Here is a 55828-nt window from a genome sequence, read left to right as displayed (position 1 = left end):
TTGACCGGTGCGCGCCACGCCCCCTATCTCCTCAAACAGAATATGATGCGGCTGAGGCATGCTTGGCGTGTTACGGGGAACACCATGGACATAAAAGTCAGCGGTTCGGGACTACAGCGCCAGGTGATCTTCTGGCTGTTGGTGCTTGTCGCCTTCATCGCCTTCCTGATGGTTTTCAGCTCGATCCTGCTGCCGTTCCTGGCCGGCATGGCGCTCGCCTATTTCCTCGACCCGGTCGCCGACCGCCTTGAGCGCTTCGGCCTTAGCCGGCTGATGGCGACGGTGGTGATCCTCATCGGCTTCGTGGTGATCTTCGCCCTCTCGCTGATGATCATCATCCCGGTGATCTTCACCCAGGCCGCCGACTTCATCCAGAAGATGCCGGGCTATATCGCCAAACTGCAGGCGCTTTTGACCGACAGCCAGTCGACGCTGCTGCCGCAATGGCTGGCGGACCAGATGACGGCGATCAAGCAGAATTCGGCCAAGCTCCTGGAACAAGGCGCCAGCTTCCTCGGTACGCTCTTCCAGCAACTCTGGAATTCCGGCATGGCGCTGCTCGACATTCTGTCGCTCTTCGTCATCACGCCCGTTGTCGCCTTTTACCTGCTGCTCGACTGGGACCGGATGGTCGATAGGGTCGATAGCTGGGTGCCGCGTGATTATGTCGGTGTCGTCCGCCAGATCGCCCGCGACATGAACACGACGATCGCCGGCTTCGTTCGCGGTCAGGGTTCGCTCTGCATCATCCTCGGTCTTTACTATGGCATCGGCCTGTCGCTCGTCGGTCTCAATTTCGGCCTGCTCATCGGCCTCTTTGCCGGCATGATCAGCTTCGTCCCCTATGTCGGATCGATGGTGGGACTGGTGCTGGCGGTCGGCGTGGCGCTGGTGCAGTTCTGGCCGGATTATCTCTGGATCGGGCTTGTCGCCGCGATCTTCTTCAGCGGTCAGTTTCTGGAAGGCAACATCCTGCAGCCCAAGCTGGTCGGCAAGAGCGTCGGCCTGCATCCGGTCTGGCTGATGTTCGCGCTCCTTGCCTTCGGCGCCCTCTTCGGTTTCGTCGGGCTGCTGGTTGCCGTTCCCGCGGCGGCTGCCATCGGCGTGCTTGTTCGCTTCGGCATCCAGCGATACCTTGATAGTGACCTCTACCATGGGCATGGGAAGGTCACGGTGAAGAAGACAAAGGGCAGTCAGCCCGGCTGATGGCAATCAGCCCGGCTGATCGTCCCCTCCTTGTCCCGAGTACAGCATGACAAAACGTCCCTTCGAACAACTGCCTTTGGCATTCGACCACGACCCGGCGACGGGTCGCGAGGATCTGCTCGTTTCCGATCGGCTGAGCGCGGCGATCGCCATCGTCGATCACTGGCCCGAGTGGCCGTCGCCGGTTGTCATCATCGCCGGACCGGTCGGCTCCGGGAAGTCGCATCTCGCCAGCATCTGGAAGGAGAGGGCAGGCGCGCGGTCGATCCACCCGGTCGCAGACTCAGACGCGGCATTGATCGCCGCGGAAGGTCCTGTTCTGTTCGAGGATGCGGACCGCCAGGGCTTCGACGACACCACGTTGTTTCACGTCATCAACAGCGTTCGCCAGCACGGCACGGGTCTGTTGATGACCTCGCGGCTCTGGCCGATGTCCTGGCCCGTCGTTCTTCCCGATCTGCGCTCACGCCTGAAGGCAGCAACCGTCGTCGAGATCGGCGAGCCCGACGACGAACTGTTGACGCAGGTGCTGATCAAGCTCTTTGCCGATCGCCAGCTTTTCATCGATGAAAGGCTCGTCGGTTATATCGTCCAGCGCATGGAGCGCTCGCTCGAGGCGGCCCAGACGATCGTCGAGCGCATCGACCGGCTGGCGCTTGCCCGAGGCGTCAGGCTGACCCGGTCGCTTGCGGCCGAAGTCCTGGAAGAGCTTGGAAATCAACGCCATTCCGATTGACTGTCACAGTTCTGTCGTCAAACTGTTATAGTTCCTGCCTGCGGAGAAATGGGGTCTGATCGGCAATGGATAATGCGACGTCTGCGGTGAACGAGAACAAACAGACGGCGGAGGAAGTCGATCTGCTCTCCAGCCCGGAGCGCTTCATCAATCGAGAATTTTCCTGGCTGCAGTTCAATCGACGCGTGCTTGAAGAGACGCTCAACACGGCGCATCCACTGTTGGAGCGGGTTCGCTTCCTGTCGATCTCGGCCGCCAACCTCGACGAATTCTTCATGGTGCGCGTCGCTGGCCTCGAGGGCCAGGTGCGCCAGGGGCTGGCGATGCGATCGCCTGACGGCAAGACGCCGGCCGAACAGCTCGAAGACATCCTCAAGGAAATCGACAACCTGCAGATGGAGCAGCAGGCCTCGCTTGCGGTGCTGCAGCAATATCTTGCCAAGGAAGACATCCTGATCGTCCGGCCGGCGTCCTTGTCCGCACAGGACAAGAGCTGGCTTGCCAACGAGTTCGATCAGTTGATCTTTCCGGTGCTGACGCCGCTGTCGATCGATCCGGCGCATCCGTTCCCGTTCATCCCGAACCTCGGCTTCTCGATGGGCCTGCAGCTCGTCAGCAAGACCGGCCGCGAGCCGATGACGGCGCTGTTGCGCCTGCCGGTGGCGCTCGATCGCTTCATCCGCCTGCCCGATTTCAAGAACGTCATCCGCTACATCACGCTCGAGGACATGGTCAGCCAGTTCATCGACAGGCTGTTCCCGGGTTATGAGGTCAACGGTTCGGGCACGTTCCGCATCATCCGAGACAGCGATATCGAAGTCGAGGAAGAGGCCGAAGATCTGGTGCGCTTCTTCGAGACGGCGCTGAAGCGCCGCCGTCGTGGATCAGTGATCCGCATCGAACTCGATTCGGAAATGCCCGCTTCGCTTCGCCAGTTCGTGGTGCAGGAGCTCAGCGTTCCGGAAAACCGCGTTGCCGTTCTACCGGGGCTTTTGGCGCTGAATACGCTGTCGGAAATCACTAAGGCGCCGCGCGACGATTTGCGCTTCGAGCCCTACAATCCGCGCTTTCCCGAGCGCGTGCGCGAGCATGCCGGCGATTGTTTTGCCGCGATCCGCGAAAAGGACATGGTCGTTCACCATCCCTATGAATCCTTCGACGTCGTGGTGCAGTTCCTGCTGCAGGCGGCCCGCGATCCGGAAGTGGTCGCCATCAAGCAGACGCTCTATCGCACCTCGAACGACAGCCCGATCGTGCGTGCGCTGGTCGATGCGGCCGAGGCCGGAAAGTCGGTGACGGCGCTGGTCGAATTGAAGGCTCGCTTCGACGAAGAAGCCAACATCCGCTGGGCGCGCGACCTGGAACGCGCCGGCGTGCAGGTGGTCTTCGGCTTCATCGAACTCAAGACCCACGCCAAGATGTCGATGGTCGTGCGTCGCGAGGAGGGCCGGTTGCGCAGCTATTGCCACCTCGGCACCGGCAACTACCACCCGGTCACGGCGAAGATCTACACCGACCTGTCGTTTTTCACCTGTAATCCCGTCATGGCCCACGACATGGCGAACATCTTCAATTTCATCACCGGCTACGGCGAACCGGAAGCCGGGATGAAGCTGGCGGTTTCACCGCACACGCTACGCCCTCGCATCCTCAAGCATGTCGAGGAGGAGATCGAGCACGCCAAGGCGGGGCGGCCGGCGGCGATCTGGATGAAGATGAACTCGCTCGTCGACCCCGACATCATCGATGCCCTCTACAAGGCCAGTCGTGCAGGCGTCGAAATCGACCTGGTGGTGCGCGGCATCTGCTGCTTGCGACCGCAGGTTCCGGGCCTTTCCGACAATATTCGTGTCAAGTCCATCGTCGGCAGATTTCTCGAACATTCCCGCATATTCTGCTTCGGTAACGGTCATGGCCTTCCATCGGAGAATGCGCTTGTCTATATCGGCTCGGCGGATATGATGCCGCGCAATCTGGACCGGCGGGTTGAGACGCTTGTGCCTCTCATCAACCGGACTGTGCACGAACAGGTTCTTTCGCAGATCATGCTGGGCAATCTCATCGACAACCAGCAGAGCTACGAAATTCTTCCCGACGGCACGTCTCGCCGGATGGAAGTCGGTAAGGACGCCGAGCCGTTCAACGCGCAGCATTATTTCATGACCAACCCCAGCCTCTCCGGCCGGGGTGAAGCCCTGAAGTCCAGCGCACCGAAGCTGATTGCCGGCTGGAAGAGCAGCTGGCGCAAGTAAACTGGTTTTGCATGGTCGAATCTGAAGCGCAGGGGCGTCTGCCCGGTATCCGCCCGGTTTCCGTTGTGGATATCGGCTCGAACTCCATTCGCCTTGTCGTCTACGAAGGCCTGAGCCGCGCTCCGGCCATGCTGTTCAACGAGAAGGTCATGTGCGGTCTGGGCAAGGGCATCGATGCCACCGGGCGCATGGACGAAGAGAGCGTCGAGCGCGCTCTCCGGGCGCTGCATCGCTTTAACGCGCTGTCACAGCAGGCGCGCGCCACCTCCATGTATGTGCTGGCGACCGCGGCTGCCCGCGAAGCGAGCAACGGTCCGGCCTTCATCGCCAAGGCCGAGGCCATCCTCGGCCACAAGGTGCGTATCCTTACCGGCGAAGAGGAAGCCTATTTCTCTGCCATGGGCATCGTCAGCGGCTATCACGATCCCGACGGCGTGGTCGGCGACCTTGGCGGGGGCTCGCTGGAACTCGATGAGGTCAGCGGCAAGACGATCGGCAAGGGCATCACGCTCCCGCTCGGCGGTATCCGCCTCTTCGAGCACAGCGGCGGCTCGCTGCCAAGGGCCCGCACCTGGGTGCGCAAATTCATGAAAAGCACACCGGTGCTGAAAGCCGGCGCCGGCCGCACTTTTTATGCCGTCGGCGGCACCTGGCGCTCGATCGCCAAGCTACACATGGAAATCCGGAACTATCCACTGCATATGATGCAGGGCTACGAGATTTCCTACGACGAGGCGATGGCGCTGCTACCGGAAGTGATCGAGCCGAAGAACATCAAGCCGTCGGCCTATGCGACGATCTCCAAGAGCCGTCGCAGCCTGCTTCCTTTCGGCGCCATCGTGATGCAGGAGGCGCTGTCGATTATGAAGCCGGAGCGGATTTCGTTCTCGGCGCTCGGCGTTCGTGAAGGCTATCTATTCTCGCTCCTGAACGAGAACGAACGGGCGCAGGATCCGCTGCTAGCCGCTGCCGGCGAAATCGCCATCCTGCGGGCGCGTTCGCCCGAGCATGCCCGTGAGCTTGCCGACTGGACCGGCCGCATGGTGCCGTTCTTCGGCGTCGAGGAAACCGAAGAGGAAAGCCGCTATCGCCAGGCGGCCTGCCTTCTTGCCGATATCAGCTGGCGTGCGCACCCGGATTATCGCGGCCTGCAGGCGCTGAACATCATCGCCCACTCGACTTTCTCCGGTATTACCCATGCGGGACGGGCCTATATCGCGCTTGCCAATTACTATCGCTTTGAAGGCCTGAACGATGATGGCGCGACCGGCGCCTTGACCGGGATTACCACGCCGCGGCTGCTGGAACTGGCAAAGCTGCTCGGCGGCCTGCTGCGGGTCGCCTACCTGTTCTCGGCTTCGATGCCGGGCGTGGCGAAAAATCTGAGTTTCCGAAAATCGTCTCTGCCGGATATCGACCTGGAGATCGTCGTGCCCTCAGCCTATTCGGAATTTGCCGGCGAGCGCCTCGACGGCCGGCTGCAGCAACTCGGCAAGCTGACCGGCAGAAGATTGGCATTCCACTTCCAGAGCTGAACGCAGCCCCGATTCTAGGGAAGGGCGCGCGGACGAAAATCCGCGCGCCCTTTTTGATTATTCCGCTTTCAGCAAGTCGCCGACTTCGAGCAGGACAAACTCGTTGTCGTCTGCCTTGTCGAGTGCACGGCCGGCCGAGAACGGCAGGTTGTTGTCGTTGCCGACGATGATGTGCGTGTCGTCGACGCGATCGACGTTTTCGATCGTCACGAATGGCATGTCGTAATAGCCGTCGCCGCCGCCCTGTCGCTTCTTGTTGTCAGGATCGGCGATCTTCAGGAGGTCGATGTAACCGATCTTGCGTACGACCTTGCCGACATTGCTGTCGTCGAAGGCGATCTTGTAGACGCGCTTCACCTTCGATCCGACGGCAAAGCAATCCGGCTTCGGATCTTTCGGGTCTGCGCAGGCCTTGTCGAGCGTGCCCGCGCCGTTGTCGCGTTCAATTACCAGGGCTGTTCTGTCGTCAAGCATGTTGAAGTCGCCGATCGCCTCGCCGCCTTCTGCGAGCGGATAGAGCCAACTGCGGCCGGTCCAGGCCTTGGTGGCGACGTCGAGTTCGACGACGCGCAGCGCCGGGCGGCCATCGGCCTGCTCGACGGTTTCGCTGTCGGTCCAGATCGGCCCCTCGAGTAGGCCGTAGAGCTTGGTACCGTCCTTCGACAGTGCCATGCCTTCATAGCCGCCGGAACGCTTGAGGTTGAAGGCCGGCGTCTTCTTCGACGGGTCGCCCTGCAGCGTCAGGGTCGGGTTGTCGGGCGACATCACCGGCTTGCCGTCAACGGCAGTCGCGATGACGTCGGTCAGCTGGCCGTCGACGTCGAACTTCAGGATGTAGGGACCGAACTCCTCGCCGACCCAGAAGCCGTCGGCGACAGGCTGGATCGATTCGACGTCGAAGTCGGCGCCTGTCAGGTAGCGCTTGTCGGAGCCTTCCATGACGATCGGGAAGGGGGCCTTGCGGTCGGGATCAGTGAGGAAGAGGGTTTTCAGCGCCTCGACCTTGCCGGCGTCCCAGTCCATCTTGACGTGGTGCAGCATCAGCATGGCATCGGTCGAGTTCAGCTTGGCTCCGAAGCCGTTGTCGGACGGGCTCCAGAAGGTGCCGTCTTCCATCGCCTTGATGCCGGAAAAACCCTGCATCGGCTGGCCGTTGAACGGCAGCGCAAGGCCGGTCGGGCGCACGCCGTCCTTGCCGGGCACGGTGCCGAGCGCGTCCGCGCGCTTGCGGTCGGCGGTGGTGAATTTGCCTGACGTCTTGAGGTATTCCGGCGCGTCGGACGGCGCGGTCAGAATCGTGTTCGCCGGCAGGATCGCGTGTGCCTTCAGGGTCGCGGGGAAGGCCTTTTCCTCGGCCAGGGCGGCCGTCGTCATCAAAAGAGTGAGCGCCGCGGTGGCGAGAAGCGTTTTGGTCATGAAAGTCACCATGGGTTGGATGCCAGAGTACGCGAACCCGATAGGCGGCTTTGATGACGGTTGGGTGATATCTGGCTTACAGCGCGGTGAAGCTTTGATGACAGGGCATCGGCGTCAGCCGGCAAGGGCAAGTGTCGCCCAGCGGCCGGGCGTCACGCCATAGGCGCGCTTGAAGTGGCGGGTGAAATGAGCCTGGTCGGCAAAGCCGGTATCGAGCGCCGCGCCCGCCAGGCTGTGGCCGGTGGCAATCATCCGGCGCGCCTGCTCAAGCCGTCGCATCAGCAGGTAGCGGTGCGGGCTGGTGCCGAGAACCCTGCGGAACTGGCGGGCGAGCGTGAAGCGATCAAGGCCGCTGATGGTTTCGAGTTCCTGCGACCCGACAGGGCGATCGAGGTTTGCTCTGAGATAGTCGGTCGCCTCGAAGACGGCGCGTTTCGCCGACCTGGCGGCAGGCTTGCCCCCGACGCCGGCATGGCGGCAGAGACCTTCTGCGATGCGCGTCAGAATGTCGTCGAGTGCCAGTTCGTCGATGCCGCAGTCCAGGTCCACGACGGCCTCGCCGATGGCCTGGCGCAGGGCGACGTCGCCGACCACCGGCGCGGCGATGAAAGGCAAGGCTGCGCCGTTGTCGCCAAGCGCTGCGATCAACCGTTCCGGCTGCAGATACATCATCCGGTAGCGAAGGGTCGCCTCCGTACCAGCGCCACCGTCATGCACCTCGTCGGGGTGGATGATGATGATGCTTCCGGGCGTGCTGTAGCGACTTTCGCCGCGATACTGGAAAGTCTGGATGCCGCCGAGCGTGACGCCGAGTGCATAGGTGTCGTGGCGATGCGGCTCGAACACCTTGCCGTGCAGCCGCGCCTCTATCCGCTCTATGCCGTCCACCGGTGCTGCGACGCGGATGCCATCACCGGGCGATCCGCACAATCGTTCAAGATCGATGACGGCGTCATCGGCCAGGGCCTCTCCGGGCACGCCCTGATGTCCTGAAATGGAGATACCCGTCATGTTCGACACCAAGTTCGCGATCGTGTTGCGCGAGGATCTGGCCACCTGGCAGAAGCTGAACGTCACCGCGTTTTTGGCCACCGGCATCGCCGGGCAGAAACCAGCGATCATCGGCGAAGCCTACCGCGACGGCGCCGGCAACGTCTACAACGCTCTGAGCGTTCAGCCGATCATCGTGCTGTCGGCAGATGGTGCGACGCTCGGCATTATTCAACGGCGCGCGATCGAAAGGGCAGTGCAAACTTCCCTATATGTCGATGCCATGTTTTCGACCGGCCATGACAGCGCCAACCGCGCCGTCTTCGCTGTAACCCGACCCGAGAACGCGAAGGTCGCCGGCATCGCCATTCATGCCGACAAGAAGCTGGTCGACAAAATCACCAAGGGCGCCAAGTTGCATGGTTGAAACCTGGAACGCAGTGCGTTCAGTGGAACGCGCTAGCACTCTGATGACAGAGCACCTTATCCGCCTTCAGTGATCCCACTTGAAGGCAGGATGCTCTCGCTGGAGGCCAGGTGCGGTGCGCGTGTGCCCCCAGCGCGAAGGGCAAGCACGCCGATCTTCTGTCCGCGTCCCTTGACGGCGTGCTCACCAAGATCTTCCACGCGGACGTAGTGCGGCAGCCGCATCTTGCGGGCGAGGTCGGTGGAAATCAGCACCTGGTGGTTCAGCGTCTTGCAGAAGCCTTCAAGCCGGGCGGTGGTGTTCACCGTATCGCCGAAATAGGTGATCTTGTGCTTGTCGATGCCGATTTCTGCTGCGACGATCGTGCCGCCGTGGAGCGCGGCGCGCAGGCGAGGAACCTCGCCGAACTCCTTGCGCCATCGGTGGCTCTCTGCCTCGATGACATCAAGGATATCGAAGACGCAGTGAACGCACGCTGCGTTGTTGACAGCACGGTCGAACGGCCAGGTGATGATTGCGGCGTCGCCGACATAGTCGTCGATCGAACCGCGGTATCGCAGCACCGGGTCGGCAAGCGTGGAGAAGAGCTTTCCGAGATACTCCTGCATCCTCAGGTCGCCGTATCGCTCGGCATAGGACGTCGAGCCGGCCAGATCGAGAAACAGGAAGACACGCTCCTCCTGGATCGGCTTGCGATATCGGCCGGTCAACAGGCTCAGGAAGACGTCTCGGCCCAACAGCTCCCGCACGCGAAGAATGAAGACCAATGGTCCGGCAATCGCGAATGTGAAAAGCAGCACGGTGGTCGACGGCACCAGGGCGTCGAGCCAGTCCTCGCGCAGATGTCCCGTCATCTGCATCATCAGGCCGGCCAAGGCGTAGCCGACATCGATCAAGACGAAGTAGACGGCAAGCGACGCAAGAAAGAAGATCGGCGTCGAGAAGGAATGAATCTTGCGGTAGAGGCGCCGGAAAATGATGTGGCGCTCGAAGGCGAGGATCGGCATGCAGATGAAGACCGCATAGGTGGCGCCGATCAGGCCGCCACCACCGAAGGTAACCCAGGCATAAAGCGCGCCAGCGCTGCCGACGATCAGCAGCAGCAAAATTCCCTCGAACGTGGAGAAACGCCAGCGCATACGGAAAGGCCTCGAAACCCGAAAGCGGAAGAAGGGCACGTCGGCCAACGTCGTCAGCCGTGTCGCGTCAGCGCCCCGATTCGCGGTCGTCGTAACGGCGAATCGGTCTCGCTAAGGGGCCTTGGCTAGAGCCGGATTCGGGCGGAAAGTTGTTGCCGCCCGATCGTTTTCAGTCGCCGATTTCCATCGCTTCGATCTTCTTGTCGACGAAGCGCAGAGCCACTTCGCCGTTGATCAATTTCAGTGCCGTATCGCCGAACAGCTCACGCCGCCAGCCCTTGAGCGCGCCGACGTCGGCCTTCTCGCCCTCGGCGGCGATCTTGTCGAGATCGTCGCTGTTGGCGATGATCTTGGCAGCCACGCCCTGTTTTTCGGCGATCAGCTTCAACAGCACCTTGAGCATTTCGGTCGCGGCGGCAGCACCTTCGGGTGTGTGGTTCTGTCGCGGCAACCGTGGCAGGTCGGTCTTCGGAATGGCAAGCGCTTCGTTGACCGCCTCGGTCAGCGCGGCGCCCGCGCTTGAGCGCTCCCAGCCCTTCGGAATGGTTCGCAACCGTGCCAGTGCTTCGGAATCCTTCGGCTGCTGTTGCGCCACTTCATAGATGGCATCGTCCTTGAGGATGCGCCCGCGGGGAACGTTGCGGTTGCGCGCCTCACGCTCACGCCAAGCGGCAACCTTCTGCAGGACGGCAAGTTCGATGGGCTTCTTGACGCGCATCTTCAGGCGCTGCCAGGCGTCATCAGGGTGCAGGTCGTAGGTGTCTTGGGCCTCGAGGATTGCCATCTCTTCCGACAGCCACAGCGAACGGCCTTCACGCTCGAGCTGCGCGTTCAGATGCTGATAGATGTCGCGCAGATGCGTGACATCGGCGAGCGCGTAATCCAGCTGTTTCTCGGTCAGCGGCCGGCGGCTCCAATCGGTGAAGCGCGAGGATTTGTCGATCTGCTCGCCCTTGATGCGGTTGACGAGCTGGTCGTAGGAGACGCTGTCGCCGAAGCCGCAGACCATAGCGGCGACCTGGGTGTCGAAAATCGGGTGCGGGATCAGATTGCCGAGATGGAAAATGATCTCGATATCCTGGCGCGCGGCATGGAACACCTTGATCACATCGGGATTGGCCATCAGCGCAAAGAACGGCGCGAGGTCGATACCCTTGGCCATCGGATCGACGATGACGGCCATATCCGGGTTCGCCATCTGGATCAGGCAAAGCTCCGGCCAGAAGGTGGTTTCACGCAGGAATTCCGTGTCGATCGTAATATAACTTGAGCGGGCCAGCTGCTGGCAGGCGGCCTCGAGATCTGCGGTTGTTTCAATCATCGGATTTAAATCACTGTGGCAAAAATGCGGCTAGGTTTTTCGTGTAGCCCTTCATGCAATCCGTCACAATCGAAATTCTCAGACCACCTTGAAATAACCGGTCATGCCGGTCTTCTGGTGCTCGATGATGTGGCAATGGAACACCCAGTCGCCAAGATTGTCTGCAACAAGCGCGATTTCCGCCTGTTCGTCAGGCAAAAGCAGGATCGTGTCGGTCGGCGGCGGCAGGAATGTCCGCTTGTTCGAACTCAGAATGCGGAAGCTCATGCCGTGCAGATGGATCGGATGGGCGTGCGGAGTCCGGTTGGCGATCTGCATCACATAGCTCTTGCCGAGTTTCATTTCCTCGATCGGCGCGATCGGATCGGGCGTGTCGCCCGGCCACGGCACCTTGTTGATCGCCCAGAAGGTATAGCCGAGCGAGCCGCAGATGGAAGGTGTTGCCTTGTGTTCTGCCGTGGCCGTCAGGTCGATCGGAATGCGCGTGGCGACCGAAAGGTCCGCCTCGGCAATCGGGTTGGCGGGAAGGGCGGCGACGTCGCGGATATCGCGTTTCAAGGACTGGCCCGTTGCGCGGAAGCTGGCGATCGTCCAGGGATGGGAGCCGCGCAGATTGCCGAGTTTTATGGTGGTGCCTTCGCTGTCGGGCATCCTGACAACGAGGTCTATGCGTTGACCGGGGCCGACGTCGTAGCGGTCGAGCGGGAAGGGCTTGTCGACCGGGTTTGCATCGAGCGCGACGACCATCGCGTCGGCGCCCTCCAGCCCGAGCGTATAGATCCGCGTGACGTCCGTTGCCGCGATTCGGACCCTGACGAGCCCGCCGGCCGGCGCGTCATAGCTCGGCTCCTGCTGCCAGTTGGCGGTGCGCACCGTTCCGTAGGTGCCGCCGCGTGCGGCGTCCCTCGGTTTGAACGGGTCGATGAAGGCGCCGCCCTTGCCAAGCCGCCAGTCGCGCAGGTTCAAGACGATCTCGGCATCGAACACAGGATCATTGGGGTTCTCGACGACGATGACGCCGGTGAGCCCGCTTCCCATCTGGGTCAGCGTGTTGCAATGCGGGTGATACCAGAAGGTGCCGGCATCCGGCGGCGTGAAGACGTAGTCGAAGAGATCGCCCGGATAGACATAGGGCTGGGTCATCTCCGGCACGCCATCCATGGCATTGGGGATGCGAAGACCGTGCCAGTGCACGGTTGTCGGTTCGTCGAGTCTGTTGATCAGTCTTGCGGCGTACGGCTCGCCCATGCGCATGCGCAACACAGGCGGCATGCCGCCTTTGGCGGCGTCGCCCAATCCATAGGTCATGACCTTGGGCGTCACACCCTCTGCGGCGATCCGCGCCTCGGTCAGTTGCGCCGTCAGGATCTGCGGATCGGGTGCAGCTCCGGCGCGCGCCGCCATGCCCGCCCCGAATGCGAAGGCGCCACCCAAAGCGGCGGAGCCCTGGAGAAATGTACGGCGGCTGATCAGGGACATTTTGGCAATCTCGGCAATTGGATAGGACGATCGCTCGGTTCTAAACCTGATCGTCGCAATCAGCAATTCGCTCGCGCAGGCACATCTTGCCGCAGGTTGCTCAGTCGTCCTTGCGGGGCTGGTTGCCGCCCGCGAGCTTGTTGAAGAAGGACGAGGTCCGAAGCAAGTTGCGGAAGGGCATGGCGCGGGCTTCCGTCGGAACGCCGCTGCGGGCCGTCATGCGCCTGATCGTATAGAGCATGAAGAGGAAGAGGATGGCGGCCGTATAGATGAAAAGCGCCTGCGGGCCGAAGATTTCAAGCAGGAAGGAGGCAAACAGCGGGCCGATGATCGCGCCGAGCGACCAGAAGAACAACATGCCGGCGGAAACCAGCGCGTGCTGGCCTTCCGCCGCGTGATCGTTGGCATGGGCCGAGCAGAGCGAATAGAGCGGCATGGCAAAAGCCCCGAACAGGAAGATGCCGGCAAAGTTGAGCCACTCGTCGTTACCCGCGCCGAAAGCAAGAAAGAGGCCGGCGAGCAGCGATCCGAAGGTGGCGATCAGGATGATCAGGCGCCGGTCGATCTGGTCGGAGTAGTGACCGAGCGGATACTGCAGTACCACGCCGCCGATGATGCCGGCGCTCATGAAGGTGGCGATTGCCGTCACCGACATTCCGATCCCTTGTCCGTAGATCGGGCCGAGCGAGCGGAAGGCGGCGTTGGTCAGGCCGACGACGATGCAGCCGACCGTCGCAAGCGGCGAGATGTTCCACAGTGCCTTGACGTCGAAGCGGATCGCTTCCGGCGCCACCGGGCTCGACCGATCGGCAAAGGAAATCGGCACGAGCGACAAGGTCAGCGCCATCGAGATGATCGCAAACAATTCGAAGCCGCCGATCCCGATGCCGGGAATGATATATTGGGCGGCGGTCACCGAACCGAGATCGACCAGACGATAGACAGACAGCGTGCGCGCACGGTTGGTGTTGGTGACGCTGGCATTCAGCCAGCTTTCGACGGTCGCAAAAAGACAGGCGAAGGCGATACCGGCGACGAGCCGCATCAGGAACCACATCAGCGGGTTGATGACGAGCACCATGGCGATCGCTGCCGCCGATGCGATCGCCGCCATCGCCGAGAACGTGCGGATATGGCCGATCGAACGCAGGATGCGGGTGACATAGACGCAGCCGAGCGCGAAGCCGATGTTGTAGCCCGCGCCGATGACCCCGATCAGCGATGTCGAGAAGCCTTCTTCGAGCGCCCTGAGAGAGATGAAGGTGCCTTGCAGTCCGTTGCCGCCGATGAGGATGCCTGCGGTAACAAGAAGCGGGATGAGCGGACGAATTTGCGACATGGGGCAGGCGACTTCCGAAGGGCTCGCGAGTCGGGGTAAAGGCTGACCCGATATGTGTAGCGGCGCATTTCCATGGCGCACAGTCGCGAATTGTGACGATATCCATTCTTTTCGCGTCGTTTGGCCAAAAGCCTTGCCGTCAGCCCGTGAACAGGGTCGAATTTGTCCGCCGTCGCCAGTGCTTCCCGAAGGGAACGCAGAGGTCTCGGCTTGACAAAGCCGGCGCATCATGCGCTTTTCCGCCCGATTTTGATCATGTTGCCGCGCGCCGTTTCGGCCTGCGCGGCGCTTTGCAATTCCGGGATAACACGATGCACCGCTACCGCAGCCACACCTGTGCCGCCCTCCGCAAGTCGGATGTCGGCTCCACCGTTCGCCTCTCCGGCTGGGTCCACCGCGTCCGCGACCATGGCGGCCTGCTCTTCATCGACCTGCGCGATCATTACGGCATCACCCAGGTCGTCGCCGATCCCGACAGCCCCGCCTTCAAGGCCGCCGAGACCGTGCGCGGCGAATGGGTCGTCCGTATCGACGGCCTCGTCAAGGCCCGTATGGACGACACCGTCAACAAGGGCATGCCGACAGGCGAAATCGAGCTCTACGCTCAGGAGATCGAGGTTCTCTCGGCCGCCAAGGAACTGCCGTTGCCGGTCTTCGGCGAGCCGGATTATCCGGAAGACGTGCGCCTGAAGTACCGCTTCCTCGACCTGCGCCGCGACACGCTGCACAAGAACATCGTCAAGCGCACGCAGATCATCTCGTCGATGCGCCGCCACATGGGCGATGTCGGCTTCACCGAATACACGACCCCGATCCTGACAGCGTCGTCGCCGGAAGGCGCACGCGACTTCCTCGTGCCGTCTCGCATCCACCCCGGCAGCTTCTACGCCCTGCCGCAGGCGCCGCAGCAGTACAAGCAGCTCTTGATGGTTGCCGGTTTCGACCGCTATTTCCAGATCGCGCCGTGCTTCCGCGACGAAGACCCGCGCGCCGACCGCCTTCCGGGCGAGTTCTACCAGCTCGACCTCGAAATGAGCTTCGTCGAGCAGGAAGACGTCTGGACGACGATGGAGCCTGTCATCCGCGACATCTTCGTCGAGTTTGCCGACGGCAAGCCGGTGACGGAAAAGTTCCCGCGCATTCCTTACGACACGGCGATCCGCAAATACGGCTCCGACAAGCCGGACCTGCGCAATCCGATCGAGATGCAGGCTGTGACCGAGCACTTTGCCGGTTCCGGCTTCAAGGTCTTCGCCAACATGATCGCCTCGAACCCGAAGGTCGAAGTCTGGGCGATCCCGGCCAAGACCGGTGGTTCGCGCGCGTTTTGCGACCGCATGAACGCCTGGGCCCAGAGCCAGGGCCAGCCGGGCCTCGGCTACATCTTCTGGCGCAAGGAAGGCGAGAAGCTCGAAGGCGCAGGCCCGCTTGCCAAGAACATTGGCGAGGAGCGCACCGACGCGATCCGTACCCAGCTTGGCCTCGATGATGGTGACGCCTGCTTCTTCGTCGCCGGCGACCCCACCAAGTTCTATAAGTTTGCAGGCGAAGCCCGCACGCGGGCCGGCGAGGAACTGAACCTCGTCGACCGTGACCGCTTTGAATTCTGCTGGATCGTCGACTTCCCGTTCTACGAATGGCTGGAAGACGAAAAGAAGATCGATTTCGCCCACAACCCCTTCTCGATGCCGCAGGGCGGCCTCGAGGCGCTGAACAGCGAAGATCCGCTGTCGCTCAAGGCCTACCAGTACGACATGGTCTGCAACGGCTTCGAGATCGCGTCCGGCTCGATCCGTAACCAGCTGCCGGAAGTCATGGTCAAGGCGTTCGAGCTGACCGGCAAGTCGCAGCAGGAAGTCGAAGAGCAGTTCGGTGGTCTCTACCGTGCGTTCCAGTACGGCGCGCCTCCGCATGGCGGCATGGCCTTCGGCATCGACCGCGTCGTCATGCTGCTCGTCGGCGCCAAGAACCTGCGCGAGATCTCGATCTTCCCGATGAACCAGCAGGCCGTCGACCTCTTGATGGGTGCGCCGTCCGAGGCGACACCGGCCCAGCTGCGCGAACTGGCGCTCCGCCCGATCCCGCAGAAAAAGGACTAAGGTCCGGACGGATTGAAAAACGAAAAGACCCGGCGGTGCCAATCACCGCCGGGTCTTTTCATTTGGGGATCGTTCAGACGCTCACGGTTTGGCGTAGACCGCGTCGCGCACGTCGCGGGTGAACTGACCCACATGCCTTCGAACGCCGTGTTGGTGAGCGCCACGACAGTAAGATTCTCGACCGGATCGACGAACCAGCTGTGGCCGTAGGCGCCGCCCCACTGGATCGTGCCCTTCGACTGCGGCGTTCCGGCCGCAACGGGATCGACGAGGACGGCCCAGCCATAGCCGAAACCCCAGCCCGGCCCTTGCGTTTCCGCTTGCGGCCCCGTTTGATCCTGCATCATCGTCTTGACCGTCTCCGGCGAGAGCAACTCGCCGCCACCCTTGCGGATCGTTTCCAGGAACGTCAGCAGATCGTTCGCTGTCCCCGCCATGCCGGCGCCGCCTGAGGGGAAGGCATTTGCGTCGAGGATGCGGTTGGGCGAGAACGTCAGCTTTCCCTCGCCGATTGGCACGGCGGCATCACCTTCCATGCGGACAGGGGCGGGCGAGCCATCGAAGTAGGCGGCGCTCAGCCTGTCCGTCTGCTTTACGGAAAAGCCGGTGTCGGAAAGTGCCAGCGGCGTCACGACCAGTTCGTCGACGGCCTTGTCCAGCGTCTTGCCTGTAGCCTTATCGATGACTGCGCCGAGCACGTCGATCGCTACGGAATAGCGCCAGGTCTCGCCCGGTGGCGATGCGAGCGGAACGGTGGCGATGCGCTTCAGATTCTCGTCGAGGGTGATGTCGGAGAGATCGAGCCCGTCGGAAACGCCGGCCTTCGCGTAGGAACCGCCTGGCGGCTGGAAGAAGCCGTATTCGAGCCCGGCGGTATGGTTGAGGAGGTGGCGCACCAGGATCGGCGCCTCATTGCCTTCGAAGTTGGGCCGGAAATCCGGAAGCCATTTGCTAACGGGATCGTCCAGTTTGATGCGTCCCTGTTCGACGAGCCGCATCGCAGCCACGGTCACCAACGGCTTGGTCACCGAGGCAAAGCGGAAGATATCGTCCTGGCGCGCGGTGCGGTCTGCCTCGCGGTCGGCAAGGCCGGCGGCTCTCGCATAAACAAGTTCGCCGTCGCGAGCCACGAGAACGACGGTGCCGACGATGCGCTTTTCGGCAATCGCGCGATCGATCACCGGGTCGAGTTGCGCTTTGAGTGCCGATTGGCCGTGATCATCGGCAAATGCCGGAAAGGCGAGCAGCGCGGAGACCAGGGCAGCACACTTGAGGTGGAGACTCATCGTGGAAAACCTCCTATAATCACAATGACCGTTCCTGAATATGTCAGATGCGATTCTAATTCTAGAGTGATCGTTGTGAAAAATAGCAGTTTCTTGGAATCATCTACCCGCCGGCGTGGGCGACCGCGTGCTTTCGACCGCGATGTTGCGCTTGCGGCCGCCGGAGAAACCTTTTGGCGACTCGGATACGAGGGGGCATCGATTGCCGATCTGACCGCAGCCATGGGGATTACGCCGCAGAGCCTCTATGCGGCCTTCGTCTCCAAGGCGGACCTCTATCGCGAAGCGCTTGAGCGCTATCGGCAGGAGGAGGGGGCGGCGGCCGGCCGGAACCTGAACAGTGAAGGGCACGTGGTCGATGCTATTGCGAGGCTTCTTCGGATTTCAGCGCATGAGTTTTCGCTTCCTGGTCGCCCGAAAGGCTGCATGATCTCGACCGCCGTCTTGACCTGTGCCGTCGAAAATGACGCGATCGCCCGCCACGTGACCGCTCTTCGCGACCAGACGCTCGCGGCGCTCGAGGCGCGGCTTCGCCGCGGCATCGAAGAAGGCGAATTGCGCGAACACACGGATGCGGGCGGGCTTGCTCGCTTCATCGGCGCCATCCTGCAGGGAATGACGGTACAGGCGCAGGACGGAGCCGGAGAGGCGGACCTATTACCGATTGCCGAATTCGCCATTGCCGAGGTCGCGCGCCATCGGCAAGCAGCGGCCTGAGCTGGAGCCATCTACCCAGGGCTTGCTTTCGGGCGCGATACGTGGTGCCCGCTAAAAGTCCATGCCCGAGCCGTTGGGCGGTTGCGCGGCACCGTCCTTCTTCGGCTTCTCTGCGATCATCGCTTCGGTGGTGACCAGCAGCCCGGCAACGGAGGCCGCGTCCTGAAGTGCTGCGCGCACCACCTTGGCCGGGTCGATAACGCCCATCTTGAAGAGATCACCGTATTCGCCCGTCTGCGCATTCCAGCCATAGGCGAAGTCGGTTTTCTCGCGCAGCTTGCCGACGATGATCGAGCCTTCGGCGCCGGCATTTTCGGCAATCTGGCGCACCGGCATCTCCACCGCGCGCCGGACGATTTCGATGCCGACCCGCTGGTCCTGGTTTGCAACCTTGATGCCGTCCAAAGCATTGACCACCCGAAGCAGGGCGACGCCGCCGCCCGGCAGGATGCCCTCTTCGACCGCCGCGCGGGTGGCATGCAACGCATCGTCCACCCGATCCTTCTTTTCCTTCACCTCCAGTTCGCTCGATCCGCCGACGCGAATGACGGCCACGCCGCCCGAGAGCTTGGCAAGACGTTCCTGCAGTTTTTCCCGATCGTAGTCGGAGGTCGTTTCCTCGATCTGCGCCTTGATCTGGCTGACGCGGCCGCCGATGTCGCCCTTGCTGCCGGCGCCATCGACGATGGTGGTGTTTTCCTTCTCGATCATCACTCGCTTGGCACGGCCGAGCGTTTCGAGCGTGACATTCTCAAGCTTGATGCCGACATCTTCGGAAACGACCGTGCCGCCGGTCAATACTGCAACATCCTCGAGGATCGCCTTGCGCCGGTCGCCGAAACCCGGCGCCTTGACGGCGGCGATCTTGAGACCGCCACGCAGCTTGTTGACGACAAGTGTTGCCAACGCCTCGCCTTCGACATCTTCGGCAATGATAAGCAGTGGGCGGCTGGCCTGGATCACCGATTCGAGGATCGGGATCATCGCCTGCAGGTTGGAAAGCTTCTTTTCGTAGATCAGGATGTAGGGATCTTCGAATTCCACCCGCATCTTCTGCTGGTCGGTGATGAAATAGGGCGAGAGATAGCCTCGGTCGAACTGCATGCCTTCGACGATCTCAAGCTCGATCTCGGCAGTCTTGGCCTCTTCGACTGTGATCACGCCTTCGTTGCCGACCTTTTCCATCGCCTCGGCGAGATATCGGCCGATCTCCGTGTCGCCATTGGCGGATATGGTGCCGACCTGGGCGATCTCCTCGTTGTTGGCGATCTTGCGGGCGCGCACCTTGAGCTCGGCGACGATAGCGTCCACGGCAAGGTCTATGCCGCGCTTGAGGTCCATGGGATTCATGCCGGAGGCGATCGCCTTGACGCCCTCCTTGACGATCGCCTGCGCGAGCACTGTTGCCGTGGTCGTTCCGTCGCCGGCAACATCACTGGTGCGCGATGCGACCTCGCGCAGCATCTGCGCGCCCATGTTTTCGAACTTGTCTTCGAGTTCGATCTCCTTGGCGACGGAAACGCCGTCCTTGGTGATCCGCGGGGGGCCATAGGACTTTTCGATGACGACGTTTCGTCCCTTCGGTCCGAGCGTCACTTTCACGGCATTGGCAAGGATATCGACGCCACGCAGCATGCGGTCGCGCGCGTCGCTACTGAACTTGACTTCCTTGGCTGTCATTGTCGGCCTCCCTCAGCACAAAACTCGCAGTCACGCGGCCGCGATCGAAATGGGCCCTGACGCTACCGATCGTCAATGTGGCACCCTCATCGAAAGCGCTGCCGCTCAACACGTTACTCTTCGCCATCATCAGGCGTCAGGATGTCGATCAAGGCCGCGACGCGGCCGGCCGGCAGATGCCGTCCTTCGCCGATCAGCGCCTCGTCGTTGTTGACCCAGGCGATCGCTTCGGCGAGTTCTGCTGCACTGGCTCCCGTCGCCAGCAGCTCTGCCATCAGCGTTTCGTCGACCGGGCCAAGAATCGCGGTGATATCCGCATGTTTCAGTCCCATGACGTTCTCCTTCCGTGTGATCGGTCAGGAATGCGGGATGAAGTCTTGTCTTCAGAGAGATGTAGATAGGCGACGGCGGGCGGGCATCAAGCAGCAGCGATCATAACATGGAAAGCGCGCACACAGAAAAGCGCGGCGGGAGACGCCGCGGTTGTCACCGTCCCGATCAGGTCACTCGGGTCGGAGAGAATTGTCGAGGAAGTACCATTGATCGAGGTTGGCCCGAATAACCGGCTCGATGGTGTTGTTCAACATCAGGATATCGTCGAGCTGGCGCGCCCCGGGGGGAAGCTTTATCGGGGTCAGTGCGCGACATTCGAAGCGGAAACCCTCGGTGCGCAGGTTGTACCACGGGCAGATGGTGGCGCCCGTCATGCGCGCCAGACGGACGGCAATGGCCAGGTTGCCTTCGAGATGCGGCTTGCGGTCGAAAAATGGCCCCCGAATGAATCCACCAAAACCCTCGTCGCAGAAGGTGCTGACAACGCCGCCGTTCTTCAGGATCTTGATGGCCGGCCGAATGCCCTCGGCGCCGGGCGGAAGGAACCGCAAGCCCGCCTTGCTGCGCACGCGCTCGGCGATCCACGCCTTGGCCCGGCCCCTGGGCGGAAGGTAGAAGGCATGGGGGTGAACGTTGATCCTCTGCAGAACAGTCGGGCCGACCTCCCAGTTGCCGAGATGCATACCGACGATGATGACAGGCCCGGCCTTGACGGCATCATCGATGATGTCGAGACCGTGGAATGTCAGCCGGTCGCGATTGTTCTGCAACCGGTTCACGACCGAGAACTCGGTCATCAGCCGCCCCTGCGCCCGGCAGTTTTCGCGAAACAGCGCCTGCTGCTCGGCCTCGTTGAGATCCGGCCGAAGGGCGCAGATCGTTTCTTGCGCGCGCCGCGACGCCACCTTGTGGAAGCGCGGCATGGCAAAAAGACCGAGCGCCGCACCCAGGTTGGAACAGGCATCCATCGGCAGGAGCTTCATGCCGAAATGCCCGCTGAGGTGCGCGAGGTTCCAGAGATTGTCGGTCACCCAGTAGCGCCAGAAGGCACGCAAGCCCTCCCGGCCGGAAAAGGCATCTGCAAGAGAGGGGCGCTCTTCGCTGGCGAATGTCCATGCCTTGCGCTTGGTAATTCTTTCGGCTTGGCGCGGTTCTTCAATGGTCATGGGATGGTCTCTGCCGTCGATGGAGGGTTACCGGAAGTCCGCCCTTCGGCCGCAGCGTCAGGCGGCAGATGGGCTCCACCTTGTGGCCGTCGACGACCGCTACCCGGAACTGCTGCGCAATGATCGCCAGGCACAGGATCGCTTCCGTCAGCCCGAAATGCAAGCCCGGGCAGACGCGCGGTCCGCTGGCAAACGGAATGAAACTATAGGGCGTCGGGCGACGCCCTCCCATGAACCGGTCCGGGCGGAAATGATGCGGGTCCTCGAACAGGCTTTCCGTTCGGTGCAGAAGCCACGGCACGATCAGAACGAGCGAACCGCGTTCGGCAGTGATGTCGCCGATCATTTCCGCCTGGCGCGTTTGGCGCGCCAGAATGGGAACGGGCGGGTAGAGGCGAAGCGTCTCCTCGATGATGGCCTTACACAATTCGAGCTGCGGCACGTCGTCGATCGTCGGCACCCGGCCGCCGCAGACGCGGCCAATCTCTTCATGGAGCGCCTTTTCCACCCATTTGGCGCGAGACAGAAGGTACCAGGCCCAGGTGAGCGTGGCGGCCGTCGTCTCATGGCCCGCCATGAAAATCGTCGCCGCTTCGTTGCGCAAGGCAACCAGGTCGAGCTTGAGTTCAGGATTTCGCTGCTGCCGACGGATCAACAGCTCAACCATGGAGTTGTGGTCGCCGCGGCCTTCGAGGTGATCTTCGACCACCTTGTCGATGATACGGTGGATGCGCTTGACCGAGCGACGAAGCGTCGGTGTTCGCAAGATCGGTAGCCCGTCGTCGAAGCCGAGGAAGTAGCCGAGATTGATCGAATCGACCAGCGATTGGTAGCTGGTGAAGCTGTCGGTGACCGCTGCTGCGCTGTCGTCGCCAAGCTGGTTTCCAAAGACGCTTCGCGCAATGATCTCGGCGGTCAGCCCAGCCATTTCGTGCAGGGCGTTGACCTGGGCACCATCCGGCATCCCGTGCCAGCGCTCAACCAGTTCGCTGGTCGTGCGCTCCATGACGGGGCCGAAGGCAGGCACCCTTTTGGCATGGACGATGTCGGCGACCAGGGGACGCCGCTGTTTCCAGGTGTCGCCGTCCGAGATGAAAAGGCCGTCGCCCAGCAGGAATTCGAGCGCCCGGCGCATCTGCGGGCTCTTGCGCTCGAAATTCTCGTGACGTTTGACGACAACCTGGCGGATGAGGTCGGGCGAATTGACCAGAACGACCTGCCGCCCGATCAGCCGGATCTGGGAAACCTTCTCCGTAAAGTCGTTGTTTCGCCAGATCGACAGAAAATCCGTTCGTGCCTGAAGCAGAAGCCGCAGAGGCTTTCCCGGCGGCCCCGAATAATAGTCGGCGCGCGCAGGTTCAAATCTTTCTTCCGACAGCTCTTCTCTGAATTTTACCGGTTGATGGAACCATCCAGCCATTGACGTCCGATCTGTCGAAAAGAAAGGAATAAATGCACTTGCGTTTCGGCGTTCAGAAGCAGGTTCGCGAGAGTATGGCTCTCGATATTTGTCTGCTGTTCTCTATCCTGCGCCTGTTCTACAAAGCGACAGTTTTCAATGTTGCCGGATCAGAGTTGTTCTTCGGCCGGTATCGCAGTGTGGTTAAAAAATGCGCGCAGTACGGAATGATCAGGCAAAACGCCGTTGACGTTTCATGCGTATGGGTCATGCGAGAAAAAGCTGCGGTCGTTCGAAGCAGATCAGGGGGCAATACTGGCGGTGCAGTCTTCGAGGCGCAAGGCGGCACAAGTAAATCAGGCCGCTGAAACAAGGGTTTTCAACCGAAAACGACCACTCGACAAGAATATGGCATGGCTCCGACGAGACAATCCGAAATGCGACTGGCTGCTTGGCCGAATGAGACCTGCTGCGTGGGGAGTGAGGCTGCGACGCCGTGTCGGCGGCTGCGTGTCGTGAAGCCGGGCTGCGTGCTGGATACAGAAACGCCGGCGACTTCGTCGACCAACGGGTCATGCGAAGTCGCCGGCGCTGATTGTCAGGCCGGAGCCCCAGGGATCAATCGTTTGCGGTCACCTTGACGCCAAGCACCGAAGGAATCGTGTTCGGTGCGCCCATGGCCGCGCCCATGATCATCGGGAACGGAACCGGCTTTTCCGGTGCGGCGCTGATCGTCAGGCTCTTCGGGCCGTCGAGGTAGGTGTTGACCGCGGACGATACCTGGTTCTGCAGTTCCGGCACGTTGAGCTGTGCCATCATCAACGGAACGAGGCCCTTCAGCGACTGCGCCAGCTGATCACCCGTGACACCCTGCTGCGAACCCGCATAGTCGAGCGCCTTCTTGGTGATCGAGGCGTCGTCGAAGCGGATCTCTGCACTGTTGAAGGTCAGCTGCTGCATCAGCCCCATCATGGCGAGACCCATCGCCTGATTGGCTTCTTCCTTGTTGGGGTTCGTTTCAGCGGACTTCATGGCTTCCTGAAGCGACTTCATGAAGGCAAGCGTGTAGCCCGAGATATCGACGGCGAGGTTCAGTCGGCCGACATTCTTGAAGTCGAAGGCATATTCCTCGAGCGAGACATTGCCGCTTTCGACTTCCCAGCTGCCCTTCATCGTCACCGCGCCGTCCAGCTTGGTCAGGCCAAGCTTTTCGATGGCCTCCTTGGTCTTGGGGTCTTCGACTTGCGAAAGGTCTGCCTTGAGGCCGGCAGCGGTTGCATCGAAGTCAAAGCCTGCATCGTTTTCCTGGCGGGCGAGGTTTGCTTCGCTGCTTTCCAGCGAGAAAACTTCCTTGCCCTTGGCGCTGACCGTGATCGGGCCGGTGCTGGCGCTTTCATAGAGCAGGATATCGTCGAGCGTGCCGCCGGCCGGATTGGCTGGAATCGACAGGCCGGAAATCAGAATGTCCTTGACCGCGAAGCTACCCTCATCCTGCGTGACGTTGACATCAGGGAAGGAGACGGTCTCGGCGTAGTAGCCGCCGCCCTCAGTTTCCTCGACACCTTCGAAGGTGATGTCGCCGATCTTCAGCGCGTCGCCGGGCTGGCCCGCGAGCTTGATCTGGACGCCCGAGGCAGTCACCGTGTCGCCGCTGACTTCAGCCTTGTCGAAGGTGAGGGTGGTGCCGTTCGAACTCGTCGCCGCATCGAGCTTCTTCATCAGGTCCGCACCGTCAAGCGCGAAGGCCGGGCCGGTGAGGGTCAGGAGTGCGGCGCTGGCCATCATCAGGCGGATCTTGCGCGTATGCATCATTGTGGAGTTCCTTCGTGAAAATATCTGATTGTTTAGCTGTGTCGAGGATGCGGCATCGCTAGTCTGGTTCGTATCGGCAAGCTGCGTCAACTGAGGCAGATAGCCTTATCGGCTGGCGAAATATGCCATGCCTGAGGCTCTTTCTCCCGTCAGTTCGCGTCCCGCAATGTCCTCCTCGCAAATCATCCAAATCAACAGCAGCCGAACCTAATACGAAACAGGGCGAAATTATATTCGCTCGATGAAATCGCATGGGCTTCCCCGCCCGGATGCTTTCCAGGACGTTACCGACGGCGATCGCTCACCCATGGCATAACCGTCCACGCGTTGCACGAACATTGCAGGGCCGGGTTTGCGCCGTTCAACAGCGCACCGGTGGCGCCATGCGGTTCTCCACAGCGCGATCCCCTGAAATCCTTGATGTTCCGGGTTTGTTGCGCTAGCAAGAACATATGGGACAAAGCCTTACTCCCCCGTCTGGCGGGGATGATCATATTCAACCGGTTGACCTGAAGGCGGCGCTGGAAGAGCGTTACCTCGCCTATGCCTTGTCGACCATCATGCATCGTGCGCTTCCTGACGTCCGCGACGGCCTGAAGCCGGTGCATCGGCGCATCGTTCATGCCATGAGCGAGATGGGGCTGAGGCCGAACACCTCGTTCAAGAAATGCGCCCGCATCGTCGGCGACGTCATGGGTAAGTTCCACCCCCATGGCGACGCTTCGATCTACGACGCACTGGTGCGCCTGTCCCAGGAATTTGCCATCCGTTATCCGCTGGTCGACGGCCAGGGCAACTTCGGCAATATCGACGGCGATAACGCCGCCGCCATGCGTTACACCGAAGCGAAGATGACCGATGTCGCCTCGCTTCTGCTTGAGGGTATCGATCAGGACGCGGTGGATTTTCGTCCCACCTACAACGAGGAAGACCAGGAGCCGACCGTGCTCCCCGGCGCCTTCCCCAACCTGCTTGCCAACGGCGCGACCGGCATTGCCGTCGGCATGGCAACGTCGATCCCGCCGCACAACGCCCATGAGCTTTGCGATGCGGCGCTGCACCTGATCCGCCATCCGGAGGCAACGGTCGAAGACCTTCTCTACGATCCCACCAATCCGCAGAGGGGTGGCATCGAGGGGCCGGACTTCCCCACCGGCGGCATCATCGTCGAAAGCCGCGCGAGCATGGCGGAAGCCTACCGCACCGGCCGCGGCGGTTTTCGTGTGCGGGCGCGCTGGGCGTCCGAGGAGCTCGGCCGCGGCGGCTATCAGATCGTCATCACCGAGATCCCCTACCAGGTCCAGAAGTCGCGGCTGATCGAGAAGATCGCCGAGCTTCTCGTCGCGCGCAAACTGCCGCTGCTGGAAGACATCCGCGACGAATCGGCCGAAGACATCCGTATCGTGCTGGTGCCGAAGAGCCGTTCCGTCGATGCCGGCATCCTGATGGAATCGCTCTTTAAGCTGACAGAGCTCGAAAGCCGTATTCCGCTCAACATGAACGTGCTGTCGATGGGGCGCGTGCCGCGCGTCATGGCGGTCAACGAAGTGCTTTCGGAATGGCTCGCCCACCGCCGCGATGTGCTGCAGCGCCGTTCGCGTCACCGTCTGGCTGCAATCGATCGCCGCCTGGAAATCCTCGGCGGTTACCTCGTCGCCTATCTCAATATCGACGAGGTCATTCGCATCATCCGCGAGGACGATGAGCCGAAGGCCGTGATGATGGAGCGGTTTTCGCTCACGGACCTTCAGGCCGAGTCGATCCTCAATATGCGGCTGCGCTCTTTGCGCAAGCTGGAAGAATTCGAGATCCGCACGGAATTCGACGCGCTGTCGAAGGAGAAGGCCGAGATCGAGGCTCTGCTCGCTTCCGAGGAGAAGCAGTGGCAGACCGTCGCCTGGGAAATCGGCGAGGTGAAGAAGAAGTTCGCCAAGGCGACCGAGATCGGCAAGCGTCGCAGCACCTTTGCCGATGCGCCGGACGCCGACATCGAAGCCATCCAGCAGGCGATGATCGAGAAGGAGCCGATCACCGTCGTCATCTCCGAAAAGGGCTGGATCCGCGCGCTGAAGGGCCACATCTCCGAGACCTCGACGCTGCAGTTCAAGGAAGGTGATGCGCTGAAGGTCGCATTCCCGGCCCAGACCACCGACAAGATCCTCGTCTTCACCACCGGCGGCAAGGTCTACACGCTCGGCGGCGACAAGCTGCCAGGCGGTCGCGGTCATGGCGAACCGTTGCGCATCATCGTCGATATGGAAAACGATCAGGACGTTCTGACGGCATTCGTGCACGATCCTGTCCGAAAGCTGATCGTTTCGTCGGCGGCCGGCAATGGCTTCGTGGTCGCAGAAGGCGATATCGTTGCCAACACCCGCAAGGGCAAGCAGGTGATGAACGTCGCCATGCCCGATGAAACGAAGCTGGTCATTCCGGTCAAGGGCGACCACGTTGCGGTCGTCGGTGAAAACCGCAAGATGCTCGTCTTCCCGCTGGTGCAGATCCCTGAGATGGCACGCGGCAAGGGTGTCCGACTGCAACGCTACAAGGATGGCGGCATTTCCGATATCCGTTGCTTTGCAATCGCAGACGGCCTCGTCTGGGAAGACAGTGCCGGCCGCGTCTTTACCAAGAGCAAGGACGAACTGGTCGAGTGGCTGGCTGATCGCGCCTCCGCTGGCCGCGTGGTGCCGAAGGGCTTTCCGCGTAGCGGCAAGTTCAGCGGCTGATCCATCGCTGCCTGCGCGGCTTCGCTGCGCAGGCCGACATCCATCAACTTCTTAAGCAATCTGAAATTTAGCGGAATACCCCGTTTTCGGCGCTTGAAAGCAACGTGCGGTCGTGGATCAATAACCATCCCAACAGGATGAAGACCATGCCGAATTCCGCTGCCCTCGACGATGTTCTCCTCGCCCTGGCAAATCCGGTTCGCCGTCGTATCTTCGAAATATTGCTCGGAGGTGAAACTGGGGTTGTCGAGGTCGCAGCCGCCGTTGCCGTTTCGCCCGATGCGCTTGAGCAGCATCTGCGCATCCTGGAGGAGGCTTGCCTGGTTTCGCGGCTGCCTGCTGGCGGCGGGGAGGCCGTGTGCGGCAATCCCGCGCCACTCGATATCGCCGCTGCGTGGATCGAAATGAACCGCGAGCTCTGGTCGATGCACATCCATGCTCCGAAATCTTTGGAGGCCGGCGGGGCGCCAGCCTGACGACGTCAATCATCCGATGCCAGCGCCGCTTCGAGGTGGTTGCCGTCTATTCCGGGCAGGGCAATGCCGCGCGGGCGGCCCGGCTGCGCATCTGCCAAAGTGAATGACCGATGAGCGCAAAGACCAGGACTGCGCCACCCGCAAGCGTTTGTGCCGTCGGGCTTTCGGCAAAAACCAGCCAGACCCAGATTGGCGCCAGGATGGTTTCGAGCAGATAGAACATGCCCACTTCCGGTGCCGACAGGAACCGCGGACCCGTGGCCAGGCAGAAGAATGCCAGCGGGATCATCACCAGGCCGTTGAACAGGATGTATTGCGGAGCCGCGATCGCAATCCCGCCGGCCGGCAGCATAAGAAGCGCCACTGCCGCCGGAAAAATGGCTGTCACCAGCGGCACCAGAGCCATATCACGGCCGCTTGCGCGGCTGATGGTGATGGCGGCGGCCAGCAGGAAGGCGGAACTTGCCGCCATCGCATCGCCGAAGAGATGGCCACTCTCGAGGCCGTCCTGCACGATCAGCCCGACGCCGAGCACCATTGCCCCCATCGTCACAAGCGTTGCGTTGGAGGGGCGTTCCTTCAGAAATATCCAGGAGAGCAGGGCCGCAAACATCGATGTAAACGCAAGGATGAAGACCACGTTTGCCGTCGACGTATTGAACACGGCGAGCAGGAACGTGCAGGAGTTGATGCCGTAAAACAGCCCGACAACCAGCCCGGCTTTGCCCGGAATGAGCGAGATCTTGCGACCGAGTAGCCGGTTGATCACGAACCACGCCAGAAGCCCGATAAGGAAAGTCGAAAGACTGCGCACGGCGAGCAGCGACCAGACTTCGCCACCGGCGGATCGGATGAGCGGAATGTCGAAGGAGAGAGCAAGGCCGCCAAGGCCGGTGATGGCAAGGCCGCGCCGGTGCAGCGCGGCATCAGTGGAAGGGCTCAATTTTCAATCCGTTTCCGTGGAGGGCGTTTCTGAAGGTGCGTCAGGACCATCGTAACGCTCCCAGCCACGGGGCATAAGGTGCTCCTGCGGCAAAAATTTCGTCTTGTATCCCATCTTTCGCGATCCCTTGACCCAATAACCGAGATAAACGTGCGGGAGGCCACGTTCCCTGGCGCGGCGGATGTGATCGAGAATCATGAAGGTGCCGAGCGAGCGGTCTTCATAGGCAGGGTCGAAGAAGGAGTAGACCATCGACAGCCCGTCACCCATCCGGTCGGTCAGCGCGGTTGCGATCAACGGCCCACGAGCCTTCTCGCTGATGCCGTCGCCTTCGACCCTCAAGCGGTATTCGATGATCTTGGTGTGCACATGGGTGTCCTCGACCATCATCGCATAGTCGAGAACCGACATGTCGGACATGCCGCCTTTCTGATGCCGTTGGTCGAGGTAGCGGCGAAAGAGGTTGTACTGTTCGCTCGATGGCTCTGCCGGATATTCCGACGAAATCACATCGCTGTTGGTCGCAAGGACGCGCCGCATCGACCGGCTCGGCGAGAATTCACTGGCGAGAATCCGTACGGAAACGCAGGCGCGACAGGTTTCGCAGGCGGGCCGGTAGGCGATGTTTTGAGAACGGCGGAAGCCGCCCTGGGTCAGGAGGTCGTTGAGTTCCGGCGCGCGCTCGCCCACCATGTGGGTAAACACCTTCCGCTCCATCTCGTTCGGCAGATAAGGGCAGGCTGCCGGCGCAGTGAGATAAAATTGCGGAGACGGTGTGGTCTGTGTGTTCATCGAGTGCGGCGGTCACTCTTGGCGCGGTTGTTCATGACAGTAGCATGGCGGAAGAATGCAAAACGTCAACTCACACGTTTGGGGCGGTTGCCCCTGGCGCGTGGATTGTTGTTCGTCGATTGCTTCGGTGGGGATCAGTAGCTGTCGCGGCGGACCGTCACGGTGCCGATCAAGAGATCGTGCAGCAGGCGGCTGCGATCCGTGAACAATCCGATCAGCAGAACGAGCGGCGTCAACAGCGCGTTGGCGATCCAGAAGATGACGAGATGCACGATCGCCGTCAGGAAATCCATCGGGCGCCCGTCCGTGCGCGCAATTGCCAATCCCATCATCCGCATACCAGGGGATGCCTGCTCGCGGCCGCCAACGGTTACGCCGAAATAGAGCATCGCCACCAGTGCAAAGAGCACCGGATAGAGCAGGAAGCCGAGGCCGAGCGTCAGGATGCCGAGGAAGAAAACGACCACGGCGGCCGGTATCCACAGCAGCGCGATGATGACGTAGTCGAGAATGAAGGCGAACACCCGCCGTGACAGCACACCCTGATAGGCGCGCCAGTCATTGCTCGGCAGCCGCAGTTCTTCGTTGTGCATCGTCATCTCTATAGGCCTCGTATGGTTGCAAGCTCGATATGGGTGGGGATTGCGTGCAAAACAAGGATTGCCCGCCATCCGCCACGACCTGCAGTTCATAAAGCTGGGGCGTTACCGACCCTTGGCCAGGATTTTTGCGACTTCGATGGCGAAGTAGCTGAGAATACCATCGCAGCCGGCGCGCTTGAAGGCGAGCAGCGTTTCGAGCATCACCTTGTCGCCGTCGATCCAGCCGTTGGCGGCCGCGGCCTTGACCTGGGAGTACTCGCCCGAAACCTGATAGGCGAACACCGGAAGGCCGAAGGCCTCCTTCATGCGCCAACAGATGTCGAGGTAGGGAAGGCCGGGCTTGACCATCAGCATATCCGCGCCCTCCTCGACGTCGAGGGCGGCGTCTCGGATCGCCTCGGTGCCGTTGGCCGGGTCGATGTAATACGTCTTCTTGTCGCCTTTCAGCAGGCCGCCGGTGCCGATCGCCTCGCGGTAGGGCCCATAGAATCCGGAAGCGAATTTCGTCGCATAGGCCATGATGCCGACATTCTGGTGGCCTGCAGCGTCGAGCGCCTGGCGGATCGCGCCAATGCGCCCATCCATCATGTCCGAGGGGGCGATGATGTCGGCGCCGGCATCGGCCTGGCCGACGGCGGCCCTGGCGATAGTCTCCACCGTTTCGTCGTTGACGATTTCCCCGTCGCGCAGGATGCCGTCGTGGCCATGGCTGGTGAACGGGTCGAGCGCCACGTCGGTGATGATGCCAATCTCAGGCACGGCCTTCTTGAAGGCGCGCGTCGCCTGATTGATGAGATTGTCGGCGGCAAGGCTGTTGGAGCCGGTCTCGTCGCGCAGCGACAGATCGATATTGGGAAAGGTGGCGATTGCCGGGATGCCGAGATCGGCTGCTTCCTTTACCGCTTCCACCGCTTTGTCGATGCTCATGCGGTTGACGCCCGGCATGGCGTCGATCGGCTGGACGATGTTCTCGCCCGGCACGATGAAGATCGGCCAGATAAGGTCGTCGACGGTCAGGCGGTTCTCCTGTACCAGCCGGCGCGTCCAATCGGCCTTGCGGTTGCGGCGCATGCGACGGTGCCCGGTAATCCTGTCCACAAGATTCGTCCTGTCGTTCATCACGCCGCGCCTTTCCCTGAAAACTTTGAGCTGGCATGCGCTTTATCATGCAGGGACCGCGCTTGGGAACGGTGCCGCCGACAACGGGCCTGCGGCATTTCTTCCTTTTACCGTGCGGCCGCGGGGGAGGGGGCTTCCTTCGTGCTGGCGGATGGCGCCGACCCGCCCTATCTTGCCGCCCATGCTTCATGATTCTGCCCATGTGCCGAAACCATCGCTGACCGAGATCCTTTTCGGCCTGTTCCTGCGGCTGGTATCGGCCTCGTGCTTCTGGTTCGCACTGAACTATTGGGCAATGCTGATCGGCTTTTCCCATGGCGGTGCCGGCCGCTTCGATCTCCTGACGCCGGAGTGGCGGGCAGCGGCAACCGCGCTCGCCGTCGTCTATCCGGTTGCGGCACTCGGCCTATGGCTGCTGGTCTCCTGGGGCCCTGTGGTCTGGGTGGTGGCGGCAGCGATCGAGATTGCCATGTACGAATTCTATCCGGTCAGTTTCGGCAACCGTCCGCTGCTGGTTGCCCTGCACGTTGCCGTCGCTGCTACCTTCATCCTTTTCAGGGCCGCGATGTTCTATCAGCGCTACCGGCAGGCGAGACAGGTAAGGGTTGATTCACCCTGAGACAGGCTCGCCGAATGGTAAGCTCATGTTAAGGCTGCGGTTTAAGTAGAATTTTAGACGTATTCGTTAGGTTCTCACTCAAGGCGGGAAGACAAACAGACACCGCCAAACAAAACAGTGAGGCAGTCAAATGAACACGAAGATGAAGCCGCAGGTCGCTGCGCCCCGAGACCCCCAGGAAGAAACCATCCGCGGTCTCTACATGGAATCCCTCCACCTCGTCGAGCGCCTGCACCGCCGTCTGCTCGACGTCATCAAGGACGAGTTCGACCGTCAGGGTCGTGACGACGTCAACGCCGTCCAGGCTCTGTTGTTGTTCAACATCGGCAACTCCGAGCTGACCGCCGGCGAACTTCGCTCCCGCGGCTACTACCTCGGCTCCAACGTTTCCTACAACGTCAAGAAGCTCGTCGATCTCGGCCTGATCAACCACCAGCGCTCGCGTGTCGACCGTCGTTCGGTCCGCATCAGCCTGACGGAAGACGGCCAGGAAATCGCCGAAACCGTCGCAAAGCTCTACGAGCGTCATATCGGCTCGATCCAGAAGGTCGGCGGCATCGGTTCGGACGAATTCACCCAGATGAACAAGCTGCTGCAGCGCCTTGATCGCTTCTGGAACGACTCGATCATGTACCGCCTGTAACAGGCGTCGCACACCTCCAGTTCAAAGAGCCGGACGCAATCCCTGCGTGTCCGGCCTTTGCCGTTTTTCCACGCCGGCGATGTTGCAGAAAGGCCGCAGTGGCTTGAAGCAAGAGGCGTGCCACATGCCTTTGGCGGCAGTCCGAGACACGAATTGGCCATATTGCTGTGACAGCGACAAGGGTATGCGGTAGGTGCGGCCACGTGTTTTCATCGACGTGGATTCGTTTTGCGTTCGCCTGCCGGTGAGGGTCCTCGCTCGCGGTATCGTGAATTCATGTGAGGGCAGGGTGGCTCGTTGGTTGACCTTTGTTAACCACGATCGTGTTAGGGCTACGGCAACATGCGTGCCTGCGCATAGGGCGCGTGCCAACGCATTGGGATGGTAGGAATATGTCAAAAAAGAATGGAATTGATGCATTCTCGCGCCGCGCATTTCTGCGTTCGGCCGCAACCTTCGGTGCCGTCGCCTGGGCGGGAGCCGCAGGTGCTCAGGACGCCCTGAACGAGATCATCAATTCGCCTCGCCGCGGCTCCTGGGACGACCAGTACGACGCAAAGGCGTCGCGCACGGCGACTACGGTCGTGTCCAATACGCCGGTCTTCGGCCCGGAGACGATCAACCATGTCCAACAGGCGATCTTCGATTATCAGAACATCGTTTCGTCGGGCGGTTGGCCAATGGTGGAAACCAGCCTCAAGCTCGAGATCGGCGTCACCGACCCGTCGGTGCAACAGCTGCGCCAGCGCCTGATGGTTTCCGGAGACCTGCCCCGTTCGGCCGGCATCTCCCAGCAGTTCGATTCCTATGTCGACGGTGCGGTCAAGCACTTCCAGGCACGCCATGGTCTGCCGGCAGACGGCGTCATCGGCGAATACACGCTGAAGGCAATCAACGTTCCGGCGACCACCCGTCTCGGCCAGCTGCAGACCAACCTCGTGCGCCTGCAGTCGATGTCCGGCGATCTCGGTCGCCGCTACGTGATGGTCAACATTCCGGCCGCCTACATCGAAGCGGTGGAGAACGGCCGCGTCGCGCTGCGCCACACCGCGATTGTCGGCAAGATCGACCGGCAGTCGCCGATCCTCAACTCCAAGATCTATGAGGTCATCCTCAATCCCTATTGGACTGCGCCGCGCTCGATCATCCAGAAGGATATCATGCCGCTGATGCGCAAGGACCCGACCTACCTGAAGCGCAACGCCATTCGCCTGTTCGACGGCAGCGGTGGCGAAGTGTCGCCGGAAACGGTCGACTGGAATGCCGAGAAGGCACCAAACCTGATGTTCCGTCAGGATCCGGGCAAGATCAACGCGATGTCTTCGACGAAGATCAACTTCCACAACGAGCATCAGGTCTACATGCACGACACGCCCCAGCAGGGCCTGTTCAACAAGCTGATGCGTTTCGAATCGTCCGGCTGCGTTCGCGTCCAGAACGTTCGCGACCTTTCGAGCTGGCTTTTGAAGGAAACCCCCGGCTGGTCGCGCCAGCAGATGGAGGCCACGATCAAGACCGGCGTCAACACGCCGATCACGCTGGCCGAAGAGGTCCCGGTTTTCTTCACCTACATCACCGCCTGGTCGGCGAAGGATGGTGTCGTGCAGTTCCGCGACGACATCTATCAGCGTGATGGCGCGACCGAACTGGCGCTGCAAACGCCTTACGGCGTCGAGCAATCGGCCGGCTCGGTCGAGTCGGATGCTCTGCCGCAATAAGCAAAGTCGGGCAATTAATTGCAAAAGCCGCGCTTCCCCTGGCAGCGCGGCTTTTTCGTTGGTCCGCGGCTGCGATGTTTAGGCGCGGCAGATGGGGGAAATGACGCAAACCGCACAGCGGATATTGCTCTCGCCGTGCGAGGAAGCTAAAGAACTGCCACCTTTGAGAGGAGCCTCGCGCCGATGCTTGCACAGAACAATGATGCCTTCTTCACCCGCTCTCTCGCCGACAGCGATCCGGAAATCTTCGGCTCGATCGAAAAGGAGCTGGGTCGCCAGCGCCACGAGATCGAACTGATCGCCTCCGAGAACATCGTGTCGCGCGCCGTGCTCGAGGCTCAGGGCTCGATCATGACCAACAAATATGCCGAGGGCTATCCGGGCAAGCGCTACTACGGCGGCTGCCAGTTTGTTGATATCGCTGAAGAATTGGCGATCGAACGGGCCAAGAAGCTCTTCGGTGCCAAGTTCGTCAACGTTCAGCCGAACTCCGGCTCGCAGATGAACCAGGCCGTGTTCCTCGCGCTCTTGCAGCCGGGCGACACCTTCATGGGTCTCGACCTCAATTCCGGCGGCCACCTGACGCACGGTTCGCCGGTCAACATGTCCGGCAAATGGTTCAACGTGGTTTCCTATGGCGTTCGCGAGAGCGATCACTTGCTTGATATGGACGACGTCGCCGAGAAGGCGCGCCAGCATAAGCCCAAGCTGATCATCGCCGGCGGTACCGCCTATTCCCGCATCTGGGACTGGAAGCGCTTCCGCGAGATCGCCGACGAAGTTGGCGCCTACCTGATGGTCGACATGGCGCACATCGCCGGTCTGGTTGCCGGTGACCAGCATCCGTCGCCGGTTCCCCATTGCCACGTCGCAACCACCACTACGCACAAGTCGCTCCGCGGCCCGCGCGGCGGCATGATCCTGACCAACGACGAGGACATCGCCAAGAAGATCAACTCGGCGGTCTTCCCGGGCCTCCAGGGTGGCCCGCTGATGCACGTCATCGCTGCCAAGGCGGTTGCTTTCGGCGAGGCGCTGCAGCCGTCCTTCAAGGACTATGCAGCCCAGGTCGTCAAGAACGCCCGCACGCTTGCCGAGACGCTCAAGGCAAACGGTCTCGATATCGTTTCCGGCGGCACGGACAACCACCTGATGCTGGTCGACCTGCGCAAGAAGAACGCGACCGGCAAGCGCGCCGAGGCTGCGCTGGGCCGCGGCTACATCACCTGCAACAAGAACGGCATCCCGTTCGATCCTGAAAAGCCGTTCGTCACTTCGGGCGTCCGTCTCGGTACCCCGGCCGGCACGACCCGCGGCTTCAAGGAAGCAGAATTCAAGGAAATCGGCGAGCTGATCGTCGAAGTGCTCGACGGCCTCAAGGTCGCCAACTCCGACGAAGGCAATGCCGCCGTCGAAGCGGGCGTGCGCGAGAAGGTGATGACGCTCACCGGCCGCTTCCCGATGTACGGCTACATGTGATCGGCTCATCATGCGCTGCCCCTATTGCGGTTCCGAAGACAGCCAGGTGAAGGACAGCCGTCCGGCAGAGGACGGTAACGCAATTCGTCGTCGCCGTATCTGCCCGGATTGCGGTGGTCGCTTCACGACCTTCGAACGGGTGCAGCTGCGTGAGCTGATGATCATCAAGAAGACCGGTCGGAAGGTTCCTTTCGACCGGGACAAGCTCTTGCGATCCTTCGAGATCGCGCTCCGAAAGCGCCCTGTTGATCGTGACCGCATCGAGCGGGCGGTCTCCGGCATCGTGCGGCGGCTCGAAAGCTCGGGCGAGACCGAGATCCCTTCGGAAGAGATCGGCTTGCAGGTGCTGGAAGCGCTTAAGAGCCTCGACGATGTCGCCTTCGTCCGCTACGCGTCGGTCTATCGGGACTTCTCCCACGCCGAAGATTTCGAAAAGGTCATCGCCGAGATCAGCGCCAAGATTGCGCGCGACCCCGGCGAATAGGAAGGCGCACCGGATCGCCATGGCCAACCCCACCCGTAAGGACGAGAGGTTCATGGCGGCGGCGCTGCGGCTGACACGCCAGCATCTCGGCCAGACATCCACCAATCCCTCCGTCGCCTGCTTGATCGTCCAGGATGGTGTCATCGTCGGACGTGCGGTGACGGCAAGAAGCGGCCGGCCCCACGCCGAAACTCAAGCACTTGCCGAAGCGGGCGAACGGGCACGCGGCGCGACCGCCTATGTCACCCTTGAGCCCTGCTCGCATCACGGCAAGACGCCGCCCTGCGCCGATGCGCTGGTCGCCTCCGGCGTTGCCCGAGTCGTCATTTCGATCCTCGATCCCGATGAACGCGTCGCCGGTCGCGGCGTCGCGCGTTTGCGTGAAGCCGGCATCGCGGTCGATATCGGCGTTCTGCCGCAGGAGGGACATGGCGCGCTCGAAGCCTATCTCACGCGGCAGGTCAGCAAGCGCCCGCATGTGACTCTCAAACTTGCAGTTTCTGCCGACGGCATGATCGGCCGAACAGGTGCCGGACAGGTCCGTATCACCGGCCCGATTTCCAGGGCACAGGTCCAGATCCTCAGGGCGCAAACCGACGCGATCCTTGTGGGCATTGGGACCGCGACTGCGGATGATCCGGAATTGACCGTGCGTTTGCCAGGTCTTGAAGATCGCTCGCCCATCCGCATCGTCCTCGATCGGCGACTGGACCTTTCGCTAGGCTCGAAGCTCGCGCGGTCGGCGGAGCAAACCCCTGTCATTGTCGTGTCGGGAGAGCCATCGATACAATCGGAACTGGAGCCGGCCAATGAACGGGCTGGCCGGCGCGCTGCGTTGGAGGCAGCCGGTGTCGAGGTGCTGGAAGCCGGAACGGTTGCCGATCTGCTGACGGCACTCGGTTCGCGCGGCATTTCCTCTCTGCTCGTCGAGGGTGGTGCAGTTGCCGCTCGCGCTTTCCTGGACGCTGGGCTGGTCGATCGCATTCAGATCTATACCGGCCCGCAAACCATTGGCGAAAACGGCATCGCATCCCCATTTGATCGGAAATCCGTGCCCTCCGGCTTTAAGCTCGTTCGTTCCGCGCAATACGGCGACGATCTTTTCGAAGAATACGAAAGAGAGAACTGATGTTCACAGGCATTGTCACTGATATCGGCACCGTTGATGCCGTCACGCCGCTGAAGGAAGGCGTGAAGCTACGCGTCGCCACCACATACGATCCGAGGACCATCGATATGGGGGCGTCCATCGCCCATTCCGGTGTTTGCCTGACGGTGACGGCCCTGCCGGATGGCGGCAGCAACGAACGCTGGTTCGAGGTCGAGGCGTGGGAAGAGGCTTTGCGTCTGACGACCATCGCTGGCTGGAAAAAGGGGACGCGGATCAACCTTGAGCGGTCATTGAAGATCGGCGACGAACTCGGTGGCCATCTCGTTTCCGGTCATATCGACGACAAGGCGGAGATCCTCTCGGTCGAACCCGAGGGCGACGCCGTGCGGTTCAGGCTGCGCGCGCCCACACACTTGGCCAAGTTCGTAGCGCCGAAGGGATCCGTTGCGCTGGACGGCACCTCGCTGACGGTCAACAAAGTCGATGCAGCCGATTTTGACGTCCTCTTGATCCGGCATTCGCTCGAGGTGACGACCTGGGGCGAACGCCGGGCGGGCGATTTCGTCAATTTCGAAGTCGACACGATGGCGCGCTACGCCGCTCGCCTTGCGGAGTTTCCTGCGCCGAAGGCCGAATAGACGGCCGCGGCCGCCAGAATCCGACAAAGCGCACCATCTCAAGTGTGGAGATGGTGCGCTTCTTATTCGTTGACTGTACGCGTACTCAACGCATGTAGAAGGTGAGGCTTCCGTCGGCACCCTGCTGAGCGCCTCCTATGTTACCCATTTCGATATTCTTGGCCTTTAGCTGCGCGGCCAATTCCGCGTTGCCGTTGACCGCAGCTTGCAGGGCTGCGCGTTGTTCGGCCGTCGCATGCTCGACCCACAGACGGGTCTGATCTTGCTCGCTCAGCGTGGAAACATCGACGATGGTGAACTTGTCCCCCTTGAAATCGCGCACCGTCTTCTCGATTTCAGCCGGCCATTCCATTTTGGCGTCCTGAGCGTGCGGTATAGCTGCGAAGGCGAGGGACGAGAACGCAGCAATGACTGATAGCTTGGCAATGCGATTCATGATCATGCTCCTTGGTTGTCTGCGGCGCAGTGACCAGTAACCTGATACCCGAACACAATACCCGATGCGGGTTTCCGGAAGGCCTGCTGAGATGCGTGTCGCAGTCGCCAGCAGGCTGCATTACGGGCGACTTACCCGCAGCAAAATGTGTTGGATTCCCTTGTCTGATCGGGTGGTGTTGCCTGTCGTAGTTCGCCTGCACCCGATCGCTGGCAATCTTGCGTGCAATCTGGACGTTTCGATGGCGTTTTCATCAAAACGACAATTGAGGATTGTTACGTCTCCAAATGCGCGGGCATTGGCGCCTTACGGGCCGTGGCGCCAGCAAGCGTTCGCTGCCGTTCAAACATGATGACATACGTGCCGTGATAGCTCGTGCGCCAGAATTCCTTGAAACCCTGCTTTTCGGCGACACGGACAGAGGCACGGTTGCCGACATCGATGATGCAGGTTTTTCGCACTTGGGGAAACTGCCGATCAGCCCATTCGAGCGCGGCGCTGACTGCCTCGGTTGCAAGCCCCTGGCCGTGCGCTTTGGGGGAGAGCGCCCAACCGGTCTCCATCGTTCCTTCAAGCGATGGCGTGATCAGCCGATGCACGTCGTGAAAGCCGGCCTCTCCAAGAAAGGCACCGGTCGTACGATCCTGGATGGCGAAGAAGCCGAAGCCGAAATAATGCCACATGCCGACCTGGCGCAAGAACCGCGTCCACGATTGCTCACGTGTATAGGGAACGCCGCCGACGAAACGCGTTACCTCACTGTCGGCAAACAGGGCGGCATAGGCCGTGAAGTCGTCGCGTCGATAGGGACGCAGGACCAGGCGTTCGGTCTCTATGATAGGAACACTGTGCATGTTTTATCCGCTGCAATTGGTTTGGAAGGTGGGATGATCAGATACCGGGCTCGCTGTCCCAGTAGTCGACAGCGCTTTCAGGCCTGCCGGTGAACTGGAATCGGCGCTCGCCGGCGGCTGTGCGCGTCCTGGCGTCGAACTTGCCGGAATCCGGGTATTCACAGATCTCGGTTGCGGCCATCGTCGAAATCGACAGATATTTGAGCGGCACGGTTCCGGTGTTGATCAGGTGGTGCGCTGTCTCAGGGCCGCCCGCCGGCGCTCCCAGAATGTCGCCCGGCCCCACGGCGTAGCGCTCCGTTCCGAAGCGGTAGGTGCCTTCGCCTTCGATGATGATGAACAGCTCCTCTTCCACATGGTGGTTGTGGAAGGGGCATCCGGATTTGCCCGGCGGCACTTCCCCATAGCCGACGCCAAGGTCTTTCAGCCCCAGCCGTTTGCCAAAAGAGGTGTCGCGGGACTCGAAAAACGTGCCTTCTGACCAATGGTCGAGTGCAATGTCCCTTGGGTTGATGATAGGTTTGTTGTTGTCCGCCATAAGTTCCTCCCCGGCGCTATCGTCGCCGCACCGGACGACCTCTCCCGATCATCCGTGTCGAGCGATTGACGTTCGGTCAATTGCCAAACTTTCAGGTGTCCGGCGGCGGCCGTCCATTTCTGCGGGAGCATTTGCAGGTCGGTTGAGGGCAATGGCGCGTGGCAAGGCTGCCGTCAGTTGGGGACATGGGCGCCCCGCGCGTGGTGGAGGAGGGCGGCGTGAACGGCACCAAGGTTGCCGGCGACGCCGACGCAGAGGCCTCGAATCTCCTCCGTTGCCGCTAGAAGGTCCGGCACCATGATCGTCATCATGCCGGCGGATGACGCCGAACGCACGCCGTTATGGCTATCCTCCAGCGCAAGGCAGAGCTCGGGCGCGACATCGAGCCGCCGGGCAGCTGTCAGGAAAGGTTCGGGATGCGGCTTGCCCAGTTGGTAGTCGCCATGGGCGACGACCACCGGAAAGCGGTCGAACAACCCGTGAAGGCCCAGGTTTCGCTCGACATCGTGATGCCCGGACGATGTTGCGATCGCAAAGGGAATGCCGAGCTCCTCCAGGGAGCCGATGAGCTCGACCACGCCGGGCTTCAACTGCAGTTCGGTCGTTGTGCGAACATGGAAGGCGGCCGCTGCTTGTTTCCAGAAGCGATCGAGGTCGAAATCCGGCCCGAAATATTCGCCGAGCGATTGTCGTGTCGCTTCGCCCGACAGGCCGATCGATGAAAGGTAAAGCGAAAGCGGCATGGTCCGTCCGAGCACTTGCGCGGCGGCGAGCATGGCATCGCGATAGAGCGCCTCGGTATTGAACAACAGGCCATCCATGTCAAAGACGACGGCCTGAGGCATACGGGGCAGGCGGATCGACATCGACGGATCGACATCATGCATCAGAGACAACTTTCGCTCGATTTCCTTTGCCTAAGCGGCGTTGTCCCCGATCAGGCGTTGTGTCTGTCCTGATTATTGTCATTGTCGGAAACGCCTGGCTACCCCCTCAAGCGTGACACGAGCGTTCCACGCCGTCTGTCACGGTCTCTGCTGGGGCGCGTGCAACGCGGCAAAAGGGCGCCGACAGCGGAATTTGCTTGCCATTCGGCGCCGGTCGTGGTTTGACCGCCGCCTCAGCCGGTCGCTCCGGCGCGGAAATCTCAAGACAGGTGATCCATGGCGAAGACCAAGGCTGCCCACATCCTGATTGTGGAAGCACGCTTCTATGACGATATGGCCGACGCATTGCTCGATGGCGCCAAACATGCACTGGATGCAGCCGGCGCGACCTATGATATCGTGACGGTACCCGGTGCCCTCGAAATCCCGCCGGCGATCGCCATGGCGCTTGATGGTGCGGACGAAGGCGCCGTCGAATATGATGGCTTCGTCGCGCTCGGCATGGTCATTCGTGGCGAGACCTATCATTTCGATATCGTCGCGAACGAATCCTCGCGCGCGATCATGGACCTCGCCGTCAGCGAAAGCCTTGCCATCGGCAATGGCATCCTGACGGTCGAAAACGACGATCAGGCCCGGGCGCGTGCGCGCCGGTCGGAAGGCGACAAGGGCGGCTTTGCCGCACGTGCTGCGCTGACCATGATTGAACTGAAGAAGAAATTGGGCACAGAACAGTGACGAACACCCCCTCGGATCAGCCGTTGAAGCAGGCTAACCAACGCGGCGCGGCGCGTCTTGCGGCCGTGCAGGCGCTCTACCAGATGGATATCGGCGGCACCGGCGTGCTCGAAGTCGTCGCTGAGTACGAAATGCATCGTCTCGGCCAGGAGCTGGACGGCGATACCTATCTGAAGGCCGATGCCTCGTGGTTTCGCTCGATCGTCGCCGGCGTCGTGCGCGATCAACGCAAGCTCGACCCCTTGATCGGCTCGGCATTGCAGGACGACTGGGCGCTGTCGCGGCTCGACTCCACCGTTCGTGCCATTTTGCGCGCAGGCACCTTCGAGATGCTGGAACGCAAGGATGTGCCTGTTGCGGTGATCGTCACCGAATATGTCGAAATCGCCAAGGCCTTCTTCGGCGACGACGAGCCCAAGCTGGTCAATGCCGTTCTTGACCGGATTGCCCGGCAGGTTCGCGGCGAGCCCAAGAAGTAGCGCGGCCATGGTTGCGGCTGCCGTCGATGATATGGGCTCTGCCCTTCGCGAAGCGCGCCGCAATGTTTTCCTTCTGACGGCGGCGCAGGCGATCCTTGGTGTCGTCGGCCCGATCTGCTTTGCCGTCGGCGGTGTTGCCGGCTATCAGCTGCTCGCTGACGACAAGTCGCTGGCGACGGCGCCGCTGACTGCCTACAATGTCGGCATGGCGCTCGGCGTCATTCTCGTCGCAACGCTCTCACGCCTTATCGGCCGGCGCTTCGCCTTCATGGTCGGTACCGGGATTGCGTCTGTCGGCGCCGCGGTCGCCGCGGTCGCGCTCTTCCGGGAAAGTTTCTGGCTCTTTGCCTTCGGTCTTGCCATTCTCGGCTCTTCCAACGGATTTACCCAAAAACTGCGCTTCGCCGCCGCCGACGCCTCGCCGTCTTTCTACAAGCCGAAGGCGATATCGTGGATCCTGGGCGGGGGGATCGTTTCCGCCGTTCTCGGTCCGCAGATCGTCATTTTCGCCGGAGATCTGTTCGCGCCCGTCGCCTTTGTCGGCGCTTTCATCGCCTTGCTGCCGATCTGCCTGCTAGCCGCATTCTTCTTTGCGCCGCTGCGCTTGCCGGAGCAGGGAACGGTGGCGAGCGAGTATCACGGCCAGTCCACGCGTTCGCTCGGCGAAATCGTTCGCAACCAACGCTTCATCACCGGCATGGTCTGCGGCATCTCGAGCTATGCGTTGATGACATTCATGATGACCGGTGCGCCGGTCGCCATGGTCGTCGGCTGCGGCTTTTCCACCGAGCTTGCAACGCTCGGCATCCAGTGGCACGTGCTTGCGATGTTCGCGCCGAGCTTCTTTACCGGGTGGCTGATCACGCGCTTCGGCGCCGAACGCATCGTCGCCTGCGGGCTGCTCTTGCTCATGGCCTGCGCCGCGGTCGCGCATATGGGCCTGGAACTCTGGAATTTCTGGGGCGCGCTGGTGCTTCTCGGTCTTGGTTGGAATTTCGGCTTCATCGGCTCGACCGCCATCGTTGCCGGCAGCTATCGCCCTCAGGAGGCCGACAAGGTTCAGGCCTTTCACGACATCGTCCTGTTCACCACCGTCGCGCTGTCGTCCTTTGCCTCCGGCAAGGTTCTCTCGGTCTATGGCTGGGACATGCTGAATGCCGTCGTCTGGCCGGTGACATCCGTCTGCCTTCTTCTGCTCTTCTTGCTGATGCGCGCTCGCCCTAACGTTGCGGCCTGAACCGCCGCTTTTTTCCGAAATCTTCAGTTCGCAGAGGGCCGCCGGTAGTTAGATTTCCGGGGCTTGACGATCTTTCGTTGCAATCGCACTCTGGCCTCGCCGTGAGGGGTGCTGCTTGAGGAGGTGGTGCGTGATTCGCGGATTTGAGGGGCCTGCGGCCGGGAGTGAGTCCGCGGGTTGAAACGGAGGGTAATGCGAAATGACCATTTTATTGGGCGTTATCGCATGCGGGTTGCTCGCGCTGGCTTACGCCATCTGGGCAACACAGTCGGTGCTTGCCGCCGACCAGGGGAACGCCCGCATGCAAGAAATCGCAGGCTACATTCGTGAAGGGGCGCAAGCCTATCTCACGCGTCAATACAGAACCATCGCCATCGTCGGCGTCGTCGTTTTCATCGGCGCCTGGGTTCTTCTTTCTTCCGCAGCTGCTTTCGGCTTTCTCGTTGGCGCAGTGCTTTCGGGTGCCGCCGGCTTCATCGGCATGCACGTTTCGGTTCGCGCAAACGTGCGCACCGCGCAGGCCGCCTCTGTCAGCCTCGCATCCGGCCTCGATATCGCCTTCAAATCCGGCGCCATCACCGGTCTTCTCGTTGCAGGCCTCGCCCTGCTCGGCGTATCTGTCTACTACCTCATCCTGACCGCGGGCCTCGGGCACGAGCCCGGGTCGCGTGAGGTGATCGATGCGCTCGTGGCGCTCGGTTTCGGCGCGTCGCTGATCTCGATCTTCGCCCGTCTCGGCGGCGGCATCTTCACCAAGGGTGCAGACGTCGGCGGCGACCTCGTCGGCAAGGTGGAAGCCGGGATCCCGGAAGACGATCCGCGCAACCCCGCGACCATCGCCGACAATGTCGGCGACAATGTCGGCGACTGCGCCGGCATGGCGGCCGACCTGTTCGAGACCTATGCGGTCTCGGTGGTTGCAACCATGGTTCTGGCAGCGATCTTCTTTGCCGGCACGCCGGTTCTCTCGACCGTCATGGCTTATCCCCTGGCGATTTGCGCGACCTGCATCATCACGTCGATCATCGGTACCTTCTTCGTCAAGCTCGGGACCAACAACTCGATCATGGGTGCGCTCTACCGGGGCCTGATCGTCACTGGTTTGCTGTCGATCGTCGGGCTTGGCGCCGCTACGTCGCTAACGATCGGCTGGGGCTCGATCGGGACGGTCGCAGGCCAGGACATCACCGGCTGGAACCTGTTCCTGTGCGGTATTGTCGGCCTGGTGGTGACGGCACTGATCGTGGTGATCACCGAGTATTACACCGGCACCAACAAGCGCCCGGTGAATTCCATTGCACAGGCGTCGGTCACGGGCCACGGCACGAACGTGATCCAGGGGCTGGCCGTCTCTCTGGAGTCGACGGCGTTGCCGGCCATCATCATCGTCGGCGGCATCATCTCCACCTATCAGCTGGCTGGTCTGTTCGGAACCGGCATTGCAGTGACTGCGATGCTTGGCATTGCCGGCATGATCGTCGCGCTGGATGCCTTCGGTCCGGTGACGGACAATGCCGGCGGCATCGCCGAGATGTCGCATCTGCCGCCCGAAGTGCGCAAGTCGACCGATGCACTCGACGCGGTCGGCAATACGACGAAGGCCGTGACCAAGGGGTATGCCATCGGTTCGGCCGGTCTCGGCGCGCTGGTTCTGTTTGCAGCCTATTCCAACGATCTCAGCTACTTCGCCGCCAATGGCGACAAGTATCCGTATTTCGCCGATGTCGGTCAGATCTCTTTCGATCTCTCGAACCCCTATGTCGTTGCCGGATTGATCTTCGGCGGCCTCATTCCGTATCTCTTCGGCGGCATTGCGATGACCGCCGTCGGGCGCGCTGCAGGGTCGATCGTCGAGGAAGTGCGCCGTCAGTTCCGCGAAAAGCCGGGCATCATGGCCGGCACGGAGAAGCCTGATTACGGTCGCGCTGTCGACCTGCTCACCAAGGCGGCGATTCGTGAAATGATCGTCCCGTCGCTGCTGCCGGTTCTGGCGCCGCTCGTGGTTTATTTCGGGGTACTGCTCATATCCGGCTCCAAGGCATCCGCCTTTGCAGCTCTGGGCGCATCGCTGCTTGGCGTCATCGTCAACGGCCTTTTCGTCGCGATCTCGATGACTTCGGGTGGGGGCGCCTGGGATAATGCCAAGAAAAGCTTCGAGGACGGTTTCGTCGACAAGGACGGCACGCGGCATCTCAAGGGTTCCGAAGCGCACAAGGCATCGGTAACCGGCGATACCGTCGGTGATCCCTACAAGGATACGGCTGGTCCTGCAGTGAACCCGGCGATCAAGATCACCAACATTGTGGCGCTGCTGTTGCTGGCCGTCCTGGCTTGACGGACGCCTGAAACGAAAAGGCCCGCGGAGCGCATGTCCCGCGGGCCTTTTTGTGTGGTGAACCTCGGGATTACTTGCCGAAGTCCTTGAAGAGATTTTGCGCCGCAGCCTTGCCGGCGCCGGGGCCTGTCAGAAGCTGCCCGAGGAAGCTGGTTTCCTTGCCGCCGGTCGGTGTCGTGCGCGACAGTGTGTCGAAGACCTTGCCGTCCTTCAGCGTGTAGTGCGCGAGCTGGCTGACCGTGCCTTCCTTGTCGAAATAGACGGCAAGGATCGACTGGTCGACGAGCTGCGGCTTCATGAACGCCACCGGGCGTTTGCGGGTCTGCGAGATGTAGTAGAATACCTCGTTGTCGAAGGTCGCGGTCGTCGACGGCGTGCCGAGCGAAAGCAGAACCTGTTCACGGCTGGAACCGACAGGAACGAGATTTAGCGTTTCCTGATCAACCACATAACCCTGGTGGAGAACTTCACCGACATTAGCGGACTGGCAGGCGGAGAGAGCAATGGTGCTAACAGTCGCTACGGCCGCAACTCGGCCAAGGACCTTCAAATTTGTTCTGAAAAACCGCTTCGTCAACGACAGCTCCCTTTGGAGTAACGATGGCAGATCCGCCATTGCAATTCGTGCATGCTTCGGTAAACCAGCTTCGGCTATCATGCAACAACCGTCATGGGCGCTTGCGCGCATTTCGAGAAAGCCAAAGCTGGGCTTTGTGATGATTTTTGGACTGTTCAAAAGAAAAAGCGGCAATATTGCGATTGTCGAACGGCAATATGCGTTATTGACGTCGGCTGCGCGTCAGCCGTACCTCTATACGGACCTCGACGTGCCCGACACGGTGATGGGCCGTTTCGAGATGTTGTCGGCCGTGTTGATCCTTTATTTCCGGCGCACGCGCGGGTCGGCGCGTACCGGTCAGGAGGTCGCACAGGAGATTGTCGACGCCTTCTTCGAGGATGTCGACCATTCGATCCGTGAACTCGGAGTTGGTGACGCTGGCGTCCCGAAGAAGATGAAGAAGCTCGCCAGCATGTTCTATGGCCGGCTCGAATCCTATGCGGCGGCGCTCGAAGGCCGGGACGCGGTCTCGCTTGCTGCGGCGCTGAAGCGTAACTTCTATCCGAAGGGCGATGAGGGGGATCCGGCGATGGACGGCCTGGCTACCTACCTGCTCTCCGTCGAGGGGCGGCTCGCGGCTGAACCGGAAGAGCGCGTCGAAACGGGCCAGTTGCACATTCCTGCCGCCGGAGAGTAATAAGCGGCCATTGATGCCGCAGCCAGCCGCTGGTGTGCGGCGCTATCCGCGAGAAGAGCGCTTCCGTCATGGCGCCCGCGTGAGGAAGGACCTGATCATGAAAGACGATAGCCGACCGGCATTTTCCTACCCGGTAAAGGTCGGGCATATCTCCGCCAATGCCGTGACCGTCCGCCTCTCGGCAAACGAGAGCGAACGGCAAGCGCTGGCCGAACTTTGGGACGTGCGCGAAGTCCTGTCGCTTTCGGCCGATCTGCAGATCGCGCGCTGGAAGAGGGACGGTGTCAAGATCAAGGGCGACGTTACCGCCCGGATCGTACAGTCCTGCGTCGTGACGCTCGAACCCGTCGAGGCCGACATTCAAGAGCCCATCGAGGCGATCTTCGTGCCGGAAGGATCGAGGCTTGCCCGCCAGGCCAGCAACGACGGCGGGGAGATGATCCTAAGCCCCGATGGCCCCGATATCCCCGACACTTTTAGCGGCGACACGATCGATGCAGGTGTCGTGGTCACCGAGCACGTGGCGCTGGCGATCGAGCCCTATCCGCGCAAGCCGGGTGTCACTTTTGGCGCGCGTATCGAAAGTACGGCCGCAGACGACGAGAAGCCGAACCCGTTTGCAGCGCTGAAGGACTGGAAAAAGGACTGAGGCTGCCAAAGCCACCCCTACAATTCGGTTGTCACGCGGGCGAAAAGCAGTATTTTGGCCCGACTCCGGCCAAATGAGCCCCCGCAGCGATCTGCCGCGTGTCTGGCTCAAGCGTCAGAAGCAATATGTAACGTCGTTGCGTTCGAATGCGTGCGCCACGGCAGCACGTGTTGTGTGGCAGGAAAAAAGGATAAGACACGCGTGGTCAGAATTTCTCTTGACGTGATGGGCGGCGACTATGGTCCTGAAGTCGTCATCCCGGGCGCCGCAAGGGCGCTTGAACGTCATCCGGACATAAGGTTTGTCCTGTTCGGCATAGAAGCGCAGTGCGCCGATATCTTGGCCAAACATCCCAAGCTCAAGGCGAGCAGCACCTTCCATGACTGCGAGATCGCGGTCGGCATGGACGAGAAGCCGAGCCAGGCACTCAGGCGCGGTCGCGGCAAGTCGAGTATGTGGCGGGCGATCGATGCGATCAATGCCGGTGAGGCCGACGTCGTTGTGTCGGCCGGCAACACCGGTGCGCTGATGGCCATGTCGGTCTTCTGCCTGCGCACGATGCAGGGCATCCAGCGCCCGGCGATCGCGGCGATCTGGCCGACCCTGAAGGGCGAGAGCATCGTGCTTGATGTCGGTGCGACCATCGGTGCCGACGCGCAGCAACTCATGGACTTTGCGCTGATGGGTGGCGCCATGGCGCGGGCGCTGTTCGAGATCGAGCGGCCGACCATCGGCCTGCTCAATGTAGGCGTCGAGGAAATCAAGGGCCAGGAAGAAGTCAAGGAAGCCGGGCGGCTTATCCGTGACGCCAATATCGAAGGCTTCGACTATTACGGCTTCGTCGAAGGCGATGATATTGGACGCGGTACCGTGGATGTCGTCGTCACCGAAGGCTTCTCCGGCAATATCGCGCTCAAGGCCGCTGAAGGAACGGCGCGACAGATCGCCGAATATCTGCGCGCGGCCATGTCGCGCACCTTGATGGCCAAGATCGGCTACATCCTGGCCAAGGGTGCCTTCGACCGCCTGCGCGAAAAAATGGACCCGCGCAAGGTCAATGGCGGCGTCTTTCTCGGCCTCAATGGTGTCGTGATCAAGAGCCATGGTGGAGCCGATGCCGAAGGGTTCGCCGCTGCGATCGATGTCGGCTATGACATGGTGAAAAACGGCCTGAAAGCGAAGATCGAGATCGATCTGGCGAAGTATCACGGCGCCGAGACGCCGAACGAACTTCCCGCCGGCATGAATGATGAGGTTTGAATAAATGATCCGTTCCGTCGTTCGCGGCTTTGGCGCAGCGTTGCCGAAGCGCGTTGTCACCAATCAGGAGCTGGAATCCAAGGTCGATACGTCTGACGAGTGGATCGTGCAGCGCACCGGCATTCGCCAGCGCTACATCGCCGGCGAAGGCGAGACCACTGCATCGCTCGGCGAAGCCGCTGCACGCGCGGCGCTCGACAATGCCGGTCTGACAGCCGCTGATCTCGACCTGATCATCCTGGCGACCTCGACGCCCGACAACACCTTTCCTGCAACGGCCGTCAACATTCAAAACCGGCTCGGAATGCACCACGGCGCTGCCTTCGATTTGCAGGCCGTCTGTTCCGGCTTCATCTACGCGGTGACGACGGCCGATGCCTACATCCGCGGCGGGTTGGCAAAACGCGTGCTGGTCATCGGCGCCGAGACCTTCTCGCGCATTCTCGACTGGTCTGACCGCACGACCTGCGTGCTCTTCGGCGATGGCGCCGGCGCGATCATCCTGGAAGCGCAGGAAGGCGAGGGCACGATTGCCGATCGTGGCGTGCTCACCGCCAAGCTGCGCTCTGATGGGGCGCATCGCGAGAAGCTCTATGTCGACGGCGGGCCGTCGACGACGGGTACAGTCGGCCACCTGAAGATGGAGGGGCGCGAGGTCTTCAAGCACGCCGTCGGCATGATCACCGACGTGATCGAAGCTGCCTTCGAGGCAACAGGAACGACCGCCGAGGATATCGACTGGCTCGTGCCGCATCAGGCCAATCGCCGCATCATTGACGGTTCCGCCAAGAAGTTGGGCATCCCTCTCGATAAGGTTGTGGTGACTGTCGATCTCCATGGCAACACCTCTGCCGCCTCCATTCCGCTCGCTCTGAACACCGCGGCGGCCGACGGCCGAATCAAGAAGGGCGATCTTGTTCTGCTCGAAGCCATGGGTGGTGGCTTCACATGGGGCTCCGTTCTGATACGCTGGTAAAAAATGCTGAGGCAACGCAGGCGCTTGACCGGAATTGACAAGGGCAATAGTCTTCGATCGCTGATCGGCGTGCCAGACATCGGTGGGGGAAGATGAGCGGAAAAACAGTAACACGAGCAGACTTGGCTGAGTCGGTTTTTCGCAAGGTGGGTCTGTCGCGCACAGAGTCTGCCGAGTTGGTGGAAACCGTCATTGACGAAATATGCAACGCAATCGTGCGTGGCGAGAGCGTGAAACTGTCCTCCTTCGCGACGTTTCAGGTTCGCGATAAGAACGAGCGCATCGGCCGCAACCCGAAGACCGGCGAGGAAGTACCGATTTCGCCGCGGCGGGTCATGACCTTCAAGGCGTCCAATGTCCTGAAGCAGCGCGTGCTGAAATCGCATCTGAGCCGCAAGGCCAAGCAGAAGCCGGCCTCTCCCGTATCGTAAGCGGAGGCCGGCAACCACAATGTGGTTGAAAACCCATCCATAAGCCGTTGAAATGGAGCCGATTCGTGCGATCATCGCACGCATCGGTTCATTGCGACACAGGCCTGCCCCGAGTCGCATGACATGGAATGGGAACGAAATGGAAAAAAGCCCCGACGCTTTTCGCACCATCAGCGAGGTCGCTGACGATCTCGATCTGCCGCAGCACGTCCTGCGTTTCTGGGAAACACGGTTCCAGCAGATCAAGCCGATGAAGCGTGGCGGCGGCCGGCGCTACTATCGGCCCGAGGATGTCGATCTGCTGAAGGGCATCCGTCACCTGCTCTATGATCACGGCTACACCATCAAGGGCGTGCAGAAGCTGCTGAAGGCCAATGGCAATAAGTTCGTGGCGGCAATCGCCAGCGGCGATCTGGCCACCGTCGAAGCTCTGGCCGCTTCGAGCAATGAAGAACCGCCACCGCCGAAGGCCGGCCTGTCCGAAGAGGATCAGATCGTCGGCCGCGCCAAGGCGCCGGCAAGCCGCCGCTTCTTCTCCTTCGGCGGCGGCAATGATGACGTTCCGGAAATATCGCTCGGCAAATCGTCCTCCGTCGGCAAGGAAGACCGCGCGCTGCTTCAGGAGGCACTCTACGATCTCCTGGAATGCAAGCGTCTGCTCGATCAGGCGCGGTAAGAGGCATTTGTTGCGCAAAAGTGGCCAGCGGTTTTGCGATGGCGGATGTGCAAGAACAAGAGCTCAAAGCGCAGCAAGCCCCTTTGAAAGATCACAACCGTGCGAAGTTTTGGCACCTGAAGCCGGGAGCCGAAGATCGCGACATGAACTGCGTGACGGCTAAAGGTCTCGCCGCGGGCGCCCTCGGCCAAGTCATACCGCGGGGCGAGCGGAACGATCTCGATCATGTCCACAGTCGATAGAGCCCACGCCGCAGGGCATTGACGGACGATAGCGCGTCGAAGTGCCCGGTGTCGGGGATGCTGGGATTACATCGACGTGTTATTGCGTGAGTTCTCTGAGGCCGAAAAATATCGATGGCCGTCAGGCGTGTTTCTGCAATTCAGGCAGCATTCAAATCAGCTATCTCGCCGAATTGAACCAGGAGGCGAGGGCTGCTCATGTCGCCGCTTTCCTCGTCCACCTGCACTGCATAGGCTGCAACGCCGATGTGCCTTGGCGCCATGGCAGCCGCAACCTTCTCGGCCCCGGCTGCAGTCGTGGCCGCGCGCATCTCGCCGGGGGCCAAGCCACCGCGAACGCGCTTGAAGGGCATGACGATGAACTTCTCTGACATAGCGTAGACTCCAATTTGTTCTATAAATGTTCTCGTTGTTGTGAGAAGTCAACGGCTAACTGCGGGACCGGGCGGGCGGGCGTGCCGAACAGCGCGTGCGGTCAGGTCTTTGTGCCTGTCAGGCGCCTGACCGTGCCGGCACGTCGGAATTCCTCTGCATCTTTCGGTAGCAATGGACAAGATGGGCGGGGCCGCCGCGTGCCGTTGACGAAGGGCACCTTCTGCCTGCTCGTTGGTCTTGCGGATTTTGTGGGGCTGGCGCGGGGTTGAACGTTCTGGTCGTGGCTTATCCACGTGGTTTGTTCCTTTTTCGCACCGACCTCAAGATTCCCGCTTGCGCTCTAAGCATTGTGAATATAGGGATTTCCTCGTTCGGAGCGTAGCGCAGCCCGGTAGCGCACTTGACTGGGGGTCAAGGGGTCGTGGGTTCGAATCCCGCCGCTCCGACCATTAATCTGCCAGCAACGGTAGGTTTGCGAGATAGGCCCCTCTGGGGCCTTCTTTCATTTTGGGAGCCAACAACGCTCGAAGGTCAATATTCGCGGCGACTAATCCCGAAAAAATCCCGTACTTACCCGGACTTCTTCCGTATCGTTTCGATGTGAATGCTGCTCGATTGCGCTCGCGGTGGTGTCTTCGACGACGTAGACGTCGCGGGGCAGCCAACGTCGTCAGGCGCTCGCGTCAGCCGTCACGATAATGGCTCATGTACCCATTGATGCTCAAACGGTCGCCCGTACGCGCCGCCGCTCAGCGAGCTTCCAATAGAGCATCTCGGTGCTGTCCAGCATCACGTCGAGCGTGAAGCGCTGCTTGAGCATGCCGGCGGCAGCGGTGAGCTTGTCGAACGTTTCCGGTTCAGCGGCAGCCGCCATCGCCTTGGCAAGCTGGGAGATATCGTCGGTGTTCTGCACGATAAAACCGTTGTGGCCATCGCCAATGACGGTTCGTGCACCGCCGATATCGGTGGCGATAATCGGTTTGCCGGCGGCCGCGCCCTCCAGCATGACATAGGACATCGCTTCATAACGGCTCGGCATGACCAGCACATCGAATACCGGGGCAGCCTGCGGCCCGGTGAACGCGGATGTCAGGTGCATCCGGTTCTGAAGGCCACTTTCGGCTATGGCTTGACGCAGAGGGCCCTCCATCTCACCGGCACCGATCATGACGAGGTGGCTGTTTTTCACCGACCCTGCGATATACCTGAAGGCGGCAATGAGCCGCTCGGGTGCCTTCTGTGTGGTGAGCCGACCAATGAAACCGAAGACAAATGCATCCGGCGCAATGCCGAAGCTCGCACGAATGGTCGCTGCCATATCGGGGGAGGGCGGAGCGACGCCGTTGACGATCACGGACATCCGCTCGTCCGGCATATGCAGCGATCGGGCATGGGACAGCTCGTCGTCGGAAACGCAGATGAGATGATCTGTGTAGAACCAGGCGAGACCCCATTCGATCGCACCATAGATCAGCCTGCCGCCGCGCCCGAGTGTCGGGTCCAGCGTGCGGAAGGCATGCGGCGTGTAGATACGCGGCACGTGGCGACCCGGCAAGCGCAGGCGTGTCAGCGCCCCCGCCTTGGAACTGTGTCCGTGAACGACATCGAACGGCCCATGATTGACCATGATCCGGCGCAACGCCAGAAAGGCTGGGATGTCAGATGGGCCTGGGGCACGCTTCATATCCACCGCGTGGACGGCGGGGAGGCCAACGGCCTTGAGCTCGCGAACGAAGCTTTCCTCGGCTCGCACCGGAGAATAGACCGCTTCGACGTGATGGCCGCGCAGATGCATGCCGCGGCAGAGATCGATGAAATGCCGTCCCGATCCGCCGCCGCTCGGCTCGAGAACCTCAAGCAAGCGCAGCGGCGCGGGGGTGGGACGATATGGTAATGGATATTCCATGTTCATTGCTGCCATCCGGCCCGCATTGTTCGACGATGGCGGTATTCGAGGGCGGCACATCCCCAGATGATGCCGACAAGCATGTAGAAGTGGCGCCAATGGTCGGTGTCGATCACGTTGCCGACACCGACGTGGCCGATGAGCACGACCCAGGCAATCATCAGATAGACTTGCCAGGGACGATCGAGCAACAGGAAGCGGAAGCCGAGAGACAGCGTCCAGATGATCAGCGTCACGTAGCTGATGAAGCCGAGCCAGCCATAGGATGTCAGCGACTTCAGCCAGACGTTATGCTCGTCCTCGGGGAAAATCGTGCTGAACACCATCGGCCCGATCCCGAGCGGCTTCTCCATCGACATCAGAAAGCCGATTCGGTGACGGTCGAAGCGGCCGAGATGGCCGCCGTCATAGTCCTGTACGAGCTGCGAGCGGCTGGAAAAAAGCGTGGCAACCTGCTCCGATTGCAGCGCAACCAGCAGGGCACCGACCACAAACACACCGCCGACGAGTGCGATGACGAGGATGCGCAAGCGGAAGAGACCGTTGCGCTCCTTGAGCAGCATCACGAAGACGAAGGCAAGCACGCAAAAGAGATTGAGTGCCCATGCGGCACGCGAGAACGACAGGAAAACGCCGAGCGCCAGGACGAGAAGGGCGGCGATCTTTGGCGGGGCCTTGTGGATGGGCTGCGTCAGCAACCCGTGGATCAAATAGAGCGCGGGAACCGACAGGAACGGTCCGAACACGTTCGGGTCCTGGAAGGCGCCCTTGGCACGATCGTAGAGCGTGAAGTTTTCCGCGCCCGGGATCGCGCCGAAATAGCCGAGGATGCCGAGCAGGGCAGTTAGGACGGCGGCCGCGACCCAGGCGTTGAAGATCAGTCGCAGCCGCTGGTAACGATCTTCGATGATGGCGGCGTAAAAAACGGCGGACAGTGCCAGAAAGCCGGAGACCGCCATGTACATCGGCCCCTTGGTCAGATCGACCATCGTTGTCAGCGACAGGATCCCGCCGACCATGAAAAGGGTCAGCAGGGTCAGGAGCGGAGCCACATAGCGCGAGATTTTCAGTCCGAAGAGCGCCCAGAGCCCGATGAGAACCACCAGGAACAGTTCGTAGGGCGCCGGTTCGGCAATTACAAAGCCGGACAGGAACACAGCAAGCGCAACCAGCCACGAGCCGAAGAGGGAAAGCGCGGCAAGCTGCGGGCGAAAGACGATCGGCTGTGATGTGTCGACGGTGCTCAATAGGCATTTTCCGTGTTGAGTAGCCGGAACGGCGTCAGGAACAGGATCTTCAGGTCGAAGAGCAGCGACCAGTTCTCGATGTAGTGAAGATCGAAGGCGGTGCGCAGGCGGATCTTGTCGTCATTGTCGATCTCGCCGCGCCAGCCGTTGATCTGTGCCCAGCCGGTAACGCCGGGCTTGACGCGGTGGCGAGCGAAATAACCTTCGACGACATCGGCATAGGTACGGTTCTGTGTCTGTGCCAGCACCGCGTGCGGACGCGGGCCGACGAGCGAAAGCTCACCCTTGAGCACGTTGAAGATCTGTGGCAGCTCGTCGATCGAGGACTTGCGGATGAAGCGCCCAACCGCGGTGACGCGGGGGTCGCCCTTCGTCACGGCATTGCGGGCGGTCGGATCGCCCAGATGCGTGAACATCGAGCGGAACTTGTAGACCTCTATGGTCTCGTTGTTGAAGCCGTGGCGCTTCTGCTTGAAGATGATCGGGCCGGGCGATGTAGCTTTGACGGCAATCGCAGCGCCCAGCATGACCGGCCACAGCAACACCAGGGCGACGACGCTGAAGAAGATGTCGAAGCCACGTTTTGCAACGGAATCCCAATCGGCGATCGGTTTGTCGAAGATATCGAGCATCGGCACTTCGCCGACATGGGAATAGCTGCGCGGCCGGAAGCGAAGGTTGTTGGCATGCGCGGCCAGACGGATATCGACCGGCAGGATCCAGAGCTTTTTCAGCAACTGCAGGATGCGATTTTCAGCGGTCAGCGGCAGCGAGATGATCAGCATGTCGATGCGCGCCAGGCGGGCGAACTCGACCAGTTCGTCGACGGTTCCAAGCTTGGGATAGCCGGCGATGACATTCGGAGACCGGCGTTCGTCGCGGTCGTCGAAGATGCCGCAGATCCTGATGTCGTTGTCGGTCTGATGTTCGAGCGTGCGGATCAGGTCCTTGGCCGGTTGGCCGCCGCCGACGACGACTGCACGACGTTCCATCGTGCCGTTGCGGGCCCAGTGCCGGATCGAATAGGCGATGAATGCCCGTTCCGCGACGAGGAAGACCGCACCGGCGACGAACCAGCCGCCAAACCACACGCGCGAATATTGGTGACCGGACTTGAGGAAGAAGAGCGCGATGGCAATGCCGCCGAACGCAATTGCCCAAGACGCGAGGATACGGGGCGTGAACCGAAGCCAGGCGCGAAGGGCGGGGACCTGGTAGGTGTCAGTCAGCTGCATTGCGGCAACTGCGAGCGCCGAGCCGCCAACCAGAATCGCAAGATACAGCGGCAACTGATCGAAGCCCGGCTGCACATAAAGCGCATTGATGGCGTAGCCGATGGCGAAAAGCGCACAGAATTCGAGCAGCCGCATCAGCCCCATGATCATCGCCGGCGAATAGGTGTCCGCGCGGAACTGTTCGGCAATCTGCCGGGCCAGGGGGTTGAGTTCCGCCGATGTCTCGCCGCCGGCCATTTCGTCCGGCGCACGGGTACGGATTTCCGAAATCTTCTTGCGAAGCGCTTCCGGGTCGAAGGCTTCCGACCGCTTAAACTCGTTCATGGCTTCCTTCCGGCACTGAAGTCCTCAGCCCGGATAGCAGAAAGCCACTAAGAAACGCTTAC

Annotated in this window: 53 protein-coding genes, 1 tRNA gene and 1 pseudogene (1 of these 55 running past the window's edge); 28 read left to right on the top strand and 27 right to left on the bottom strand. The window is 61.3% G+C overall.

Annotated elements, in window-relative coordinates:
- Nucleotides 1-84: 84 nt before the first annotated feature.
- The 4 genes from BLJAPNOD_RS17150 (at nucleotide 85) to ppx (ending at nucleotide 5729) form a co-directional block, all read left to right on the top strand.
- The gene (locus tag BLJAPNOD_RS17150; protein ID WP_115420585.1) at nucleotides 85-1206 is read left to right on the top strand and encodes an AI-2E family transporter; all 1122 of its coding nucleotides are present in this window, start codon (nucleotides 85-87) and stop codon (nucleotides 1204-1206) included.
- 46 nt (nucleotides 1207-1252) lie between these two features.
- Entirely contained in the window at nucleotides 1253-1942 is a 690-nt protein-coding gene (hdaA, locus tag BLJAPNOD_RS17145) for a DnaA regulatory inactivator HdaA (RefSeq protein WP_077498598.1), read from the top strand.
- A 65-nt stretch (nucleotides 1943-2007) separates the two neighbouring features.
- On the top strand, nucleotides 2008-4194 hold the full coding sequence (locus BLJAPNOD_RS17140) for an RNA degradosome polyphosphate kinase (protein ID WP_077498596.1): 2187 nt from the start codon (nucleotides 2008-2010) through the stop codon (nucleotides 4192-4194).
- Between the two features lie 11 nt (nucleotides 4195-4205).
- Entirely contained in the window at nucleotides 4206-5729 is a 1524-nt protein-coding gene (gene ppx / locus BLJAPNOD_RS17135) for an exopolyphosphatase (protein ID WP_115420584.1), read from the top strand.
- Between the two features lie 57 nt (nucleotides 5730-5786).
- Here ppx and BLJAPNOD_RS17130 read toward each other — a convergent pair whose 3' ends face one another.
- A complete protein-coding gene (locus BLJAPNOD_RS17130) occupies nucleotides 5787-7145 on the bottom strand; it encodes an esterase-like activity of phytase family protein (protein ID WP_115421333.1) in 1359 nt (452 codons plus the stop codon).
- A gap of 114 nt (nucleotides 7146-7259) precedes the next feature.
- Nucleotides 7260-8156, bottom strand: a complete 897-nt coding sequence (locus BLJAPNOD_RS17125; RefSeq protein WP_115420583.1) for an AraC family transcriptional regulator — start codon at nucleotides 8154-8156, stop codon at nucleotides 7260-7262.
- Here BLJAPNOD_RS17125 and BLJAPNOD_RS17120 point away from each other — a divergent pair.
- Nucleotides 8155-8562 carry a DUF2000 family protein gene (locus BLJAPNOD_RS17120; protein WP_115420582.1) on the top strand — a complete coding sequence of 136 codons (408 nt, stop codon included), beginning with the start codon at nucleotides 8155-8157 and terminating at the stop codon, nucleotides 8560-8562. The genes BLJAPNOD_RS17125 and BLJAPNOD_RS17120 overlap by 2 nt on opposite strands.
- Nucleotides 8563-8618: 56 nt before the next feature.
- Here the strand turns inward: BLJAPNOD_RS17120 and BLJAPNOD_RS17115 are convergent, their stop codons facing one another.
- The 4 genes from BLJAPNOD_RS17115 to BLJAPNOD_RS17100 form a co-directional block, all read right to left on the bottom strand.
- Nucleotides 8619-9701, bottom strand: a complete 1083-nt coding sequence (locus BLJAPNOD_RS17115; protein WP_077498588.1) for an adenylate/guanylate cyclase domain-containing protein — start codon at nucleotides 9699-9701, stop codon at nucleotides 8619-8621.
- A gap of 169 nt (nucleotides 9702-9870) precedes the next feature.
- Nucleotides 9871-11022, bottom strand: coding sequence for a ribonuclease D (rnd, locus tag BLJAPNOD_RS17110; protein ID WP_077498586.1), 1152 nt, complete (start codon nucleotides 11020-11022; stop codon nucleotides 9871-9873).
- Nucleotides 11023-11100: 78 nt separating this feature from the next.
- The gene (locus BLJAPNOD_RS17105; protein ID WP_115421332.1) at nucleotides 11101-12501 is read right to left on the bottom strand and encodes a multicopper oxidase family protein; all 1401 of its coding nucleotides are present in this window, start codon (nucleotides 12499-12501) and stop codon (nucleotides 11101-11103) included.
- A 100-nt stretch (nucleotides 12502-12601) separates the two neighbouring features.
- On the bottom strand, nucleotides 12602-13840 hold the full coding sequence (locus BLJAPNOD_RS17100) for an MFS transporter (protein WP_077498582.1): 1239 nt from the start codon (nucleotides 13838-13840) through the stop codon (nucleotides 12602-12604).
- A gap of 311 nt (nucleotides 13841-14151) precedes the next feature.
- Here BLJAPNOD_RS17100 and aspS point away from each other — a divergent pair, with 311 nt between their 5' ends.
- Complete coding sequence (gene aspS / locus BLJAPNOD_RS17095) at nucleotides 14152-15939, top strand: aspartate--tRNA ligase (RefSeq protein ID WP_115420581.1); 1788 nt, start codon at nucleotides 14152-14154, stop codon at nucleotides 15937-15939.
- Nucleotides 15940-16020: 81 nt separating this feature from the next.
- Here the strand turns inward: aspS and BLJAPNOD_RS17090 are convergent.
- Nucleotides 16021-17186, bottom strand: a pseudogene (locus tag BLJAPNOD_RS17090) (serine hydrolase domain-containing protein).
- Nucleotides 17187-17291: 105 nt separating this feature from the next.
- Here BLJAPNOD_RS17090 and BLJAPNOD_RS17085 point away from each other — a divergent pair.
- The gene (locus BLJAPNOD_RS17085) at nucleotides 17292-17942 is read left to right on the top strand and encodes a TetR/AcrR family transcriptional regulator (protein ID WP_115420580.1); all 651 of its coding nucleotides are present in this window, start codon (nucleotides 17292-17294) and stop codon (nucleotides 17940-17942) included.
- Nucleotides 17943-17993: 51 nt separating this feature from the next.
- On the opposite strand, the gene groL is transcribed toward BLJAPNOD_RS17085, so the two are convergent.
- The 4 genes from groL to BLJAPNOD_RS17065 all read right to left on the bottom strand — a co-directional run bounded on the left by groL (nucleotide 17994) and on the right by BLJAPNOD_RS17065 (nucleotide 22541).
- A complete protein-coding gene (gene groL, locus BLJAPNOD_RS17080) occupies nucleotides 17994-19622 on the bottom strand; it encodes a chaperonin GroEL (protein WP_115420579.1) in 1629 nt (542 codons plus the stop codon).
- A 113-nt stretch (nucleotides 19623-19735) separates the two neighbouring features.
- A complete protein-coding gene (locus tag BLJAPNOD_RS17075; RefSeq protein ID WP_025426507.1) occupies nucleotides 19736-19954 on the bottom strand; it encodes a hypothetical protein in 219 nt (72 codons plus the stop codon).
- 171 nt (nucleotides 19955-20125) lie between these two features.
- Nucleotides 20126-21121 (bottom strand): lipid A biosynthesis lauroyl acyltransferase, encoded by a 996-nt coding sequence (locus BLJAPNOD_RS17070; protein WP_115420578.1) that lies wholly within the window; start codon nucleotides 21119-21121, stop codon nucleotides 20126-20128.
- The gene (locus BLJAPNOD_RS17065) at nucleotides 21111-22541 is read right to left on the bottom strand and encodes a cytochrome P450 (protein WP_115420577.1); all 1431 of its coding nucleotides are present in this window, start codon (nucleotides 22539-22541) and stop codon (nucleotides 21111-21113) included. The genes BLJAPNOD_RS17070 and BLJAPNOD_RS17065 overlap by 11 nt, the downstream gene beginning before the upstream one ends.
- A gap of 38 nt (nucleotides 22542-22579) precedes the next feature.
- Here BLJAPNOD_RS17065 and BLJAPNOD_RS17060 point away from each other — a divergent pair, with 38 nt between their 5' ends.
- Nucleotides 22580-22888 (top strand): hypothetical protein, encoded by a 309-nt coding sequence (locus tag BLJAPNOD_RS17060; RefSeq protein ID WP_147294556.1) that lies wholly within the window; start codon nucleotides 22580-22582, stop codon nucleotides 22886-22888.
- A gap of 250 nt (nucleotides 22889-23138) precedes the next feature.
- Here the strand turns inward: BLJAPNOD_RS17060 and BLJAPNOD_RS17055 are convergent, their stop codons facing one another.
- A complete protein-coding gene (locus tag BLJAPNOD_RS17055; protein WP_115420575.1) occupies nucleotides 23139-24332 on the bottom strand; it encodes a hypothetical protein in 1194 nt (397 codons plus the stop codon).
- A 452-nt stretch (nucleotides 24333-24784) separates the two neighbouring features.
- On the opposite strand from BLJAPNOD_RS17055, the gene parC reads away from it, so the two are divergent.
- Together parC and BLJAPNOD_RS17045 are read left to right on the top strand one after the other, a co-directional pair.
- Entirely contained in the window at nucleotides 24785-27061 is a 2277-nt protein-coding gene (parC, locus tag BLJAPNOD_RS17050; RefSeq protein ID WP_115420574.1) for a DNA topoisomerase IV subunit A, read from the top strand.
- Between the two features lie 137 nt (nucleotides 27062-27198).
- The gene (locus BLJAPNOD_RS17045; RefSeq protein WP_115420573.1) at nucleotides 27199-27537 is read left to right on the top strand and encodes a helix-turn-helix domain-containing protein; all 339 of its coding nucleotides are present in this window, start codon (nucleotides 27199-27201) and stop codon (nucleotides 27535-27537) included.
- Between the two features lie 46 nt (nucleotides 27538-27583).
- Here BLJAPNOD_RS17045 and BLJAPNOD_RS17040 read toward each other — a convergent pair whose 3' ends face one another.
- The 4 genes from BLJAPNOD_RS17040 to hemB form a co-directional block, all read right to left on the bottom strand.
- Nucleotides 27584-28480: a DMT family transporter gene (locus BLJAPNOD_RS17040; protein WP_115420572.1), complete on the bottom strand. Its 897-nt coding sequence runs from the start codon at nucleotides 28478-28480 to the stop codon at nucleotides 27584-27586.
- A 3-nt stretch (nucleotides 28481-28483) separates the two neighbouring features.
- Nucleotides 28484-29272 (bottom strand): arginyltransferase, encoded by a 789-nt coding sequence (locus BLJAPNOD_RS17035; protein WP_077498558.1) that lies wholly within the window; start codon nucleotides 29270-29272, stop codon nucleotides 28484-28486.
- Between the two features lie 134 nt (nucleotides 29273-29406).
- Nucleotides 29407-29871 (bottom strand): RDD family protein, encoded by a 465-nt coding sequence (locus BLJAPNOD_RS17030; protein ID WP_077498556.1) that lies wholly within the window; start codon nucleotides 29869-29871, stop codon nucleotides 29407-29409.
- 105 nt (nucleotides 29872-29976) lie between these two features.
- On the bottom strand, nucleotides 29977-30993 hold the full coding sequence (gene hemB / locus BLJAPNOD_RS17025) for a porphobilinogen synthase (protein ID WP_115420571.1): 1017 nt from the start codon (nucleotides 30991-30993) through the stop codon (nucleotides 29977-29979).
- Between the two features lie 181 nt (nucleotides 30994-31174).
- Here hemB and BLJAPNOD_RS17020 point away from each other — a divergent pair, with 181 nt between their 5' ends.
- The 7 genes from BLJAPNOD_RS17020 (at nucleotide 31175) to BLJAPNOD_RS16990 (ending at nucleotide 37685) form a co-directional block, all read left to right on the top strand.
- Entirely contained in the window at nucleotides 31175-31612 is a 438-nt protein-coding gene (locus tag BLJAPNOD_RS17020) for a DUF6163 family protein (RefSeq protein ID WP_115421331.1), read from the top strand.
- A 130-nt stretch (nucleotides 31613-31742) separates the two neighbouring features.
- Nucleotides 31743-32255, top strand: coding sequence for a MarR family winged helix-turn-helix transcriptional regulator (locus BLJAPNOD_RS17015; RefSeq protein WP_025426518.1), 513 nt, complete (start codon nucleotides 31743-31745; stop codon nucleotides 32253-32255).
- 392 nt (nucleotides 32256-32647) lie between these two features.
- A complete protein-coding gene (locus BLJAPNOD_RS17010) occupies nucleotides 32648-33973 on the top strand; it encodes a murein L,D-transpeptidase (RefSeq protein WP_077498550.1) in 1326 nt (441 codons plus the stop codon).
- A 183-nt stretch (nucleotides 33974-34156) separates the two neighbouring features.
- The gene (gene glyA / locus BLJAPNOD_RS17005; protein ID WP_077498547.1) at nucleotides 34157-35452 is read left to right on the top strand and encodes a serine hydroxymethyltransferase; all 1296 of its coding nucleotides are present in this window, start codon (nucleotides 34157-34159) and stop codon (nucleotides 35450-35452) included.
- Nucleotides 35453-35462: 10 nt separating this feature from the next.
- Complete coding sequence (nrdR, locus tag BLJAPNOD_RS17000) at nucleotides 35463-35936, top strand: transcriptional regulator NrdR (RefSeq protein WP_003529310.1); 474 nt, start codon at nucleotides 35463-35465, stop codon at nucleotides 35934-35936.
- Nucleotides 35937-35955: 19 nt separating this feature from the next.
- Complete coding sequence (gene ribD, locus BLJAPNOD_RS16995) at nucleotides 35956-37065, top strand: bifunctional diaminohydroxyphosphoribosylaminopyrimidine deaminase/5-amino-6-(5-phosphoribosylamino)uracil reductase RibD (protein WP_115420570.1); 1110 nt, start codon at nucleotides 35956-35958, stop codon at nucleotides 37063-37065.
- Entirely contained in the window at nucleotides 37065-37685 is a 621-nt protein-coding gene (locus BLJAPNOD_RS16990) for a riboflavin synthase (protein ID WP_115420569.1), read from the top strand. The genes ribD and BLJAPNOD_RS16990 overlap by 1 nt, the downstream gene beginning before the upstream one ends.
- Before the next feature lie 85 nt (nucleotides 37686-37770).
- On the opposite strand, the gene BLJAPNOD_RS16985 is transcribed toward BLJAPNOD_RS16990, so the two are convergent.
- From BLJAPNOD_RS16985 to BLJAPNOD_RS16970, 4 genes are all read right to left on the bottom strand, one after another.
- Entirely contained in the window at nucleotides 37771-38121 is a 351-nt protein-coding gene (locus BLJAPNOD_RS16985) for a hypothetical protein (protein WP_115420568.1), read from the bottom strand.
- A gap of 275 nt (nucleotides 38122-38396) precedes the next feature.
- Nucleotides 38397-38975, bottom strand: a complete 579-nt coding sequence (locus BLJAPNOD_RS16980) for a GNAT family N-acetyltransferase (protein WP_115420567.1) — start codon at nucleotides 38973-38975, stop codon at nucleotides 38397-38399.
- 37 nt (nucleotides 38976-39012) lie between these two features.
- A complete protein-coding gene (locus BLJAPNOD_RS16975) occupies nucleotides 39013-39513 on the bottom strand; it encodes a cupin domain-containing protein (RefSeq protein ID WP_115420566.1) in 501 nt (166 codons plus the stop codon).
- Between the two features lie 173 nt (nucleotides 39514-39686).
- Complete coding sequence (locus BLJAPNOD_RS16970; RefSeq protein WP_244611023.1) at nucleotides 39687-40400, bottom strand: HAD family phosphatase; 714 nt, start codon at nucleotides 40398-40400, stop codon at nucleotides 39687-39689.
- A 276-nt stretch (nucleotides 40401-40676) separates the two neighbouring features.
- Between BLJAPNOD_RS16970 and ribH the strand changes: the two genes are divergently transcribed.
- The 4 genes from ribH (at nucleotide 40677) to BLJAPNOD_RS16950 (ending at nucleotide 45189) form a co-directional block, all read left to right on the top strand.
- A complete protein-coding gene (gene ribH, locus BLJAPNOD_RS16965; protein WP_115420565.1) occupies nucleotides 40677-41138 on the top strand; it encodes a 6,7-dimethyl-8-ribityllumazine synthase in 462 nt (153 codons plus the stop codon).
- Nucleotides 41135-41617: a transcription antitermination factor NusB gene (nusB, locus tag BLJAPNOD_RS16960; RefSeq protein WP_025426528.1), complete on the top strand. Its 483-nt coding sequence runs from the start codon at nucleotides 41135-41137 to the stop codon at nucleotides 41615-41617. The genes ribH and nusB overlap by 4 nt, the downstream gene beginning before the upstream one ends.
- 31 nt (nucleotides 41618-41648) lie before the next feature.
- Nucleotides 41649-42854: an MFS transporter gene (locus tag BLJAPNOD_RS16955; RefSeq protein WP_199566004.1), complete on the top strand. Its 1206-nt coding sequence runs from the start codon at nucleotides 41649-41651 to the stop codon at nucleotides 42852-42854.
- A 199-nt stretch (nucleotides 42855-43053) separates the two neighbouring features.
- Nucleotides 43054-45189, top strand: coding sequence for a sodium-translocating pyrophosphatase (locus BLJAPNOD_RS16950; protein ID WP_115420563.1), 2136 nt, complete (start codon nucleotides 43054-43056; stop codon nucleotides 45187-45189).
- Nucleotides 45190-45259: 70 nt separating this feature from the next.
- Here BLJAPNOD_RS16950 and BLJAPNOD_RS16945 read toward each other — a convergent pair whose 3' ends face one another.
- A complete protein-coding gene (locus tag BLJAPNOD_RS16945) occupies nucleotides 45260-45766 on the bottom strand; it encodes an outer membrane protein assembly factor BamE (RefSeq protein WP_077498532.1) in 507 nt (168 codons plus the stop codon).
- Between the two features lie 139 nt (nucleotides 45767-45905).
- Here BLJAPNOD_RS16945 and BLJAPNOD_RS16940 point away from each other — a divergent pair, with 139 nt between their 5' ends.
- The 6 genes from BLJAPNOD_RS16940 to BLJAPNOD_RS16915 all read left to right on the top strand — a co-directional run bounded on the left by BLJAPNOD_RS16940 (nucleotide 45906) and on the right by BLJAPNOD_RS16915 (nucleotide 50437).
- Nucleotides 45906-46445: a ubiquinol-cytochrome C chaperone family protein gene (locus BLJAPNOD_RS16940; protein WP_115420562.1), complete on the top strand. Its 540-nt coding sequence runs from the start codon at nucleotides 45906-45908 to the stop codon at nucleotides 46443-46445.
- A 97-nt stretch (nucleotides 46446-46542) separates the two neighbouring features.
- Nucleotides 46543-47094 carry a DUF177 domain-containing protein gene (locus tag BLJAPNOD_RS16935; RefSeq protein ID WP_115421329.1) on the top strand — a complete coding sequence of 184 codons (552 nt, stop codon included), beginning with the start codon at nucleotides 46543-46545 and terminating at the stop codon, nucleotides 47092-47094.
- A gap of 201 nt (nucleotides 47095-47295) precedes the next feature.
- On the top strand, nucleotides 47296-48354 hold the full coding sequence (gene plsX, locus BLJAPNOD_RS16930) for a phosphate acyltransferase PlsX (RefSeq protein WP_115420561.1): 1059 nt from the start codon (nucleotides 47296-47298) through the stop codon (nucleotides 48352-48354).
- Nucleotides 48355-48358: 4 nt separating this feature from the next.
- Nucleotides 48359-49330 carry a beta-ketoacyl-ACP synthase III gene (locus BLJAPNOD_RS16925; protein ID WP_115420560.1) on the top strand — a complete coding sequence of 324 codons (972 nt, stop codon included), beginning with the start codon at nucleotides 48359-48361 and terminating at the stop codon, nucleotides 49328-49330.
- A gap of 92 nt (nucleotides 49331-49422) precedes the next feature.
- On the top strand, nucleotides 49423-49761 hold the full coding sequence (locus tag BLJAPNOD_RS16920; RefSeq protein ID WP_077498528.1) for an integration host factor subunit alpha: 339 nt from the start codon (nucleotides 49423-49425) through the stop codon (nucleotides 49759-49761).
- Between the two features lie 139 nt (nucleotides 49762-49900).
- Nucleotides 49901-50437 carry a MerR family transcriptional regulator gene (locus BLJAPNOD_RS16915; RefSeq protein ID WP_077498762.1) on the top strand — a complete coding sequence of 179 codons (537 nt, stop codon included), beginning with the start codon at nucleotides 49901-49903 and terminating at the stop codon, nucleotides 50435-50437.
- Here BLJAPNOD_RS16915 and BLJAPNOD_RS16910 read toward each other — a convergent pair.
- Both BLJAPNOD_RS16910 and BLJAPNOD_RS16905 read right to left on the bottom strand, forming a co-directional pair.
- Complete coding sequence (locus BLJAPNOD_RS16910) at nucleotides 50425-50664, bottom strand: hypothetical protein (protein WP_077498527.1); 240 nt, start codon at nucleotides 50662-50664, stop codon at nucleotides 50425-50427. The two genes, BLJAPNOD_RS16915 and BLJAPNOD_RS16910, sit on opposite strands and share 13 nt — an antisense overlap.
- 155 nt (nucleotides 50665-50819) lie before the next feature.
- Complete coding sequence (locus BLJAPNOD_RS16905) at nucleotides 50820-51053, bottom strand: hypothetical protein (protein ID WP_077498526.1); 234 nt, start codon at nucleotides 51051-51053, stop codon at nucleotides 50820-50822.
- Nucleotides 51054-51426: 373 nt separating this feature from the next.
- Between BLJAPNOD_RS16905 and BLJAPNOD_RS16900 the strand changes: the two genes are divergently transcribed.
- A tRNA-Pro gene (locus BLJAPNOD_RS16900) sits at nucleotides 51427-51503 on the top strand.
- 272 nt (nucleotides 51504-51775) lie between these two features.
- Here BLJAPNOD_RS16900 and BLJAPNOD_RS16895 read toward each other — a convergent pair.
- The 4 genes in view from BLJAPNOD_RS16895 to BLJAPNOD_RS16880 are tightly spaced (at most 58 nt apart) and all read right to left on the bottom strand, a layout consistent with a single transcriptional unit that may run on beyond the window.
- Nucleotides 51776-52966, bottom strand: coding sequence for a glycosyltransferase family 4 protein (locus tag BLJAPNOD_RS16895; RefSeq protein WP_244610956.1), 1191 nt, complete (start codon nucleotides 52964-52966; stop codon nucleotides 51776-51778).
- A complete protein-coding gene (locus tag BLJAPNOD_RS16890; RefSeq protein WP_115420559.1) occupies nucleotides 52963-54207 on the bottom strand; it encodes an O-antigen ligase family protein in 1245 nt (414 codons plus the stop codon). The genes BLJAPNOD_RS16895 and BLJAPNOD_RS16890 overlap by 4 nt, the downstream gene beginning before the upstream one ends.
- A complete protein-coding gene (locus tag BLJAPNOD_RS16885) occupies nucleotides 54204-55766 on the bottom strand; it encodes an undecaprenyl-phosphate glucose phosphotransferase (protein ID WP_115420558.1) in 1563 nt (520 codons plus the stop codon). The genes BLJAPNOD_RS16890 and BLJAPNOD_RS16885 overlap by 4 nt, the downstream gene beginning before the upstream one ends.
- A 58-nt stretch (nucleotides 55767-55824) precedes the next feature.
- Nucleotides 55825-55828, bottom strand: partial view of a glycosyltransferase family 4 protein gene (locus tag BLJAPNOD_RS16880; RefSeq protein WP_115420557.1) — the 3' portion only. The gene runs 1169 nt beyond the window's last position; only the last 4 of its 1173 coding nucleotides appear in the window; the start codon falls outside the window, past its right edge — the gene reads right to left on this strand; it ends in the stop codon at nucleotides 55825-55827.

Source organism: Ensifer sp. M14 (assembly GCF_003355565.1).
Taxonomy (GTDB): Bacteria; Pseudomonadota; Alphaproteobacteria; order Rhizobiales; family Rhizobiaceae; genus Ensifer.
This window is presented reverse-complemented; position numbering and strand designations above follow the sequence as displayed.

Coding starts and splice junctions, on each gene's coding strand:
- BLJAPNOD_RS17150 (WP_115420585.1), top strand. CDS start 85: ATGGACATAAAAGTCAGCGGTTCGGGACTACAGCGCCAGGTGATCTTC.
- hdaA (WP_077498598.1), top strand. CDS start 1,253: ATGACAAAACGTCCCTTCGAACAACTGCCTTTGGCATTCGACCACGAC.
- BLJAPNOD_RS17140 (WP_077498596.1), top strand. CDS start 2,008: ATGGATAATGCGACGTCTGCGGTGAACGAGAACAAACAGACGGCGGAG.
- ppx (WP_115420584.1), top strand. CDS start 4,206: ATGGTCGAATCTGAAGCGCAGGGGCGTCTGCCCGGTATCCGCCCGGTT.
- BLJAPNOD_RS17130 (WP_115421333.1), bottom strand. CDS start 7,145: ATGACCAAAACGCTTCTCGCCACCGCGGCGCTCACTCTTTTGATGACG.
- BLJAPNOD_RS17120 (WP_115420582.1), top strand. CDS start 8,155: ATGTTCGACACCAAGTTCGCGATCGTGTTGCGCGAGGATCTGGCCACC.
- BLJAPNOD_RS17125 (WP_115420583.1), bottom strand. CDS start 8,156: ATGACGGGTATCTCCATTTCAGGACATCAGGGCGTGCCCGGAGAGGCC.
- BLJAPNOD_RS17115 (WP_077498588.1), bottom strand. CDS start 9,701: ATGCGCTGGCGTTTCTCCACGTTCGAGGGAATTTTGCTGCTGCTGATC.
- rnd (WP_077498586.1), bottom strand. CDS start 11,022: ATGATTGAAACAACCGCAGATCTCGAGGCCGCCTGCCAGCAGCTGGCC.
- BLJAPNOD_RS17105 (WP_115421332.1), bottom strand. CDS start 12,501: ATGTCCCTGATCAGCCGCCGTACATTTCTCCAGGGCTCCGCCGCTTTG.
- BLJAPNOD_RS17100 (WP_077498582.1), bottom strand. CDS start 13,840: ATGTCGCAAATTCGTCCGCTCATCCCGCTTCTTGTTACCGCAGGCATC.
- aspS (WP_115420581.1), top strand. CDS start 14,152: ATGCACCGCTACCGCAGCCACACCTGTGCCGCCCTCCGCAAGTCGGAT.
- groL (WP_115420579.1), bottom strand. CDS start 19,622: ATGACAGCCAAGGAAGTCAAGTTCAGTAGCGACGCGCGCGACCGCATG.
- BLJAPNOD_RS17075 (WP_025426507.1), bottom strand. CDS start 19,954: ATGGGACTGAAACATGCGGATATCACCGCGATTCTTGGCCCGGTCGAC.
- BLJAPNOD_RS17070 (WP_115420578.1), bottom strand. CDS start 21,121: ATGACCATTGAAGAACCGCGCCAAGCCGAAAGAATTACCAAGCGCAAG.
- BLJAPNOD_RS17065 (WP_115420577.1), bottom strand. CDS start 22,541: ATGGCTGGATGGTTCCATCAACCGGTAAAATTCAGAGAAGAGCTGTCG.
- BLJAPNOD_RS17055 (WP_115420575.1), bottom strand. CDS start 24,332: ATGATGCATACGCGCAAGATCCGCCTGATGATGGCCAGCGCCGCACTC.
- parC (WP_115420574.1), top strand. CDS start 24,785: ATGGGACAAAGCCTTACTCCCCCGTCTGGCGGGGATGATCATATTCAA.
- BLJAPNOD_RS17045 (WP_115420573.1), top strand. CDS start 27,199: ATGAAGACCATGCCGAATTCCGCTGCCCTCGACGATGTTCTCCTCGCC.
- BLJAPNOD_RS17035 (WP_077498558.1), bottom strand. CDS start 29,272: ATGAACACACAGACCACACCGTCTCCGCAATTTTATCTCACTGCGCCG.
- BLJAPNOD_RS17030 (WP_077498556.1), bottom strand. CDS start 29,871: ATGACGATGCACAACGAAGAACTGCGGCTGCCGAGCAATGACTGGCGC.
- hemB (WP_115420571.1), bottom strand. CDS start 30,993: ATGAACGACAGGACGAATCTTGTGGACAGGATTACCGGGCACCGTCGC.
- BLJAPNOD_RS17020 (WP_115421331.1), top strand. CDS start 31,175: ATGCTTCATGATTCTGCCCATGTGCCGAAACCATCGCTGACCGAGATC.
- BLJAPNOD_RS17015 (WP_025426518.1), top strand. CDS start 31,743: ATGAACACGAAGATGAAGCCGCAGGTCGCTGCGCCCCGAGACCCCCAG.
- BLJAPNOD_RS17010 (WP_077498550.1), top strand. CDS start 32,648: ATGTCAAAAAAGAATGGAATTGATGCATTCTCGCGCCGCGCATTTCTG.
- glyA (WP_077498547.1), top strand. CDS start 34,157: ATGCTTGCACAGAACAATGATGCCTTCTTCACCCGCTCTCTCGCCGAC.
- nrdR (WP_003529310.1), top strand. CDS start 35,463: ATGCGCTGCCCCTATTGCGGTTCCGAAGACAGCCAGGTGAAGGACAGC.
- ribD (WP_115420570.1), top strand. CDS start 35,956: ATGGCCAACCCCACCCGTAAGGACGAGAGGTTCATGGCGGCGGCGCTG.
- BLJAPNOD_RS16990 (WP_115420569.1), top strand. CDS start 37,065: ATGTTCACAGGCATTGTCACTGATATCGGCACCGTTGATGCCGTCACG.
- BLJAPNOD_RS16985 (WP_115420568.1), bottom strand. CDS start 38,121: ATGAATCGCATTGCCAAGCTATCAGTCATTGCTGCGTTCTCGTCCCTC.
- BLJAPNOD_RS16980 (WP_115420567.1), bottom strand. CDS start 38,975: ATGCACAGTGTTCCTATCATAGAGACCGAACGCCTGGTCCTGCGTCCC.
- BLJAPNOD_RS16975 (WP_115420566.1), bottom strand. CDS start 39,513: ATGGCGGACAACAACAAACCTATCATCAACCCAAGGGACATTGCACTC.
- BLJAPNOD_RS16970 (WP_244611023.1), bottom strand. CDS start 40,400: ATGCATGATGTCGATCCGTCGATGTCGATCCGCCTGCCCCGTATGCCT.
- ribH (WP_115420565.1), top strand. CDS start 40,677: ATGGCGAAGACCAAGGCTGCCCACATCCTGATTGTGGAAGCACGCTTC.
- BLJAPNOD_RS16955 (WP_199566004.1), top strand. CDS start 41,649: ATGGGCTCTGCCCTTCGCGAAGCGCGCCGCAATGTTTTCCTTCTGACG.
- BLJAPNOD_RS16950 (WP_115420563.1), top strand. CDS start 43,054: ATGACCATTTTATTGGGCGTTATCGCATGCGGGTTGCTCGCGCTGGCT.
- BLJAPNOD_RS16940 (WP_115420562.1), top strand. CDS start 45,906: ATGATTTTTGGACTGTTCAAAAGAAAAAGCGGCAATATTGCGATTGTC.
- BLJAPNOD_RS16935 (WP_115421329.1), top strand. CDS start 46,543: ATGAAAGACGATAGCCGACCGGCATTTTCCTACCCGGTAAAGGTCGGG.
- BLJAPNOD_RS16925 (WP_115420560.1), top strand. CDS start 48,359: ATGATCCGTTCCGTCGTTCGCGGCTTTGGCGCAGCGTTGCCGAAGCGC.
- BLJAPNOD_RS16920 (WP_077498528.1), top strand. CDS start 49,423: ATGAGCGGAAAAACAGTAACACGAGCAGACTTGGCTGAGTCGGTTTTT.
- BLJAPNOD_RS16915 (WP_077498762.1), top strand. CDS start 49,901: ATGGAAAAAAGCCCCGACGCTTTTCGCACCATCAGCGAGGTCGCTGAC.
- BLJAPNOD_RS16910 (WP_077498527.1), bottom strand. CDS start 50,664: ATGATCGAGATCGTTCCGCTCGCCCCGCGGTATGACTTGGCCGAGGGC.
- BLJAPNOD_RS16905 (WP_077498526.1), bottom strand. CDS start 51,053: ATGTCAGAGAAGTTCATCGTCATGCCCTTCAAGCGCGTTCGCGGTGGC.
- BLJAPNOD_RS16895 (WP_244610956.1), bottom strand. CDS start 52,966: ATGAACATGGAATATCCATTACCATATCGTCCCACCCCCGCGCCGCTG.
- BLJAPNOD_RS16885 (WP_115420558.1), bottom strand. CDS start 55,766: ATGAACGAGTTTAAGCGGTCGGAAGCCTTCGACCCGGAAGCGCTTCGC.